Annotated in this window: 41 protein-coding genes and 1 tRNA gene (2 of these 42 running past the window's edge); 12 read left to right on the forward strand and 30 right to left on the reverse strand. The window is 41.7% G+C overall.

Translation table 11 applies throughout. The features are described 5' to 3' along the window. The 8 genes from KDU71_RS02585 to KDU71_RS02615 form a co-directional block, all read left to right on the forward strand. On the forward strand, positions 1-585 hold the 3' portion of the coding sequence (locus KDU71_RS02585) for a glycoside hydrolase family 108 protein (RefSeq protein WP_212188336.1). 30 nt of this gene lie to the left of the window's left edge; 585 of the gene's 615 nt are visible here — the last part of the coding sequence; its start codon lies beyond the left edge, outside the window; the stop codon is at positions 583-585. A gap of 12 nt (positions 586-597) precedes the next feature. After that, a complete protein-coding gene (locus KDU71_RS02590) occupies positions 598-1,017 on the forward strand; it encodes a hypothetical protein (protein WP_212188337.1) in 420 nt (139 codons plus the stop codon). A 3-nt stretch (positions 1,018-1,020) separates the two neighbouring features. Continuing rightward, on the forward strand, positions 1,021-1,194 hold the full coding sequence (locus KDU71_RS02595; RefSeq protein ID WP_212188338.1) for a hypothetical protein: 174 nt from the start codon (positions 1,021-1,023) through the stop codon (positions 1,192-1,194). A 1-nt stretch (position 1,195) separates the two neighbouring features. Beyond that, complete coding sequence (locus KDU71_RS23150) at positions 1,196-1,324, forward strand: hypothetical protein (RefSeq protein ID WP_262898241.1); 129 nt, start codon at positions 1,196-1,198, stop codon at positions 1,322-1,324. A 10-nt stretch (positions 1,325-1,334) separates the two neighbouring features. Then, on the forward strand, positions 1,335-1,556 hold the full coding sequence (locus KDU71_RS02600; RefSeq protein WP_212188339.1) for a hypothetical protein: 222 nt from the start codon (positions 1,335-1,337) through the stop codon (positions 1,554-1,556). Between the two features lie 135 nt (positions 1,557-1,691). Next, positions 1,692-2,723 (forward strand): hypothetical protein, encoded by a 1,032-nt coding sequence (locus tag KDU71_RS02605; protein WP_212188340.1) that lies wholly within the window; start codon positions 1,692-1,694, stop codon positions 2,721-2,723. Beyond that, positions 2,720-7,111, forward strand: a complete 4,392-nt coding sequence (locus tag KDU71_RS02610; RefSeq protein WP_212188341.1) for a strawberry notch-like NTP hydrolase domain-containing protein — start codon at positions 2,720-2,722, stop codon at positions 7,109-7,111. Before KDU71_RS02605 ends, KDU71_RS02610 begins: the two co-directional genes overlap by 4 nt. A 58-nt stretch (positions 7,112-7,169) precedes the next feature. Then, the gene (locus tag KDU71_RS02615; protein ID WP_212188342.1) at positions 7,170-8,972 is read left to right on the forward strand and encodes a hypothetical protein; all 1,803 of its coding nucleotides are present in this window, start codon (positions 7,170-7,172) and stop codon (positions 8,970-8,972) included. A gap of 165 nt (positions 8,973-9,137) precedes the next feature. Here KDU71_RS02615 and KDU71_RS02620 read toward each other — a convergent pair whose 3' ends face one another. The 7 genes from KDU71_RS02620 to folB form a co-directional block, all read right to left on the reverse strand. After that, positions 9,138-9,749, reverse strand: coding sequence for a hypothetical protein (locus KDU71_RS02620; protein ID WP_212188343.1), 612 nt, complete (start codon positions 9,747-9,749; stop codon positions 9,138-9,140). A 1-nt stretch (position 9,750) separates the two neighbouring features. Next, the gene (locus tag KDU71_RS02625) at positions 9,751-10,632 is read right to left on the reverse strand and encodes a DUF4747 family protein (RefSeq protein ID WP_212188344.1); all 882 of its coding nucleotides are present in this window, start codon (positions 10,630-10,632) and stop codon (positions 9,751-9,753) included. Positions 10,633-10,664: 32 nt separating this feature from the next. After that, positions 10,665-10,979, reverse strand: coding sequence for a hypothetical protein (locus KDU71_RS02630; RefSeq protein ID WP_212188345.1), 315 nt, complete (start codon positions 10,977-10,979; stop codon positions 10,665-10,667). 69 nt (positions 10,980-11,048) lie between these two features. After that, entirely contained in the window at positions 11,049-12,203 is a 1,155-nt protein-coding gene (locus KDU71_RS02635; protein ID WP_212188346.1) for a site-specific integrase, read from the reverse strand. A gap of 126 nt (positions 12,204-12,329) precedes the next feature. Next, positions 12,330-12,400 (reverse strand) — tRNA-Cys (locus KDU71_RS02640). Between the two features lie 50 nt (positions 12,401-12,450). Beyond that, a complete protein-coding gene (locus tag KDU71_RS23385) occupies positions 12,451-12,645 on the reverse strand; it encodes a cysteine-rich CWC family protein (protein ID WP_212188347.1) in 195 nt (64 codons plus the stop codon). Between the two features lies 1 nt (position 12,646). Then, the gene (gene folB / locus KDU71_RS02650) at positions 12,647-13,015 is read right to left on the reverse strand and encodes a dihydroneopterin aldolase (protein WP_212188348.1); all 369 of its coding nucleotides are present in this window, start codon (positions 13,013-13,015) and stop codon (positions 12,647-12,649) included. 137 nt (positions 13,016-13,152) lie between these two features. On the opposite strand from folB, the gene KDU71_RS02655 reads away from it, so the two are divergent. Then, a complete protein-coding gene (locus KDU71_RS02655) occupies positions 13,153-14,862 on the forward strand; it encodes a glutamine--tRNA ligase/YqeY domain fusion protein (RefSeq protein ID WP_212188349.1) in 1,710 nt (569 codons plus the stop codon). 60 nt (positions 14,863-14,922) lie between these two features. On the opposite strand, the gene KDU71_RS02660 is transcribed toward KDU71_RS02655, so the two are convergent. The 23 genes from KDU71_RS02660 to KDU71_RS02770 all read right to left on the reverse strand — a co-directional run bounded on the left by KDU71_RS02660 (position 14,923) and on the right by KDU71_RS02770 (position 51,132). After that, positions 14,923-15,654 carry a sulfotransferase family 2 domain-containing protein gene (locus KDU71_RS02660; RefSeq protein ID WP_212188350.1) on the reverse strand — a complete coding sequence of 244 codons (732 nt, stop codon included), beginning with the start codon at positions 15,652-15,654 and terminating at the stop codon, positions 14,923-14,925. A 160-nt stretch (positions 15,655-15,814) separates the two neighbouring features. Beyond that, positions 15,815-17,347: a glutamate--tRNA ligase gene (gltX, locus tag KDU71_RS02665; protein WP_212188351.1), complete on the reverse strand. Its 1,533-nt coding sequence runs from the start codon at positions 17,345-17,347 to the stop codon at positions 15,815-15,817. A 353-nt stretch (positions 17,348-17,700) separates the two neighbouring features. Next, entirely contained in the window at positions 17,701-18,549 is an 849-nt protein-coding gene (locus KDU71_RS02670; protein ID WP_212188352.1) for a sugar phosphate isomerase/epimerase family protein, read from the reverse strand. Beyond that, positions 18,546-19,292 carry a 3-keto-disaccharide hydrolase gene (locus tag KDU71_RS02675; RefSeq protein WP_244828085.1) on the reverse strand — a complete coding sequence of 249 codons (747 nt, stop codon included), beginning with the start codon at positions 19,290-19,292 and terminating at the stop codon, positions 18,546-18,548. Before KDU71_RS02675 ends, KDU71_RS02670 begins: the two co-directional genes overlap by 4 nt. Positions 19,293-19,390: 98 nt before the next feature. Beyond that, entirely contained in the window at positions 19,391-20,875 is a 1,485-nt protein-coding gene (locus tag KDU71_RS02680; RefSeq protein ID WP_212188354.1) for a Gfo/Idh/MocA family oxidoreductase, read from the reverse strand. 44 nt (positions 20,876-20,919) lie between these two features. Beyond that, positions 20,920-22,470, reverse strand: coding sequence for a Gfo/Idh/MocA family protein (locus tag KDU71_RS02685; protein WP_212188355.1), 1,551 nt, complete (start codon positions 22,468-22,470; stop codon positions 20,920-20,922). Continuing rightward, positions 22,460-22,951: a DoxX family membrane protein gene (locus KDU71_RS02690; RefSeq protein ID WP_212188356.1), complete on the reverse strand. Its 492-nt coding sequence runs from the start codon at positions 22,949-22,951 to the stop codon at positions 22,460-22,462. The genes KDU71_RS02685 and KDU71_RS02690 overlap by 11 nt, the downstream gene beginning before the upstream one ends. 298 nt (positions 22,952-23,249) lie before the next feature. Then, entirely contained in the window at positions 23,250-25,637 is a 2,388-nt protein-coding gene (locus tag KDU71_RS02695; protein ID WP_212188357.1) for a glycoside hydrolase family 3 C-terminal domain-containing protein, read from the reverse strand. Between the two features lie 21 nt (positions 25,638-25,658). Further along, the gene (locus KDU71_RS02700; protein ID WP_212188358.1) at positions 25,659-27,380 is read right to left on the reverse strand and encodes an MFS transporter; all 1,722 of its coding nucleotides are present in this window, start codon (positions 27,378-27,380) and stop codon (positions 25,659-25,661) included. A gap of 22 nt (positions 27,381-27,402) precedes the next feature. Further along, on the reverse strand, positions 27,403-28,200 hold the full coding sequence (locus KDU71_RS02705; RefSeq protein WP_212188359.1) for a glycoside hydrolase family 16 protein: 798 nt from the start codon (positions 28,198-28,200) through the stop codon (positions 27,403-27,405). 17 nt (positions 28,201-28,217) lie between these two features. Beyond that, positions 28,218-29,666, reverse strand: coding sequence for an MFS transporter (locus KDU71_RS02710; protein WP_212188360.1), 1,449 nt, complete (start codon positions 29,664-29,666; stop codon positions 28,218-28,220). A gap of 57 nt (positions 29,667-29,723) precedes the next feature. Further along, positions 29,724-30,782, reverse strand: a complete 1,059-nt coding sequence (locus KDU71_RS02715; protein ID WP_212188361.1) for a glycosyl hydrolase family 17 protein — start codon at positions 30,780-30,782, stop codon at positions 29,724-29,726. 14 nt (positions 30,783-30,796) lie between these two features. Then, positions 30,797-31,756 (reverse strand): glycoside hydrolase family 17 protein, encoded by a 960-nt coding sequence (locus KDU71_RS02720; protein ID WP_212188362.1) that lies wholly within the window; start codon positions 31,754-31,756, stop codon positions 30,797-30,799. A 28-nt stretch (positions 31,757-31,784) separates the two neighbouring features. Further along, the gene (locus KDU71_RS02725; protein ID WP_212188363.1) at positions 31,785-32,672 is read right to left on the reverse strand and encodes a glycoside hydrolase family 17 protein; all 888 of its coding nucleotides are present in this window, start codon (positions 32,670-32,672) and stop codon (positions 31,785-31,787) included. Positions 32,673-32,734: 62 nt separating this feature from the next. After that, positions 32,735-36,187: a hypothetical protein gene (locus KDU71_RS02730; RefSeq protein WP_244828087.1), complete on the reverse strand. Its 3,453-nt coding sequence runs from the start codon at positions 36,185-36,187 to the stop codon at positions 32,735-32,737. A 25-nt stretch (positions 36,188-36,212) separates the two neighbouring features. Next, positions 36,213-37,085 carry a hypothetical protein gene (locus KDU71_RS02735; protein ID WP_212188364.1) on the reverse strand — a complete coding sequence of 291 codons (873 nt, stop codon included), beginning with the start codon at positions 37,083-37,085 and terminating at the stop codon, positions 36,213-36,215. Between the two features lie 159 nt (positions 37,086-37,244). Then, positions 37,245-39,500 (reverse strand): beta-glucosidase BglX, encoded by a 2,256-nt coding sequence (gene bglX, locus KDU71_RS02740; RefSeq protein WP_212188365.1) that lies wholly within the window; start codon positions 39,498-39,500, stop codon positions 37,245-37,247. A gap of 26 nt (positions 39,501-39,526) precedes the next feature. Next, positions 39,527-40,330 carry a glycoside hydrolase family 16 protein gene (locus tag KDU71_RS02745; RefSeq protein WP_212188366.1) on the reverse strand — a complete coding sequence of 268 codons (804 nt, stop codon included), beginning with the start codon at positions 40,328-40,330 and terminating at the stop codon, positions 39,527-39,529. Positions 40,331-40,355: 25 nt separating this feature from the next. Beyond that, on the reverse strand, positions 40,356-41,447 hold the full coding sequence (locus tag KDU71_RS02750) for a family 16 glycosylhydrolase (protein WP_212188367.1): 1,092 nt from the start codon (positions 41,445-41,447) through the stop codon (positions 40,356-40,358). A gap of 72 nt (positions 41,448-41,519) precedes the next feature. Further along, positions 41,520-43,280 carry a PKD domain-containing protein gene (locus KDU71_RS02755; RefSeq protein ID WP_212188368.1) on the reverse strand — a complete coding sequence of 587 codons (1,761 nt, stop codon included), beginning with the start codon at positions 43,278-43,280 and terminating at the stop codon, positions 41,520-41,522. A 19-nt stretch (positions 43,281-43,299) separates the two neighbouring features. Next, a complete protein-coding gene (locus tag KDU71_RS02760; RefSeq protein WP_212188369.1) occupies positions 43,300-44,820 on the reverse strand; it encodes a RagB/SusD family nutrient uptake outer membrane protein in 1,521 nt (506 codons plus the stop codon). 20 nt (positions 44,821-44,840) lie between these two features. Continuing rightward, entirely contained in the window at positions 44,841-47,963 is a 3,123-nt protein-coding gene (locus KDU71_RS02765; protein WP_212188370.1) for a SusC/RagA family TonB-linked outer membrane protein, read from the reverse strand. A 268-nt stretch (positions 47,964-48,231) separates the two neighbouring features. After that, the gene (locus KDU71_RS02770; RefSeq protein WP_212188371.1) at positions 48,232-51,132 is read right to left on the reverse strand and encodes a triple tyrosine motif-containing protein; all 2,901 of its coding nucleotides are present in this window, start codon (positions 51,130-51,132) and stop codon (positions 48,232-48,234) included. A 476-nt stretch (positions 51,133-51,608) separates the two neighbouring features. Between KDU71_RS02770 and bglX (KDU71_RS02775) the strand changes: the two genes are divergently transcribed. From bglX (KDU71_RS02775) to KDU71_RS02785, 3 genes are all read left to right on the forward strand, one after another. Then, positions 51,609-53,861 (forward strand): beta-glucosidase BglX, encoded by a 2,253-nt coding sequence (gene bglX, locus KDU71_RS02775; protein WP_212188372.1) that lies wholly within the window; start codon positions 51,609-51,611, stop codon positions 53,859-53,861. 5 nt (positions 53,862-53,866) lie between these two features. Further along, the gene (locus tag KDU71_RS02780) at positions 53,867-55,318 is read left to right on the forward strand and encodes a sulfatase-like hydrolase/transferase (protein WP_212188373.1); all 1,452 of its coding nucleotides are present in this window, start codon (positions 53,867-53,869) and stop codon (positions 55,316-55,318) included. A 393-nt stretch (positions 55,319-55,711) separates the two neighbouring features. Then, positions 55,712-57,671 carry the 5' portion of a SusC/RagA family TonB-linked outer membrane protein gene (locus tag KDU71_RS02785; protein WP_212188374.1) on the forward strand. It continues 1,118 nt past the right edge of the window, so only the first 1,960 of its 3,078 coding nucleotides appear in the window; it begins with the start codon at positions 55,712-55,714; the stop codon falls past the right edge of the window.

Below are 57,671 nucleotides of genomic sequence, written 5' to 3' on the forward strand. Positions count from 1 at the left end.
AAACACGAGGGTTACTATTCCAATCATTCCAATGACAGGGGCGGTGAAACTTACCGAGGCATAGCGCGTAAGTTTCACCCATCCTGGCCAGGGTGGAAAATCATTGACAGTGAAAAGCAAGCACGCGGTTCGCTGCCGCGCAATTATCGCAGCAATCACACACAGATGGAAGCACTTGTAGAGCAGTTTTACAAGTCAAAGTTTTGGGATAGAATCCTGTTAGACCAGGTAAATGATAGCTCATTGCAGCGCATCATATTCGATGCTTACGTTAATTCAGGTGGTAATGGCATCAAGCTTTTACAGCGTGTTCTACGCGACCAATTTGGCAAAAACATCCAGGTTGATGGTGCGCAAGGTCGATTGACAGTAGCCGCTATCAATAGTGTTAATCCGCAGCAATTATTCGAAGCCTATAAAGCAGCCAGGGCCAGTTACTACAATGCCATTGCTAAAAATGGTAATGAAGTCTTCCTGAAAGGTTGGTTAAACCGGCTATCATCATTCAACTATCAAGCCGTTGGAATATCCCTTGGGGTTGCTGCATTGGTAGGTGTTGCAGGTTTTTTTTTATCAAATATGTAATGCAATCTGACAATGAAAAAACTGTTTCAGAAATTCACTAACGCAGGAACGGCAGAGACTTTAAAGGCCGGCACGAAACTTATTGATGAAATATTCACCACCAAGGAAGAAAAGCTTCAGGGCAAAATGGAGCTCTTTAAAATGGCCATTACAGATCGTAATGATGCCAGGAGCATGTATGAGCATGATAGTTGGTTGCAGAAAGTATTTGCAATCTTTTTCCTTATTGCCTGGTGTGTTCTAACAACCATCATTCTTAATTATTTCATCTTTAAAACGGTGAACCTTCAAGATTGGCAGATAGCCTTTGTTAGTGGTATAAACGGTGGAATTACATCAAAACTAAACACGATTATTGACTTCCTTTTTGGTGGCAGCGTTAGTCGTGTGAATGATATTGAAATAGGAAAAAAACGAGGTAAAGATTCCTGATTCATGAACGAAAAAATTAAAGAAGCGGTTTATGTGGCTCTTTGCGGAGCCGCCTTTTACCAGGCAGCCAAGTATCTGAAAACAGATGCACCGGTTGCCCTGGTGATAGGTACAGCCGTAGGACAAATATTAGCAACTCCTTTAACCCGAAGCAATGAAAAAGGCAATACTTATTAGCATGGTTGGCGCGTGTTTTATCACTGGTTTAGGTTTAACTAAACCATCAACCGGCATAGCTCCATTACCATTGCGCATTGAAGTGCCTAAACCTCACAGACAGCGGATGAATAAACGTTACATCAATTAAATTCAGTAGCATGATAACATCATTTATACTAGGTGACAAAACTAAAACATTGCTGATAGGCGGTGCTATTATCGGAGGCTTAATCCTATTGTCTTCTGCATCGTCCGGAGAAACAAACAAACCGGCTCTTAATGGCACTCCTAAGAAAAAGTGCGCTAAGAAGCCAACTAAAAAAACGGCTACCCGAAAGCCATCAAGCCCAGGCCGCAAAACAGCCAATATAAAGATTTGAGTTATTACCAGGAACAACTCTTAAAACAGGTCAGCATACAGGACGTTGAAGCCTGGCTGACTTGTAACCCTGTTCCTAAATCCTGGCAGGGCGATAAGTGGAGTTATGCTTTTTGGTATATGGAAAGACCGTTCAATGACTAAAGAAGACCAATTTTACAAACACCTGGTAAAAGAGATAAGTGCCGGAACCAGGTACAATAAGCGTTCACTCGAAAAAGAGGGTGAACGTTTTGGCATTGTAGATAAGACCTGGATTAAAGAGTTATCCGAATTAGCTATTGTCACCATAGCCAGGCATCGAATTGCCAACAACCAGGATAAAGGTATTAAAGCAACGTTCGACGCGCTTGTTGACCTTTACAACACACAACACAACCTATCATTGCGAACATCGCACAGCATGATGTTGCAGCAATATTCCACCCCTGCACCCCTGGCCTATCTTGCTAGTAGATATGTGGAGAATGGAAAAGCTACGGCAAAGTATTTTGAGCCAAGTGCAGGGAATGGGCTATTGACCATTGCATTGCCTTACACACAGACATACGTCAATGAGTTGGATGATATTCGTTTATCCAATTTAAAAAGACAACCTTTTAAAGTTGTGAGTAACCAGGATGCAACCAGGCCATTCCACAAGTATCATCAATACTTTGATGGCATCACTACCAATCCACCATTCGCAACATTGGACGAACCAATTAAGGCCGGTGGGTTCCTGATTAAACACCTGGATCATGCAATGGCCATTACTGCCTTGGACACCATGAAAGATACCGGCAGGGCCGCTATTATCATTGGAGGGCATTCAACCTATGATGCAAAAGGCCGATTAACCAAGGGTAAAAACCGCATCTTCCTTAACTACTTATACCATCATTATAATGTGGAGGATGTTATTTCAATCAATGGTAAGAAGCTTTACACCAAGCAAGGAACCGGCTTTGATGTGCGTTTAATCCTCATTAATGGCCGCAAAGCTAAACCGGAGGGTGTGGCTCCATTGAAAAACGAGCAGCTATGCCAGGTTATCAATTCATACGAGGAATTATTTGAGCGTGTTGGATTGGAAGATAAACCGGAACCACCACAACCGGACAAAAAGAAATTGCTGAAGCTTCGTGCTAAAGCCATTGCATTAAAACAAAAACAATCTGCAAAATGAAAGGACTTATCACAATAAAAAACGGTGTTCTTTACGTGGATTTAGGCAAGAAAGCACCTATCCATGTAAATGGCCGTTTACGCGAATTAGGGTTTTCATCCAGGAACAATAAGAGTTACTTCCTGACAAAACCGTTAACCGAAAGCAAATGGGATTACCTCAATGGCCTGGTGCAATACGAGGGATTAGGGATGCCATACATACCGGCAGCCGAACAGGGTTTTATCCTGAATACCGTTGTACCCGATTCAATGGGCTATGAAATGCACATTGCTATCCGAAAGGTAAAAGCAGCCATTGGAAAACCATTATTTGACTACGTAAAAGAGAAGCTTCACTACACATCCGAGCAGTTAATCAAATCATTGGCAGCCGAACAAGTTGATAGTGTTGCCCTGGCCATCTACAACATTGAAGAGAAAAACCAGGGAATTATCATAGGCGACCAAACAGGTATTGGTAAAGGCCGCCAGGCTGCCGCAATGATCCGCTATGGAATAAAGCAGGGCATGACACCTATCTTCCTTTCCGAGAAACCAAACCTCTTTAGTGATATTTACCGTGACCTGGTGGATATTCAATCGGATGAATACACGCCTTTTATTGTTAATGCCAGGGATTCAAAAACACACATCAAAGATATTAATGGTAACATCGTTCACCAGGCATTGCCAAAGGTGCAACAAGACAAGATACTAAAGGCCGGTAAATTGCCAGGCGAATATGACTTTGTATGTGCTACCTATTCACAGTTTAACCAACCGGATAAAAAGCCATTAAAACCAAGCTTTTTGCAGAGAGTAGCAACCGATAGCCTGATTGTTATGGATGAAGCTCACAACTCATCTGGCAGTAGTAATACAGGCTTATTTATGCAGAGCGTTTTAAGGTTGACCAAAGGCGTAGTGTTCCTTTCTGCTACATATGCCAAGCGACCTGATAACATGCCAATATACGCACAGAAAACAGCCATGAGCGAGGCCAACATGACAAGTGAAGACCTGGTTGATGCCATTGCCAATGGAGGTGTAGCCTTACAGGAGGTTTTATCTTCTCAATTGGTATTAGAAGGCCAGTTAATTAGGCGTGAACGAAGCTTTGAGGGCGTTGAAGTCAATTACTTTAACCTGGATAAATACGCGAAAGAACATGAGCGCGTTGCTGACATTGTAACGGATATTATTCGTGACATTATTTCTTTCCAGGAAGTACACATCGATCCGGTCGTAGATGAACTGGATGATATTGCAGCCGCAGAGGGTAAGGAAGTAACCGAGCGCATGGGAACCAAACGAGCCGGCGTTGACAATTCACCTTATTTCTCAAAGGTTTTTAATGTGATTAATCAATTGCTCTTTTCTATCAAAGCCGAAGCAGTCGCAGACCACACTATTGAGTTACTAAAGCAAGGCATGAAGCCGGTTGTTGCATTCGCATCTACAATGGGAGCCTTTGTTGAAGACCTGGGCGATGTTGATGACATTGTTAAATCAGATTTTTCGGGTGTCCTGGAAAAAGGATTAGACAGCGTGATGCAAATCAGTGTTCGTAATCCGGATGGAAGCACAGCGAAGCAGCGCATCGAACTGGCAACCTTACCACAGCCATCGCAAAATGAGTATTACCGTATCCTGGATAAAATAGATAGAGTAAGTGTAGGCATTAGCGTTAGCCCTATTGACATCATTATTCAGAAGATTGAGGCGGCCGGATTCAGTGTAGGTGAAGTAACAGGCCGAAAGTTAGCCTTAAAATACGGTGATTTTAAGCTGACACCCCAAAGGGATAAAAGGCTTAAACTATCTGATATTCCAAAGTCAGTTAAACTCATCATGCCTGAATTTCAACAAAAGGCTATTGTCGGTAGCGAAGAACATTGGGGTATCCTGGAAAACTTCGAGAATACCATCAAACAAATACCAAAGATTGGAAAAAGCACCAAAGCCTATGATGAAGCCAGGAAGAAAACAGCAAGCGTATTGCAATTAAATGACTTTGTTTTTCCGAAGCTCCATTATTTTTATGGTGGTTCTGATTGGTATATCACAGAATGGGATGGGAAAGATATGTTTTATGGTTACACTATTCTGAATGGTGATATGCAGAATGCTGAGTTTGGCTATATCTCACGCGAGGAATTGACAAGCTTATACATGGGCCCACTAAAAGGAGGCGTAGAGCTTGACTTCTTCTTTGATGGTTCAAAGCCATTGAGCTATTACCTGAAAAGTGGCTTAAATGGTGTATCAATCAATACCAATGTAGCGCAGATTCTACGCAGAAAAAAAGAAAGCACCAATGACCTATTCAGACAATTTAATAACAATGAAATTGATTGTTTGCTGATCAATCAGAGTGGTTCTACCGGAGCTTCAGCACACGCCATCGTAACCGATAAAGTACCGGAGCATGAAGTTAAAAAGCGTGTCATGGTCATTCTCCAGGCAGAGCTTAATATCAATACCGAAATCCAAAAACGTGGACGTATTAACCGTACCGGCCAGGTATTGAAACCAAGATATGACTACCTTATTTCCACCATACCGGCAGAAAAGCGGCTAATGATGATGCTGAAAAAGAAGCTAAAATCATTGGATGCTAACACCACATCAAGCCAAAAAAGCAGTGAAGACCAATTGAAAAGTGATGACTTCCTGAATAAGTATGGTTCAAAGGTGGTGATGGAGTACTTAATTGAAAATCCGGCATTAAACCGAAAGTTAGGCGATCCTTTAGGTTTGGGTGGTGATGATGAGAAAACCGGAGCTAAAGACGATGAAAAGCCGCTTGACCATGCAGCTCATAAAGTATCGGGTCGCGTAGCAATTCTACCTATCAAAGAACAGGAACAATTCTACAACGATATTCTATTGCGTTATCATGATTACGTTGATTATTTGAAGCAAAACGATGAATACGACCTGGAACTTGAAACCCTGAATTTACAGGCTGAAACAATCTCCAAGAAAGTGATTAAGGCCGGTAAGGGTGGCACATCCGCATTTAGCCAGGACACTTTCATGGAGAAATGTGAGTGTAATGTACTTAAAAAGCCATTCAAACAAGATGAATTGGCTAAAGAATTGGCTGATGTATTGGATGGGCGATCAGGTGTTGATATTCGCAATGAAATAGTAAGCGCACATAACGAGTTTGTGGCCGATTCACTTAAAAGTGAATTATTGGCCGTAGAAGATAAGTATCACAACTTAATTCAGAATATAACCAACGAGCCAAAGTTTAAAAAGGCTAAAGATGAAGATGCGTATATCCAGGTTCGCACTAAAGAGCTTGAGGATGCAAAGGGTAAAAGTATAGCGCAAAAGACGAAAGAAATCAACAACCGAAAAGACTACATGAATAGTCTATTAATGTTCTTTACACCAGGTAGAGGATTATTAGTACCGGCACTAGGTTTTGATATGGGAGGCGAAAGTGTCAAAGCTCTTTGCCTGGGTGTAATGGTTGATATGAATCGTAAAAATCCATTTGCTCCATCCGCAGTAAAAGTGCGCATTGCCGTTGCTGATTCACGCAGACAATTAGCCTATCCTTGTTCCGGAGACACCGGCAAGGAATTGGAGCGTATCCAGGCACGAACTTACCGAATGAGTAGTGCCGATGCACAAAACGTCCTGGACAAATGGAACGAGCATACTTCCTCATTCCAAAAAAGTAGGCGTATCCGCTACATCTTTACCGGCAACTTATTACAGGCATCCGGTGACAATGGAAAGCTAGTTTCATATACAACAATGGCCGGTGATGTAAAGAAAGGTGTTCTGATGCCAGAGTCCTGGTCTCCTGGTAATGACAAAAACGAGACAAATAGTGATGCCTACGTAGTTGTATCGGCCAAAGATGCAGCGCACTATATCAAGTCAATGAGCATGGGGCACGGAGCAACCAGTGAAAATAAAATTGGTATCTTCCGAAACCCAAAAGGTTTCAAGTTTATTATCCCCAAAGGAAGAAGCACACAGGCCATTTACAAAGATGCTGATATCATTAACCTGGTAGAAAATGAGCATGGCTTTGAAATGGTTTCCGGCTCAATGACCGGTGTGGTTAGTGATTCAAATATTGTAAAGATTCTCGAACTAATGGGTAACCGGCATGGTATTTCATTCAAGGTTGGTCGTCAGATTTACGAAGACCACATCGAACCGAACCGAACCGGATTCCAGGATAGTGATAAGCTCACTGATGATGCAAAGAAGTACCTGGCTAACGATAAAGAATCGTTTGAGCAAAAGGTAATGATGCAGAACTCAAAAAGGCTAAAAAGTGACCAGAAAAAGTCCAAAAAAGACGATAAAACAAGGAAACTTAGATTATTAAAGTTACGTGCAAAGGCCATAATCATTAAACAGAAACAAGCAGCATAATAAATGGGGCTTCGCTCTATTCCAACCGAAGCCCCATAATAATTAAAATATTTTCCCTATGGTAACAATCAATAACTACGCAGAGAAAACAGCAAACATCAACTTTGCTAAACAACCTGACTACATCCAGGATGCTCATAAGGACTTTGCTGATTACGTAGAGTTCTACAACGATGATGATGAAATCAAAGGTATGTTGGATGAACATTTACGCCTGGTGAATAACATCATCAAAAAGGAATATTCAAAACCGGCCAGTGATAAAAAAGAGACCAAAACCGGTCAAAAAAAGACCAAAAGCGTTAAAAAACCGACGGAAAACGTAAAGAAAGTTGCGCAAAACGCAAATAAATCCACCAATAAGGCAAAGAAGCCTGTTACAAAAAAAGCCACTCCTGCACAAAAGGATGAAAAATGTAACAAGGTTGAGCCTGTAAAAACAGAGCATTTTACCGAAGATGTGCGTTTATTACGTAGGTTTGCCGGTTGTGTAGGTAAAGAGCGTCAAAGGCGCACTATCCTTACCATATACCGCGATTTTGAGCGAAGAATAACAGAGCGCAAAGCAAGCCGAACCAGTAAACATGCTGACCTGGTTGCCCAATGTTCCAGGAAACTGGCCAAACTGCTTGATGCAATGACTAAGCAGCACCTTACTCATGTCACGATGGAAGTTGATAAACAGTTCCAGGATAAAATTAGCCTGGCAACAAAAGAAGTGGCTATTCGCACATCGGTTAATCTGCTTAAACGCTTCGTTGGTATTGAGGGTGAGATTAAACCGGAAAAAAGCAAGGTAGAGCGCATTTTTAAAGCTTTTAAAACAGCATACGAACAAAAGAAGATTACAGAGAATGACTTCTACCAACATGAGCTTAATGTGGCCTATGGTGCCATGCGCAAATTTATAGAGGGTAAAGTCAATCACATTACCATTGAACCTACTCAATTAAGTGGCCTGGATAACTCCTTTGGCCTGGGAAAGACTAAAGCCACTGCCAGGAAAGAAAACAAGAGCAATGGTAGTGGCAAAGCAACCAGGAAGAAAACAAAACCACAACCAAAGCAATTAAACGGAATAGAGCCGGAACCAACTCCGGCCCCTGCTCCACAATCCGAACCAGTGGTAGTAAATCGTTTTCAGGTTGACTTGACAGAACACCAGGAGCCAACAGTATTTGAACCGGAAGAAGTTAACCAGGATAATGCGCAAGATGACCGCTCATTGAATGGCCTGTTCACTCCAATGGCGGACGTAGGTAAGGATAATCACTTTGAAAAAATTAACTTACCTGGTGACTTAGGCCGATTCCTTGGCTATGTAGAGCGATATGAATATTCTATTGTATTGCGAGGTGAAAAGGGAGCCGGTAAAACGCGCTTGACTTACCAAATGATGAACACCTTTGCTAAAGCAGGTTTTACGGTTGGAAGTTTCACCCTGGAAATAGGAAAGGATTCTAACCTGGTAACTGATATGCGAAACGAATATTTGTGTCCAACCATTGTGGATAAGGTACAAATCGCAGAATCTTGCCCTGGTGGCATTGACGACGTGAAAGCTGCAGCTAAAGTTTTTGATGTGGTGTTCATTGATAGTTGGGGTAAAATACCCAATGTTGACCAGGACGATTTTGATAGACTAAGAAAGGAGCATCCCGACACCATGTTTGTTGTTATCTTCCAATCCACCACCAACGGAACCGTTCGCGGTGGCTCAAAGGCCGAATATGATGGAGGTATGGTTATACAGGTGCAAAAAGGTGGCCGCGCCATATGCGAAAAGAACCGGTACAATGGTGAGGACTTAACCTACCTGGTATTCCAACGCAAACTGGAAGAGCCGGAACCGACTGAATAAATCACAATCACCTATAAATCAAAAGCCACCCTTACGAGTGGCTTTTTCTTTTTTCCCGATTAGTAGAACGATTATTCTATCATTCTTTGCAATATTATGAAAAATAAAACAAAGTTTCTACTATATCATTAAATATATGTCATTAACACTATTATCACCTATTTTTTAGCTGTTTTTACTAAAATAATGAAACAGTTGACTGAAAGAAAAAACATTTAAAACAATTTTTGGAATCAATGCTACTGAGTATATTGAGAAAAACAACAAAATAAATGCCGTAAAATTATTCGCCATATTTATGCCATGTTGACTCAAATCAAACAAGTTAACACTCCCAAAACTCCTAATGAAAATATGCAATATAAAAGCAATCCCAAAGGTTGTAGCTTGTATCAAAACACTCATTGCAAATGTGCCTCCTATAGTTTGAAAAAGGCTAAAATTATTAGTTCCTTTTGCAGCACGGATTTTATCAAGAACAGACTTATCGCCGAATCCAATAACTAATGCGTAAGCACCTATATTAAATCCTAAAATACTTGGAAATGTACTCAACAATAACTCCTTAATACTTACAATCAGTTCGTAGCTTTCAAAACCAAAAACAAGTTGATTAAAGGACATTAATGCAATTGCAGAGATTAAGGCAAACCAAAAATACCCGCTTTCAATAAAGCCCATAAATCCACCATAAATTCTAAAAAGGGTGGATAAGCTTACATGGTGTTGCTTCCATTCTTTTTCTTGTTCAGGTGTAAGCCCTTTGGGTGGTTTCATATTATTCTTCTATAAGGTCATTACCTACATCGGATGATTCTTCCGGCCTAAAAATACTTAATATTTTCAAATAAATATCTTTAATGAAATTTGAATTAGTTGTTTGTATTTCATACACTTGAGGGCTTTCTTTTGTTGTAACAGTAGGTTTTGGAGTATGATTCTCCTGATCCCATGCTGAAATCTCACCATTATCTAAGGCTATACCGGCAAGGGGATTTAAAATATCATTCTCCATCAAATTAATACTATCTTTTTTGTCACTAATTGCAGTTATATCATACTGTTGTGTATGAGTCGCCTTCATATTCGCTTCAATAGCTTGCATGAGTGGAGAATTGAAAGAATCACTATTAGACACTGACATTCTAATTTTGACTTTTCTTAATGACTGACCTTGAAGAAAATCTGTCACAAAAGTTTCTGATGTTTTAACTGACAATTCAATCTTTTCATTATCAGAAAGTAAGCCATCAAAACTTTTTCTAACAAACTTTTTAAACCAATTAATATCAACTTTTTCAGTCTCAATAAATGCAAATCTATGAGCTTTGGGTACAAAAATGAATTTTGCCCACTGAGGATCATTATAATGTTGTTCTTCTGTAACAACTGGAACTAACACATCATCTTCATCTTTTTTATAACTCTCTTCAGCTTTCTTAGCTTTTACAACATTTCCAAAGTAAAAAACATCGTCAACTTGCTCTCTTTTGGCAAATGAGTCCATAATTCCAACATATTTACCCAGGTTAACCATTCTTCCTTTGGCAAACATACGCTCTATAAGCTCGGAATATACTTCTGCAGATGTCTCTCTAACAGATATAAGCTTTATATTTAATACCTTAAAGCTTAAGTTCACATTGTCTTCATAAGTCATTATTCGTAAATTTTAATCGGGTGGAAAAAAGATTATAAATAGAGATTGCTAAATAATTGTAGAGCAAATCCTATTATAAGTAATGCTAGGCCAATCTTTGACCAAATAACGTATTTTGAATTATAATTTTTAACATGTCTTCTTACAATATCCCTGCTCACAATATCACTTTCATCATCTCCAATCATGTCAACTTTTGAGCGCTGATATCTTTGATCAATGTACCTAGATGGTACACCTGAAAAGAAAAGAATAATGGCACCTATTATATCTAAAGACAACCCCACAGATGAAAGGCATGCTTTAGTATAGATAATTTCGTAATAAAAAGATAAAAGTTCATTCATTTTTTAAATATAATCATATATCTAAAAATATTATAAATGTAACTAATGATTTTATACGTTACCTCTGAACTATAGTATAAGCCTAACATCCTTAGCAATCTTCATATGCAATACCTTTGCATAATGTTTTTGTGTAACATGTATATCTGAATGTCCAAGTAATTTACTCACTGTTTCTATGGGTACATCCTTATTGAGCAGCAAGGTTCCATAAGTTTTGCGGCCCACATGAGTGGTTAAACGTTTCCGGATGCCAACTTCAACTGCTATTTTTTTCAATGCCTCATTGTACTTTTGATTGCTGAGAACTGGCAATTTAAACTCATATTTGCGCAAAATCTCTAATACTTTCTTCACTACCGGTATCACACATTCAGCAGTTTTAACTTTTGATCTGGTGATATTGATCCACATGGAGCCATTATCATCTCTTACTAGGTGAGTGGCACTGAGTTTTTTTAAATCAACGTATGCCAGGCCGGTATAACACTGCACAACAAACATATCAGCAGACCGCTGCAAAGTATCGCAGAATTCATGCTTTATTATCTTGTTTAGCTCCCATTCTTCCAGGTAAATTACTTGCGAATCTTCCTTATATGGTATCTTGTATTCCTGGGCATAGTTTCGGTCAATATAACGCCTGTTAAAAGCGTATTTCAGCGAAACTTTAATAAAGCCAAATAGTTTCCTGGTATAACCAACCGAATAACCTTTGCCATTAATGAAGTTATTCGCTAACCGGTCCAGAAAGTAAGTATCACAATTGGTTAATCGGATATTAAGCGCATCAATATCTTTTAAAGCTTTACTGATAGTATCAATAAAGCGTTCGTGTAGTCTTAACTTATCAGCTTTGGAATACATTTTATAGTATTCTTGCGCATAATCATTCAAAAGCTCAACCAGGAATACTATGCGTTTTTTTTTAGTGTTAAGAAGTGCCTTTAACTCTAACGCTGTTGGTGTAACATCATTGTTTAGCACCTGGTCATAGTACAGTTTGGTAAGCTTGTGGCTAAGCTGCTCAAGTTTTCTATTAGCTATACTGGCAAAATCACTAACGCCTTTAACCTTATATTTTTTCCCATCCCACTCCTCTTCTTTACATCTTACCCCAGTAGAAAACTCTGCTCTCTCACCATTAATCGTAATCCTGCAATATATCGGTATCTCGTTTTTTTTGTTTGCCTTGTTTTTGACTGCCCAAAAAATCAAGTTCATTGTAACACTCCAAAGATTAAAATTCTTAGAATTTAATCCCGTTCTCTTCCCCTTTTATATAACGAAAAAAGACCTTTATCCATCATGAATAAAGGTCTCTGAATTTGTCCGGATTTAACTCCTGGGAGGTTCCTGGCGGATTCGAACCGCCGTACACGGTTTTGCAGACCGTTGCCTAGCCACTCGGCCAAGGAACCGTCGTGTTTCGGGTTGCAAAATAAGTAATAAATTATTTTCTGAGCAAATTTTATTTCCTCTTTTGCCCATATAATTTCAGGCAATCGGGACATAAGCAACCTTTGTATTTCTCACCCAACACTTTAAGATTCTCGCCTGTCACAATATATTCGTTACACCAACAGGGCGAATCGGCTTCAGCGTGACAAAAAAACTCAGCACCACAGCGTGGGCATACCTTTGTAATGACTCCAATATCTTTCATTTTACCTGCTAAATGTTACACTCACACACTTCATCTGTCCACCCATTGGCGGATTCATCTTTGATACCTTTACCGTTGCTTTTAGTAGCTGAGGGAAGCGCTCATAGATTCCATCAATAATGCGCTTATTAAGATGTTCGAGCAGATGTGAATTCTGCATGATTTGCTCGCGCACAATCTCATATACACTGACATAGTTAAGTGCATCGTTGATATTATCGGTTTGGGCAGCTATGGTGCAATCGGTCTCCAATGTTACTTTCACCAGAAAACGGTTTCCCACCACCTGCTCTTCTTTAAAACAGCCATGATAGGCATAAAACTCCATTTCCTCCAGTTCAATCACACCAATCATTTGCGTCTCTTCCATGGTTTTGTATTTTTTTGGCGAAAATACTGTTTTATCATCGAATCATCAGATTTTTAAGTCGAAAAACAATTACTTTTGTGCCTGATGTTCACACATCTCAAAAAGCAAATACTATAATAGACAAAATACACGAGCAGATGGAATTGAACGAAACGCCGAAAACGAATTTCATTCATCAGGAGATTGACAAAGATTTAAGTGAAAACAAAAACGGAGGAGCTGTACTAACCCGTTTCCCTCCAGAGCCCAATGGCTATCTGCACATCGGGCACGCAAAATCTATCTGCCTGAACTTTGGCCTTGGCAAACACTACAAAGGTGGTACCAACCTGCGTTTTGATGATACGAACCCTACCAAGGAAGATACTGAATACGTAGAATCAATTAAGGAAGACGTAAACTGGCTGGGCTTTCAGTGGAAAGATGAGCCTAAGTTTACCTCCGACTATTTTGAGCAACTATACCAATGGGCTGTTTTATTTATTAAAAATGGCAAGGCCTATGTAGATGACCAGAGTGCCGAAGAGATTGCTGCACAAAAAGGAACACCTACCATGCCTGGTCAGGAAAGTCCATATCGCAACCGCAGCGTTGAAGAAAACCTGGATTTATTTGAGCGCATGCGTAAAGGGGAATTTAAGAACGGTGAGCGCGTACTGCGTGCCAAAATTGATATGGCTTCGCCAAACATGCACATGCGTGACCCCTTGATGTACCGCATCATACATGCTCATCACCATCGCACAGGCAATGACTGGTGCATTTACCCAATGTATGACTTTGCCCATGGGCAGGGCGACTTTGTGGAGGGCATCACCCACTCTATCTGCACATTGGAATTTGAAGTACACCGTCCATTATACAACTGGTTTCTGGAACAAATATTAGAGTTTCAACCTGAGTTAAAAGAGCAGGCGCGTCCTCGTCAGATTGAATTTGCCCGACTGAACCTCAACTACACCGTAATGAGTAAGCGCAAGCTGCTTCAACTGGTGAATGAGAAGTATGTGGCTGGTTGGGATGATCCACGCATGCCTACTATTTCGGGTTATCGTCGAAGAGGATACACCCCTGAGTCGATTCGCCGATTTGCAGAACAGATTGGTGTGGCTAAGCGCGAAAACGTGATTGATGTGGCCTTATTGGAACACTGCATCCGTGAAGATTTGAATAAAAAAGCACCTCGCGTTTATGCCGTATTAGATCCGGTTAAGGTAATCATCACCAATTATCCTGAAGGCCAGGTGGAATGGATGGATGCCATCAACAACCCTGAGGATGAAAGCATGGGTTCTCGCCAATTACCATTTAGCCGTGAGATATACATCGAACGCGAAGATTTTATGGAGAATGCACCCAAGAAATTCTTCCGCATGGATGTGGGCCGCGAGGTACGTTTGAAGAATGCATACATTGTAAAATGTGAGGGCATTAAAAAAGATGAGAACGGTGAGATTACAGAAATTTACTGTACCTACGATCCGGATACCAAGAGCGGTATGGAAGGAAGTAACCGGAAGGTGAAAGGCACATTGCACTGGGTAAGCATTGAGCACGCGAAAACTGTTCAGGTGAAACAATACGACCGCCTGTTTATGGATGAAGAACCGGATGGACATAAGGACAAGGACTTCCTTGAGTTTCTGAATCCAAACTCACTTTCGGTTATTAACACGGCCTATATAGAGCCTAATTTCAAAGATGCAGGTGCTAAGTTTGATGATGGCATTGAGCGCTACCAATTCCAGCGCCTGGGCTATTTCTGTATTGATAAAGATTCTACAGAGGAGAATGTTGTTTTCAACCGCACGGTGACATTAAAGGATTCGTGGGCTAAGAAGAAGTAGTTCAAGACTTAAGATTCCAGATATAAAACTAAAATCCCGCTTTCGAAAGGAGCGGGATTTTTATAGCTCTGTTTTATAATTCAGTTTTTCGAAGTCTTCTCTATAGGCCTTAAGGATGTTCTGCTTACTATCTTCGCAATAGTATTGCTTATAATACTCATGCTCGGTGGTGTTCAATCGAGGAAACTCAAACTCCAGCTGCAGGTGTTGTTTAATTACCTCCACATCCTCATGGATATTCTCCAGCCGGGCAATAAAATCTGTCAATAAACTATCTCGATTACTGATATACTTTAACTGCGGAAACAGGTAGCCTTCATAAGTATTAAAGCTGGAGCAATCCTTTTTGAAATCAATTTTGTTGATGTGATAAGTAAACTCCCTGAAGCTCATTTTTGGATGAATCCATTTGTTCTGCTTAAAATAAAAGAAAGAGGAAACAGTACGGTCATATGGGTTGCGAACAATGGCAAATCTAAACGCCGATTGATGAAATGATTCATTAACCAGATTCTTAGCCCGTAAATGGGAATAATTAAGCGGTCCAAACGACACCAGTCCTTTATTGGGGAAATAAAAGCGAACAGCAGCTTCATTGTCAAGGTACTGCATACCATGTGGCTTAAGCGCCTGATACATGCTGGTTCCGCCATTCTTCGGAATCCAGATAAATACTGCATCTTTAACGGTAGGATATTGCCGCCTGTACTGCCGCTTATAATAGCCTGTTCGCCGTTTTATCTTATTAACAATTTCAGGAACAGACCACCTTTTCACATCTCTCTCTGCCATATAAAAACCTGTTTGATATACAATATTACACAATTATTAAGAGCTAAAACAAAAGGCTTAAGACATAAGAGAGAAGACATGTGGCCACTTCCATCTAAAACGGAAAATCCCGCACCTCGTGAGATGCGGGATTCTGTATTGTTGTGGCTATAACCATTTGTTAGCGAATATTCTCAACAGCAGCTTTAAGGCGCTGAATCGTTTCTTCCTTACCAATCATCTCGGCAATTGTCATCAGGTCAGGACCAAAGCCACCACCCACTAAAGCCAGACGGAAGGCATTCATCACCAAACCAAAGCCCAGTTCTTTCGCTTCAATCTGCTCGGCTATGGTTGCTTTAATGGCATCGGCCTGCCAGTTATCCAGCTGCTCCAATACGGGTACTAGTTCTGTCATAAAAGCCGGCACATCACCCTTCCAGCGCTTCTTCACCACCTTACCATCGTATTCAACAGGTGCCTCAAAGAAAAATGAGCACTGCTCCCACAGCTCACTCACGAAGTTAACGCGCTCTTTAACCAGGCCAACCACTTCCGACACATATCCATTTTCACGTTCATGACCGCGTTCCTTCAGCTCGGCCTGGAACAGCTTTGCCAGCTCCTCATTGGATTTGCGCACCAGATGCTGCTGATTGAACCATCTTGCCTTATCCGGGTCGAAGCGGGCACCCGACTTATTAACCCGCTCGATGGAGAATAACTGAATCAGCTCATCCATTGAGAACAACTCCTGCTCAGTTCCGGGGTTCCATCCCAATAGAGCCAGCAGATTAACCACCGCTTCAGGGAAGTATCCGCTTTCGCGATAGCCGGCCGCAATGCCATCTTCCAACTGCCAGTTCAATGGGAATACCGGGAAACCACCTTTATCACCATCGCGCTTCGATAGTTTTCCTTTACCGGTAGGCTTCAGAATCAGTGGCAAATGTGCAAACTGTGGCATGGTATCTTCCCAGTTCAATGCACGGTACAGCATGACATGTAAAGGAGCTGATGGCAACCATTCTTCACCTCTAATTACATGAGTAATACCCATTCTATAATCATCTGTTACATTTGCTAAATGATATGTTGGCAGATTATCTGAACTTTTATAAATAACTTTATCATCCAAATTATAAGTTTGGAAATGCACTCGTCCCCTTACTAGATCATCAAAATAGATTTCTTCATTCTTTTCTGGCATTTTAAACCTTACAACATATGGTTCTCCATTATTAATTCTTTGATGAACAAACCTTTTATCCTCAATATTTAGTGAATTATCAAGTTGTCTTCTGGTTTTAACATCATAAGAAAACTTCTCTTTTCGCGATTCAGCTCTTTCACGCAATTTCTCAAGTGATTCAGGTGTATCAAAAGCATAATATGCATGTCCACTTTTTATCAACTTATCTACATATTGCTTGTATGACCTTTTTGATTGTCTGTAAGAACGTTGATGTCCTTTTTTATGCCTCACTCCAACTCCTTCATCTACCTTCATTCCTAACCACCTCATACTCTCATTGATATACTCTTCGGCCCCCTCAACAAAACGCGTTGAATCGGTATCTTCAATGCGAAGGATAAAATCGCCCCCGTGCTTTTTGGCGAACAGGTAGTTAAACAATGCGGTACGAACACCACCAATATGCAATGGTCCGGTTGGACTCGGTGCAAAGCGCACACGTACTTTACGAGTTGTCATATGTTGTTTTTTTTTGCAAAGATAGTTTTAAAATGTTGATTTGTTAATTGTATGATTTGGTTAGTTGTGGATAATATCAAGATCGCTTTTACATGAAGACCTTGCTGCAGGTTGCAGGAACCATTAACAGAAACCTAGGAGACGTCCTGCAGATTGCAGGAGCAGTTAACAGATACTAAGGATGAGTCATGCAGGTTGCAGGAACCATTAACAGATGCTGAGGATAAGTCCTGCAGGTTGCAGGGAGTCATTCTATGAACAAAAAATTGGACCTGACTGCCTGCGAGAACGATTTCATAAAAAAAGAGGTTGCCCCAAAGATGAACAACCTCTCGACTTAAACATGAACTAAACTATTTGACGTAAGGTGCTTCCATCAAAAATGAAAGACTGCGCTCAACACTCTCCAGTGGAGGGTAATTGTAGCGCTCCACCTCAACAATAATGTCTTTCATACCTGCTAAAGCGGCTTTTTTAAAGATGGGTTCAAAATTCATCTTTCCGCTCTGCCCCAGCTCCATCTCATCTTTCACGTGCCATAATTCAAAGCGTTTCGGATACTGTTCAAAATAAGCGGTGGCCTCTTTTCCGCCTTTCATAATCCAGTACAAATCGAGCTGAAACATCACTTTGTCCGGATCAGTATTTTGCAACATGTAATCGTATCGCACCATGCCATCCACCTCCTCAAACTCCTTGTCGTGGTTATGGTATCCAAAACGAATGCCTTTAGCATTGCATTTTTCTCCTACAGCATTAAAATAATCGCAGTAGCGCTTCAAATCGGCTAGCGAACCATAGCCCTTTTTATCCATCGATGCCTGAACGATGTATTTAACGCCTGCTCTAGCATGAGCGTCGATACACTTATCCCACCATTGCATGGTTGCTTCCCACTGCTCTTTATCGGGCAAGGGATGACCACAATGCGAAGCAGTAAAACTCAGTCCATTGCTGCTTAACAGCTTGTTAAATTTTTCTGGTGACATACCATAAAACTGACCATCTGAGTAACCGGCCGCCTCCACAAAGGCGTAGCCCATCTCGCCCAACTGCTTAATCGTGGCTGCGGCATCCTTTTTCATATCATCGCGCACCGACCACAACTGGATGCCGATGCTTTTTTCTGCTTTTTGAGCACATATATTCATAAGCGTCAAAGTAATTAAAACAATGCCCATAATGGCAAGGTGGCGTATCATAATTCTTTGATTTTTATATTACGGAACCACACATCATCGCCATGATCCTGAAGTCCAATGTAACCTTCACTAGCCACATCGGCCCAGGTTGGATTAAGCCCCGGAAACTTACTGCCGGCCACCAACTCATTCCACTCTGGAGTCCACAGATGGTATTCAACCACTGTTTCACCATTCTGCATATGCCATACCGAACCCTTGTATACTTTTATCTCCACCGAATTCCACTCGCCGGCAGGCTTGGCATTCTGAGGTACAGCAGGGTACAGATCGTAAAGTGAACCAGCCTGGCGGTTACCGGCAATACCAGCTGCGGCATCAGGATGCTTCTCATTATCCAGAATCTGCATCTCCGGAGCTGTTTTCCAGATGTAATCCAATGAGTCACTTTCCTGTCCCAGGTAAAAAATACCCGAATTACCACCCTCAGAAATTTTCCATTCCAGTTTCAGATGGAAGTTACCAAATTTTTTATCGCCATAAATAATATCACCTCTGTCTTTTCCACCTGCTTCTCCCCTACCAGAGCCAGGACAGTGGAGCGTACCGTCTTCAGTAATATCCCAACCGTCGGGGAAGGTGGTTTTACCATAGTTGCGCCAGCCATCAGTCGTTTTTCCATCGAACAACAACTGCCAGCCATCGGCTTTCTCTTCTTTTGTTAGTGTGTTAACTTCCTGCGTTTTATCACAACATGAGCTTAGTATCACTGCTACTAAACTGATTAAAAATAGATTCTTCATTTTTATTAGATTTTTTTGCGCTTCGGCCATTCTGGCGAACACGCTTTTCTTTAGTTTGATATTGATCTTATAATTCTTCGGTTCAACTACTCTACATATTAAACTGGCATGTCCGGCAGTGTCCAGCCGTTGCGGTAAGTGTGCTTAATAAGTTCATTGGCAAAGGCATTGGCATTAACCGGCTCGGTCCATTCTTTGTCAAAAGTAGGATGCCCATCGTGTATCTTAAAGCCATCACTTATCACTGTGCGGATGGTTTCGTCATCGCCAATATTTGTGAATCGCATATTTTCACCATCCCACTCCAGCTCTTTGTTGAGTGACTGCAAACGAACGGCCAGTACACCCATCACCACCATCTCATTAAAAGGTCCGGCCTCGCTAAATGGCGATAAGGTTTCAACTCTGGTTTCGGGTGATTCTTTACAAGCTCTTACCCAATCCATCTCATGACTGGTTGTAATACGCGGTAATGTTTTGGGCACATTTGGTGTTCTACCCGAAAGCAGCCAAGGATCGCGACCATAGCATCCACAAACCAGTGTATCTTTTGAGCCGTGAAAGAGCACACCACCTCCGTGGTGATTCATATCTTTTCCTGCTGGCCATCCGTCTGGTTTAAGGGGCTGTAAACCGCCATCGTACCAATGCACTTCTACTTCGGGCATGTTTACCTTCGGCAGGCTCTTGCGTTCAGGAAATACCAGTCGAACTTTTTGGGCCACAGGAGCCGCATCTGTCAGTAACAAGGTTGAGCTGCCCTGCGCTTTTATGGGATAGCCCAGATTGAGCCCTTTAAACACCGGATGCAGAATATGACAGGCCATATCTCCCAGCGCACCTGTACCAAAATCCCACCATCCACGGAAATTCCAGGGCGTATAAATCTCATTAAACGGACGCATCTTAGCTGGTCCAACAAACAAATCCCAATTCATGGTTTCGGGTATGGGCTGTACTTCTGTCGGGCGATTCAGCCCCTGTGGCCATATGGGGCGGTCAGTAAACGCTTCCACTTTACGCACCTCTCCGATCTCACCATTGCGAATCCATTCGGTAGTGGTTGCCACACCATCGCCCGATGCTCCCTGGTTACCCATCTGCGTTGCCACCTTGTATTTGGCTGCCAGTTTGGTTAGTAAACGTGATTCATATACGGTGTGAGTCAGCGGCTTCTCAACATACACATGCTTACCCATGGTAATGGCCGTAGCCGCAATGATGGCGTGCGTATGGTCGGCCGTGGCTACCACCACTGCATCAATATCATTGCCCATTTCGTCTAGCATCTTACGCCAATCCCAGTAGCGTTTAGCCTTTGGAAAGTACTCGAAACAGCCTTTGGCATATTTCCAGTCCACATCGCACAATGCTACAATATTTTCACTTTCGACAGCCTTCAACACACCAAAGCCTCTTCCGCCAACACCAACTCCGGCAATATTCAGTTTGTCATTTTTCGATTTCCGGCGACTGTTCATGGCCACAACAGAGGGCATCAAGGTCAGACCCGCAGCAGCCAGTCCTGCATTGGATATAAACCTGCGCCGGTTCATTTCATAGATTTTTTCCTTTTTGTTCATGTTTGATAATGTAAGGTGATTAATACTGAGTTTATAAAGGGTAATTATATCAGTTGTTCTTTATCGGCATCCCAATACACTTTGCGATTCTCACGATAGGCAATAGTAGCCATGTGTGCGGTAACAGCCTCTTCAAAGGCTTGATGAATATCGCAACTGGGCTGCTTGTTGCTTCGTATGCCATTGAGCCATTCTTTAATGTGCAGATGCGCCGTATTGACTCGCTTACCCTTCACATGGGTGTATAACAGACCTCTGCTGGCAAAATATTGCTCAGTTGCCGAGCTATAGCCATCCAGGCTGTTTTTACCTGGCTGATAGGTAATCATAGGCTTATCGGGTGAAATCAAGCCGGCATCAAGCTGCTTGCGGTACTGTGTCGAACGGTTATCGGGATACACCTCCAGTACATTTTCCATTTTCATGGTGGCATCGTGCCCCATCAATACTTTACCACGGTAATGATCATTTGCCAGAGAGGCACTGTACATGAAAGTCAGGTCACGCTCAGGGTATTCAAACACCGCCTGAAATACGTCAGGTACTTCACGGCCATCTTTATAAAAATAGATACCGCCCGATGCCACTGCCGAATGCGGTATCCCCAGCTGCATCACCTGGTTAATGGCATCGTACTCATGAGTCAGCAGGTCGCCGGCCAGCCCTGTACCATAGTCCCACCAGCAACGCCAGCGAAAGAAACGCTCGGCACTAAACGGATGATTATTGGTTGGCTCAATAAATTGTTGCCAGTCGATGGTTTGTTCATTAGCATCGGGATGAATAGGATATACCCAGGCACCATTGGGGTCATTTCGGTTGGTACATACCTCAATGAGGGATATTTTTCCAAGCACATTTTTATCAACTAACTGCTTTGCCTTTTTAAAACTGGCCGTTTGCCGCCCCTGGTGTCCTAACTGAAAAACAACGCCCGACTCTTTAACCGCTTTACGAAGCGCAAACGCTTCCTCGATGGTGCGGGTCAAACCTTTTTCGATATAGATGTGTTTACCTGCCTTGGCGGCATCAATGCCCATTTGAGCATGCCAGTGGTCGGGTGTGGCAATAATCACCGCATCTATATCTGCGGCTGCCAGCAAATCGCGATAATCAGTATAGCGTTTCACCTTCGAGGACACCTCGTTTAACTCCGTTGATTTTTCTTGGTTGCTGCACGACAACAGGGCTTCTTTGGCATTAACATCGAAAATGTCGCATACTCCACGTATCTCAATATTCAGGTCATCCTGCTCTATAAAATCTCCATAACGGGTATCAGATGAGTTAAGCTGAGCTTGCTCGTACCAATGCTTTAGCGTATTGGGATGCGCAAAACCTGCTGCTTCCAACAAGTACCTGCCACGGCCACCTGCACCAATAATACCCAGCCTGATAGTTTGCCCATTGGAAATTGAGGCCGGTTCGGGATCATCATATAACTTCAGCCCCAGCTCATCAGCCATGTTGAAGCTATGTTGTTTTTGATAGTCGGTTTTTTTAAGCAGAGCATATGCAAATGCCCCTAACACAGGTACTGTTGCCAGTGTTTTGACTATATCTCTGCGGGAGTAGCTTCGTTTATTATCGTCCATGGGTATTGCTTTTGTTGAATATCAGGCGGTCGAGACCAATCACCTGGCTGGTAGGAATGGCATAAAGTACTAAAAGCAGAAGGGTAAATATCAGATTCTTATCTACCCATAAAGCCTGCTCAGAACCAGGCATCAGCTGTGCTGCAATAGTGGGTGGGTGGGCCAGGTAATATAGAAATACCAGCAAGGCTCCTGCCAGAGAAGCAATGCGCGCCAGTGTGCCTGTGATCAGGCCTACTCCTATGGCAATTAATCCCCAAACATTAAGGAAATTAGTTACATCAAGACTAGTGGAATTTCCAGCCAGTGAATGAAAGAAGCCTGAAAAGACACCTTCTGTACTCATTAAAAAACCGAAGGCACTCCATCCGGGATGAATTAATTTGATTATACCTTCATAGAGGAAATACCATCCGGTAAGCACGCGCAAGCCAACCATGGCGTACAGTTGAAAGGTATTCAAAGAAAATGGGTTATTCATTTTATTGGTCAATTGTATGATTAGTTTAGAGGATGTAAAATAGAAACAATTACAACTTAAACAAATACTAATCAATCAAATAACCATATTATCTGAACATTTTGAACATACGTCAACCACTTAACAATAGCAACTAACATAAGCCAGGCTGCCAAACAAGGAAGTATGGCACATACTAATGAGGTAAAAGTAAGCCCGCCTGAATTTGAATCTGCGATTATTATTTTATTCTATTGTTTAATACTGTTCTAAAACAATTAACGGGCTTACTCTTTTACTTATTGACTAATACAATTTATCAGAAAGAAACATTCTCCACCTCCTTAAACGTCCGGTAACTGGGCGCATAAGTAATGTTTTTACAACGCTCAATCAGTTCATTCACTTGCTCATGAGTAATTTCATTGTTGGTGATGTAGGGAAACTTAATCATCGGATGTTCCATAAAGAATCCGGGAATATTAGCTTCATCCATGGTTTTGCCTTCCGGTACCCAGCCATTAATCCAGTTTGGCATGTATTCTTTCAGTAATTCGCGGGTTTCTGTATTATCCCATAGCTCTTTGGCAAAAGTATATTTATCCACCATCATTGGTACTTGCTGAGTGGATTCCAACTCAAACTGTGCTTTCAAACGAATATCGCGCGATGAGGCCGCTGCCATAACTTCAAAACTGCCACTCTCTGCAATCCACATATCCCGTTTGGCATCATAGTATGAGAAATCGCGACCGGACAGCTCGAAGCTCACTTCTTTCGTTTCGCCCGGTTGCAGTTCAACTTTAACAAAGTGCTTTAGCTCTTTTTCAGGGCGTTGCAGGGTACTTTCAAGGTCGCTGACATAAAGCTGTACTGTTTCTTTACCTGCTATTGCACCTGTATTCTTTACTTTTAAGCTGACTACCAACGCATCCTTATCGCTTATTTTTTTAGCGGACAATTGAATATCGGAATAATCAAATGTGGTGTAAGACAATCCATGACCAAAAGGAAACAGTGGTTCAATCTGCTTCTCATCGTAATAGCGATAGCCCACAAAGATACGCTCACCATAGAGCACATTGCCCTGCTCACCCGGGAAGTCAAAGGCAGCAGGCGTGTCAGCCAGTTTAACAGGGAATGTTTCTGCCAGCTTACCAGAAGGATTGACGGTTCCAAACAATACATCGGCCACAGCTCCTGCGCCTGCCTGTCCACCCAACCAGGTTTCTAATACTGCAGGTACTTGCTCAATCCAGGGCATAGCCACTGCACTGCCATTGGTTAAAACAGCCACTGTGTTATTCTGTATTTTTGCCACTTCAGCTATCAACTGATTATGTGCAGCCGGCATATCAATGTGTTTGCGATCAATGCCTTCCGACTCATAATGCAACGGTAATCCAGCAAAAACCAAAGCGACATCAGACTCTTTTGCCAATTGCACAGCTTCCTCAATCATGGTGAAATCATTATCATCCTTCAGGTTATAACCCTGGGCATAACTTATTTTCACTCCTTTACCATATTCCTTTTTGATGATATCCAACACATTATCCAATTGGGTCGGCTTCACCTCTGAACTGCCGTTACCCTGGTAGCGCGGATTAGCTGCAAACTCACCAATGATGGCAATCTTTTTGTATTTATCTTTACTCAAAGGCAGCACAATTTTATTGTTTTTAAGCAATGTAATGGCCTGCCCATGTACCTCGCGAGCAAATTGATGATGCTCCTCCTCCTTTTGATCAACATCTTCTTTATCAAGCGACTTGGCTTTTAATACCACCATCAGTATTTCTTTCACCAGATTATCAAGAACCGCTTCATCTAATTCGCCCTCCTGAACTGCTTTAAGCAGTATCTCATCATTAACACTGCTCACATGCGGCATTTCGATATGCATGCCTGCTTTAAGAGCCGCTACACGATCCACCACCGCAAACCAGTCAGATATGACAATCCCTTCAAAACCCCACTCTTCTTTCAATAAGTTGGTTAGCAGATACGGACTTTGCGTACCATACTCGCCCTGCACCCTATTGTAACAAGCCATTACCGTCCATGGCTGCGCCTTCTTAACGGCAATTTCAAATGGTGTCAGGTAAATTTCATGCAGCGTGCGTGTATCCACATCGGAGTTCATAAACATGCGCATGGTTTCAACATTATTAGCCACAAAATGCTTGAGCGAAGTACCCACGCCCTGACTTTGCACACCATTGATGTAAGCTGCTCCCAATTCACCCGACAGAATAGGATCTTCAGTGAAATATTCGAAGTTGCGGCCACCTAATACCGAACGCTTGATATTGACGCCTGGCCCCAGCAATACATTCACACCTAAAGCCTGACATTCCTCCCCCAAAGCTTGTCCCACTTTGTAAATCAAATCCGTATCCCAGGTGGCGGACAAAGCTGAGGCCGTTGGGAAACAAGTGGCCGGATGCTGATCGCCATAACCAGCTTTGTTGGTAGCAGGAGCCCGTCTTAGGCCATGAGGTCCGTCAGCCATCCATATCCATGGAATATCCAGTCGTTCGATGGGTTCGGTACTCCAATCGTCGCGACCAGAACAAAGCGAAACCTTTTCCTCGAGCGTCAGTTCAGACATCAACTTATTTACTTTATCTTCCAACTCTTTATCCTGAGCTGATAATGACAATGCGGCCATAAACACAAATGTTAGTATACCTACAAGTCTCATATCTTAGTTTATTTTGTTGATTTATTCAATACCTATCTGATTTCTTCGTTCCTCCAGGTCTGCCTGCATTTGCTTACTCGTTTTTTTATCGATGGTGTAAAAGAACAGTAATGCAGCACAGGACATGTACAAGATGCCTGGTATCACCGAAATCATTAACTTGATACCTGCAATAGTTTCTGCCGTCTGAACAGCATTAGCTTCGAACTTAAACAGTACCAGCAGCCACCCGGCTAAAGCACCACCAATACCCCATCCGGCTTTTTGTGCAAAGGTAGCAGCTGAAAATACCAATCCAGTTGCTCGCTGCCCTGTTTTCCACTCGGTGTAATCGGCTGTATCGGCCAGCATCGTCCATAATAGTACAACTGCAGGAGCATACGTGAATTTGGCAAGCACATTAAAAGTGTATATCAGTGTGTAATCTCCGGCTTCAGGAATATACAGCAAGGCAAAGAAAATACCTGATAGAATAGTACTCGCCATGAACACATTGCGGTTGCCAAATTTTCGTGCCAATGGTTTAGCTATTGGCAGGCCAATAATGAGGGCAACACTGCTTACCACATTAAACAGCTGCACATTTTCTTCGGTACCAATGTAGTACTTAAAATAGTAGGCAATCGATAAGTTCTGTAAGGCAAACATTATGAAGGACACAATCCCTACAAGGGCCAGCACGACCCAAGGCCTGTTCGACCCAAGATTTTTAATATCGGACCAGATGCTTTGATTCGGATTACGTGGTGGCGCTACCCTTTCTTTGGTTGAAAAGAAAGTGATGAGGAAAAATACCACACTCATAAAACCAAGAACGATAAGCGTATATTGATACCCTTTAGCTTTGTCCACCAGGTTATCATTTGCCCTAACATCAATGACTGACTCGCTTATTCTGGTATCGATATAATGCACATCCTCGCGGGCAAGCGGATAAGGTATAACACCCGCTTCTTTGACCTGTTCTTTTATGGCAGTTGAGTCAAAAGCTACTACTACACCGCCATAGTCAAGCGTGTCATTAGGTGAAGGTGACACAACAACATATACCACACCTTCTGTAATATTATTATCAGCATCCTCAATGGTATATATCAGGGTATCAATTCCTGCAAATCCGGCATTAAGCTGATATTTGAGGCTGTCATTGTTAATAACTTCCACATATCCGCCTTTGGTTTGTGGTTCATTGACTTGAGTGGTAAACTCGCCCTTACCAAAATAAATAGCCATTGAAAGCGCCAGACCAGTAACTATCAGCTGTCCCGAGAACGCACTAATGAAACGGTAAGTATTAATGCCGGCCCTTTCATTGGAGTCGGATGTCATGACTGCCATTAATGATGAATATGGCAGGTTGATGGCTGTATAGGCCGTCATCAGTAAGAAATAAGTAACGGCGGCCCAAATAATTTTACCAGTATAACTCAGGTCTGGCGTGGTAAAGGTTAACACAGCCAGTATAGCATAAGGCACAGCCGTATACAAGATATATGGTCGAAACTTTCCCCATCGTGTATTGGTGCGATCGGAGATAATACCCATCAGTGGATCGTTTATCATATCCCACACACGGGCAATGAGCATGATAGTACCCGCTGCCGCTGCCGAAATACCAAAAGTATCGGTATAAAAAATGAGGATCCAAAAACCCACCATGTCCCATACAAAATGGGAGGCTGTATCGCCCAGGCTATAGCCCAGCTTTTCTTTAAACGATAATTTAGACGCTGTTTTATTCATTTTGTATGGTTTAATTGGGTATCTATTTCTGGTAAATTCTTACATAATCCACTTCCATTGTTTGTGGGAAAACTATGGTATCGATGCCTTCAACACTTCCCCATGCGCCACCTACTGCCAGGTTCAACAACAAATAAAAAGGTTTCTCGTATGGCCATTTATCTTCACCCAATCCTTCATTGGCATAGACAAAGTACTGTTGGTCATCCACAAAAGCTTTTAAAGAATCAGCTGTCCACTCAAGTGCATAGGTGTAAAATAAGCTATCTACATGAGGAATCTTAACCGTTGCCGTTTGCTGTGTACCAGCCTGCCACTGATAGTCTTTGGAATGAGCAGACGCATGAATGGTTCCTAAATCATAGCCCACATGTTCCATGATATCTATCTCACCAATATTGGGCCAGTTTCCGTCGTTGAAGGTCCAGCCGCCAGGCATCATCCATATGGCCGACCAGGTACCAATCCCTTTGGGCAGCTTTGCTCTGACTTCTAAGCGACCATGCTGCCAGTCGGCTTTTGACATTAAGCGGGCTGATGTAAATTCCTTCCCTTCATAAGGTTCATTGACCGCTATGATGTGTAGTTTCCCATCCTCTACCCAGGCATTCTCTTTGCGAGCCTTGGTATAAAACTGTGCTTCATTATTACCCCATCCGTGAGGATTGCCTTCCTGATCATAAGCCCACTTGCTTGAATCGGGCAAACCCACGTAATCGAATTCATCCTGCCAAACCAGTTTGTACTCATTATATTCCTGACAGGCTGATAGCCAAACCAGAATAACGATGCTAACAGCTACAATATTGAATCGTGTCATGTTCTAAAATATTTAAATTATGCCTCTCCCTGGTGTTTCACTTTCCCTCTGCGTGCAATTAGCTTGTTTTTTATTTCATTCGCCTTTTCTTCAGTTATATCGTAATTCTTCATCACGACGATGGCAATAACTCCGAATAGGATGGGTATAACTATGTCGGCAATGCGGAGCCTTGTCATGGCCTCGGCCGACTGCACTTTTATGTCTTCATTAAATCCGATATAATGCAACACTACACCACTTACAAACATGGCAATTGATTGGCCAATCTTTGTCATCCACCAATACACGGCACCAAACATGGCCTCACGGCGTTCACCGGTATTTAGTTCATCTAAATCACACACATCGGCTGTCATCGACATCATTAGTGTAAATAAACTCCCAATACCAAAAGATAAGAACGGAATAGGCATAAACATCAGCCATGGCATTTCTGGATAATTAAATCCCCACCATTTTAATATATAGCCCACAAAGGATATTAATGTAGCAATAATGAAAGCGTTCTTTTTCCCGTATTTTTCGGCAATTTTAGTAATGATAGGTATTACAATAAACATGGTACCCAAGGCACTGACCGACCCAAAAAGGCCAACCCAGATATTGGCTGACTCCTGATTACCATTAAACCAGAAGTAGACAATTATATACATAGCGAATTGCGCAATAATCTGAAAACCATTAAATATAAGAAAGGTGGCTGCACATAATCTTAAAAAGGGCTTATTAACAATGGTGAGTTTAATCCCTCTGAAAAATTCCTTGATATTTTCCTTTAATTCTTCTTTGGATAAATTATGCTTACTTTCCTGTTCAGGGACGATTATTTCTTTATTGAAGAATGCCGGCAGGATTCCCAGAACCATACAAATTGCCCCTACCCATATGGCAATTGTTTTGGCTCCTTGAGGAGCACTTTCAAAAATTGTTGGCTCATATATAATCACCCAAAGCCATGGCGCAATGACCCAGGCTATTTGTCCCATAAACTGTGAAATTGCCATCAATCGGGTGCGCTCATTATAGTCAGGTGTCATTTCATAACCTAACCCAATTAAAGGTGTAGCGAAAATGGTGTAACCGATGTAAAAGAAGATGGAGACAATTAAAAAGTAGAAGAAATTGTAAAGCTCTGAATTTTCAGGATTTAATTGCCACATAATCATATATGAAACACCGGCAATCACACTTCCTATAAAAATATAGGGTTTTCTTCTGCCCCATTTCGACTTGGTATTATCCGAAATATATCCCATTAAAGGATCTGTAAGGGCATCAATAATTCTTGGCACGGCCAACAGGGTGCCCACCAATATTGGATTCATACCCAGCGACATGACCAATACAGCCATACACATTGTCAGAGCTGCCGGAAATAGTTGATTGGCCAAATGGCCCGAACCAAAGGTTATTTTCTGAATAGTAGGAACTTTGTCTTCCTTTGCTATTTTAATGGCGTTCATAGATTTTTTCTTTAGTTAGTTGATATGGATGTATGGGATTTTCCGATTAAGTGTCTGCTATTGCATCATGGCTTTTTTAGGTGTTCTATCTATATTAAACAGCCCCCAGTGTTTTTCAGCACCTAAGGGGTTATCAGGGTTTCCTTTCCAGTCTTCATCAAAAGCCTCAAAAAAGAAAGTGGTTATATTCATTTCTTTTGCCCAGTTCATTAGCTCGTTGTAATAGCGCAACTGCTTTTCTTCGCTGGCACGTTCACCAAATTCTGAGGCCACAGAAGCCCAGCCGGCCTCACTGATGACAATCCTACAATTTGGCAGTGCCTGTCGCACTTTTTCTACATTAGCAATCGAATAGGACAATGCTTCATCAATATCTTTTCCTTCCCATACCGGGTATAAATGAATGGAAATAAAATCAAGCTCACGAGCTAATTGTTGACCCTTTGCCGCCCACCATTCATAGTTTTCGGCTACTGTAACGGGTTGTTTTACGGCCGCTTTCACTTTTTGGCAATAGGCAATAATGGAATCTGTTTCCACCAGATGATCATTCCAGTCTACTAAAGCTTCGTTGCCCACATTAACGGCCGCCACAATGCTTGGATATTGGTTAGCCAGTTGGATGCCCCGCTCAATTTCCTGTTGGTTATCCAGCCTGTTTTTAGTCAACACCTCATCGGCAATAGGTTCTGTCAGCCATGAACAGCCCTCATGGTTGCTCAGTTCGGCTTTTAGCCATATGCCCAGCATGACTTTGACAGGTAGTGAATGCTCTTTAATTATTCGGAGCACAGTCGCAGAATTCTCCTGTGAATCATACACGCGAATCAGGTTAAAAAGAGAGTCCTTGCTGATTATCTGTAAATCCTCCAGTATCTGTTTATCGGTCGGCCAAACCGCACCATCACCTCTATCAGGATGCTGTCCTGTTCTGAAACCGGAATAGCAAACAGCCCTGTGGGTGCCTGCCAGCAAGTCACTTGGTTGTTGCAGAACCGCTGGTGTTTCTTTTACAGGCGACTCCTGCTCTTCTGCTATATCCCTTTGAATTTTACACCCTACAACACTGAACATCAGGGCACTGATTAAAACAACTGCTTTTATACGATTCATCATGTGTTTAAATTTTCTCAAACTCTAGATTTTTTCATTTCTATTAATTCGGGATATAGTTCCTGCATCACTTTCTTTGGCTTTCTATCGACAGTGAATAATCCCCAATGTTTCTCAGGCTCCATGGGTTCTGGCGAGCCTTTCCATGGCTCATCGAAAGCTTCAAAAACAAAGGTCATTACTTCCTCCTGCTCACTCCAGTTCACCAAATCATTATAATACACCTCTTGTAACTCTTCACTCACATTCCAGGGCTCAATACCTCTCCCATTTGAATTAGTAGCCCAGCCAGCCTCGGTTATCACAACAGGTTTGTGTGGATATTTTTCGGCCACGCCATTGTAATTCTGACGGGTATATTCCAGGGCCTCATGTATGTTTTTATACTCCCACACCGGATATGTGTGGATGGAAATAAAATCCACTTCTTCGGCCAGTGCCTTAAGTTTGCTATGCCATGGCAGATAATTCTCACAAAATGTTACAGGCTGGCGGGCTCCTTTCTTCACCATTCGCACATAATCAATCACTGAATCAACCGACACATAATGGTCGGTCCAATCCACCGTTGCCTCATTGCCAACCGAAAGCGAAAAGATGATATCAGGATACTGATTGGCCTGCGTGATGAGCTTCTCAATCTGTTTTACATTTCTTACCTTATTCTCTTTGAGTTGTTCCTCGGCATATATACCTCCCCAGGGACACCCATGGTTATTGACTTCTGCACCTATATAAGCTCCCAGCATCACCTGAAAGTCCAGTTTCTCTGTACGAATCACATCCAGCACCAAGTCTGTTTGTTTATCGCAATCGTACAAACGCAGGTACTTCCAGTTTTTAGAAAGAATCAGTAAATCCTCCTTTACCTGGTCATAATCTGGAAACACACCTGTATCCGGGCTTTGCCCATGACGAAAGCCCGAATAGCAAATGGCATTCCCCGATTTAATATTTATTAATTCACTTAATTTCATTTCGCTCTCTTCCAATCCCCCAAATGACTTACTTATATTTTAGTTGCTCATGCTTATCCCACAGTCCCCAGTAAGCTCCTACATCACCTTCGGTACCCGTTTTCCAGCTTTCATCAAATGAAGAGAAATAAAACATGTCGATATCGTCTTCGCGCGACCACTTTTGCGCATCGATGAAATACTTAAGCGCATTTTGCTCTGATGGCTGTGCCCCATGAAAAGGCATTCCTTTGCTTGGCCAGCCGGTTTCTGTGATTATCACTTTTTTGCCGTTGGCTGCCTTCACAGCCCTTCTGTACATATCTTTCATATAGAGCAAGGAATACTCCAGGCTACATCCTTCCCAGAATGGGTAACAATTGGCCAGAATCACATCGCATGCTGCTGTAATAGCCGGACAGTTCTCAAACTCATAATATGCATCAACATATCCAACCGGAATATCCTTCACACTGCCTTTTACCTGGTTAATGTGAAATAGCAGCTCCTCTTCTGTTAGATCTTTGCGATACAACACTTCGTTACCAACAGCAATCACATCGGCATAACCATTGTGTGCCAATTCAATTAATCCCTCTATTTCCTGTTGGTTAATTGCTTTGTCTTTGCCCAACCATGCACCAACCAGGGTTTTAATTCCCATTTCCTTGGCAATCACTGCAATCAGCTCATTGCCCTCGGTGCACGAAAAGGTTCTGACCCACTTAATGTAAGGACGAATGATGCTTAAGCGTCTTCTGACCTGCTCCTCATTCAGTTGGTCACCTGGCTTTTGCCCTTCTGCATATGGACTGATGCATAAACCATGCAGGCCACCTTTTAACACATTCTGAAAAAGATTAATTAACTCATCATAAGACATCGCAGAAATATTAACTCCTACTAATGACATGACATATTCGTTCCTTACTGACATAGATTTGATCTGACTAATTATTAAAATAGCCTGACTACCCGCAAGTAGCCAGGCGAACTCATTTATTTAAACTTTACCTGTATCGATTTAACCTGGGTGCTGCGGTTAAAAATCATTGCAGACATCTCAGCATTGATGGTATGACCATTGAATTGTTTATGTTCACCATCAACCATTGTAATCAGCACCTCATTAGCCTGGCCTTTTGAATAAACTACCGGTATTTTGCAAATGGTAAAACCAAGTTGACCAGCTTCCAGACTAATTTGCTCCTGACTGTGCTTTGTATCAAAATAGTTAAACACTTCAGGTGTTGGCAACAACTCTTCCATGTTAAACAAAGCTGTGTTAAAGGTGATTTGGCCATTTTCAACATGCACACCTAATTCTCCCATTCGGGTAATGACATCCTCTTTCACCTGGCCAGTCATACCTGGTTGCTTAACCCCGGCTCCTCCAGGTGTATGCGAATAAGCATCAGTTGGGAATGCACCATATAATTCAGGTGACTTATTCAGTCCTATACCTGCTTTAATCTCATAATAATGGTCCTTCATTCGTCCCAATAAAGCTTCATCGGCATTGGCTTCTACCGCGGCAAAGTAATTCTCCTGAACGGCCAGCAATAGTTTTGATACCATGTGCCAATAGATACTTCCCAATCCTTCGTAACCATAGAATGTGCCGGAGCGTCCGGTGAATGACTGGTGGTCAAACATCTCTTCAAAAGTTGCCAGAACATCATCCTTGCATGCTTCAATTAATTCGCCATACTTTGCAACATCAAGGCTGTTCAGCACTTTGTTTAATTCATCGGCATTGCGAATGGTACCATTGAAATGATAACCTCCAGTATTATCTTTTGATAAAACGCTGATATTCTTATCCGCCACCAGCTGTTGTAATAAGGCTGAATTTTCAACCCTGGCCACCGGTATGTTATTTTTCTCAACAAAAAGAGGCAGCTGTCGGTCTGGATACAGAATATAGCTATATTGGTCTTCGCGGAATAAAGCACTTGCTTTTAGGGCATCCATTACACTCAGGCTTTCTTCAGCATTTAAATAGCCGGCACTTAACACGGCTACCTGGCCTTCGAGCATTTCGTAGAGGTAACGCACCGACACACCACCTTCATCAAAAGCGATCAGGTTATAAGCATGGTACAAACCATCGGCACGTTTATTGGCCCGGATGGATTGATCCATATAAGCCAGGGCAACATCCATAAACTGCTTCAGGTCACTTATATTAATGGTTGCCCTGTTTTCGCTAAACGACTGCGAATAAATCCTGTTTCGATAGGTTTCTCCGGCTTTTCCTAGCACATCTGCAAACTGCTTTCTTTCGGTGTTGCTGAATCCTTTTTCGGTCAGGCTTACATTCTCAACAAACAAGGTATTAATAGCATCCAGCAATTCTTTTACTTCTTCTGAAACTGTCAGCTCTTTATGAGTTGATGCTGCTAATTTATCAGACCAGAACTGTAGGAAGCGACGCATGTAATACAGTGTGACCATAGACACCCCATTACCAACCAAAGCATTATTGGCATCGTTCCATTCCGGACGCTGTGTATTTAACCAGATACCCGCTTCAGGAATAAAGTTGCTTAATTTAGCCAGCAAGGTCACCAGTACTTTCTCTGTCAGGTTAACCTGGTAAAGACCTCCGGCCTTATTTTCCAGCATGCGGGCATCAGCTCCCAGACCTTTGACCTTAGCTTTTATTTTATCGTTTAACTCGGCGTCAAATAAAATGGTATCCTGAGGATTAGCCACGATATCGGCATACGGCTTGATGCGATAAGGCACATTGGCGTAAACAAAAATGTCTTTACTCAATAGCTCATCCAGTTTTCCCGGGTGGTATTTCTCAGATAACTCCAATAATTTCTGAAGGTAGATAATCTGGTGATCGCCCCAGTAGCCGATGTAGGCCCATGGATCGTGCGGATCAGGACATTCCCAATCAATGCCTTCGCGTGTTATGCGATAAGGGTTATAACCATCAGGTGTTGAGGCATTCACAAACTTAGCAATCATACCTTCGATAAACTCGGGGTAAGACAAGCCCAGCGCTTCCCAGTTCTGGAAGATATCACGCCAGTTACCCTGATAGTTTAATTTAGGACTGCCATCTTCATTCTTAGCATCAATAGAAAATTGATTCCATGGACGACTCGGATCGCCATGACGGCGGCTAAATGTTAATGGCAAATACTCGTATGCAAGGCGTATCAAATCAGCATTACCTGTTTGTTCTGCTGCATCAATCAATGCTTTGTATGTAAGCGTTTCAGGCAAGTTCGCCATCCATTCGCCTGCAGTAGTAGCCACAAATTTGTTGTTCTGTTCAACATATAGCTTAAAATCAGCCATGCTTATATTGTAGCCATCATTAAAGATACCACCACGCATCACATTAAACATGGTATTTGAAAAATGACGTGCACAACTTAACTCATCATTACCTAACTGCAGACCATCGGCACCAGCAACAATTTCGATTAATTTTTTAGTACCCTGCTCAATGTCTTTCTGAATAAGAGCTTCAATGTTGTCTTCTGATTTAATCAGGTCGTTGAGGTTTGCTACATCACCGGCATCTTTATTAATATCTGCAACGATGCTCCATTTCTGAGCTTCTTCGGGCTTTAATGACATTTCAGCTATAAGTAGATAAGAGCCTCGTGCAGCTCGTATATCACTTTCTGTACTAACAGCCTTACCTTGCTTAAACTGAGTAATCTGACGGCCTGAAAGCAACACCTTGTAATTATCTAATCCGTATGACCATACGGTTGTAGTCTTCAGTGACTCACTCGGCTCAGCTCTGTCCACCGGAATAGAACTTAGAGAAAACAATCCGAGCCCGGTTTCTTCAATCAATTCATTCTTTTTATAGGCATCCAGCAAGTTGCTGTATTCATTCTGAAAAGCATAATCCAGGCCATATGGCAGGATATTGCGGATACCATCCAGCACTTCCACTTTCAAAGTTGCAGCTCCTTCATTTTGAATGGCTGACGTACGAACAAAACCAAATTGTTCACTATTGTTCCATTGGTATTTAAAGCTTAATCCAAGATCAAGATTAATTTCCTCGAAAATGATTTTGTTGCCATAAATACTTTTGTAAATATTTCGGACCGTTTTGTATATATCTTTAGTGATACCTTCGAAAGGCTCCCATAAATACGTTTTGTTATCTTTCTCGACCAGAACAGCAGTGGCACTGCCTGTTATTCCCTTATAATCATGAATCTTATCATCCGTATAATATGGAAATAAAGCATTGTTACGATCTTTTCTTCCTGCAGACAATGAACCATTACTTGATAAGAACATCCAATGATCAGAATCGCTTACGATTGACATGAAAAAATCATCCATCTGATCATAGTTGCTAATCTTATAATACTTCTCATTTTCACAGACTACGAATTGTCCTTCTACTTTCTTTAAGCTTGCGTTTAAATTCGTATCCCCTAAATAGATCTCTCTCGTTTTCATTATAAAATAATTAGTCTATAGCGCTTTATATTTCTTTAATCTCGAAAACCCTTTGCCAACGCTCTGTTGCACCTGGCTGAAGGTTAATGTTTTTAAATAGCTCGGGACTAACCACATGTGCTCGTCCCCACAGATTGATTTTGCAGGGTTTAAAATCGGTTGATTCAGATATTGACAGGTTCAGTTGCTTATCGCTTATACACCAGTTCTGGCCACCATCTGATGGCTCGGCTATGTACTCGAAGAAAAAATCGGATTGAGGGGTTTGAGTAAATTGCAGGTACCCATTGGATGCGAGGATACCTCCGGGATTTAATCCGGCATTAAACTGATTCATATCCACCCCAGTTCCAACACTTAAATGAATATCGTCAGACAAAAGTTTTTGACCTGGAGACAGGAAATTATGCACATATTCAGTTGTTTCAAAAACTTTCTCGCCTATATTTTGAAGCTGGTAGTCAATAATAAAACCATCGTTTTTGATGGTAAATGTTTTGTTCAGGGTAAAAGGGAAAGGTACCTGCCTGTTAATACACTGAAAAGTGACCGAATCATGATTATATTCAAAGGACATTTGGAAAGGCATAACAGGATAATGGCCTGCAAAACTATAAGGTGTATCACTTTCCTTTTTAAGGTGTCCCACCCCAATTTTTGGGAATAATTCGCCAATGCCACATTCTGAATAGCCTATCGCCTCATCAATACCAAATTCGTTAAAAAAACCTTTTCCCTGTTGGTTGGCTGTACTATTTATCATTTCGGTGGTACACAAAGGCACTTCCTTCCACCACATTTGAACTAACTTGCCGGTCCAGTCAAAGCGCGTTCCAAGGTAGTTTTCCCCAGGCTCCTCAAACAGCATCCTTATATGTCCTTTGGCTAATTCAATCATTAATAAGTTGATTAAAACTGGTGGTATAAGGCTATACCACCAGTTTTCATTCATCCAGTTAATAAAGTCAGCAAAATTTTGTTTCCGACTGAGATTGCTCCCCTTGCTGCCTTACTATAATTGTCTCAAAAACTACACACTTATTCGCACACTTATTATCTATTGTACGCTAAAGCTGGCTGATAACTCAGCATTTGAATCACCTCCAACCCATAGCTGAAAATCACCTGGTTCAACCACTTTAGCCATGTCAATATTATGAAATGCTAAATCCAGAACTGCAATCTCAAGTGTAATGGTTGTTTTATCGCCAGACTCGATACTTACACGCTTAAATGCTTTCAATTCTTTCACTGGCCTTGATACACTTCCAACTAGGTCACGCACATATACCTGGGCTATTTCATCACCAGCAATTTCTCCCGTATTTGCCAGCTCAAACGACACCTTGATAGTTTCATCTTTGCCATACACTTCCTTATCCAATTGCAGATTAGCATATTCAAATGATGTGTAGGACAAACCATAACCAAACGGATAAAGCGGCGTGAATCCTGCATCGATGTAATGTGACTCATTGCCCAACGATGTTTGGGGCGCCTTTACAGGAATATCATACATCTGTGTCCATGAATGTGGATTGGCAGGACGACCGGTATTTTTATGATTGTAATGCATTGGTATTTGGCCAACTAATTTAGGGAAGGTAACCGGCAGCTTGCCCGATGGATTAGCCTTACCAAGCAATATATCGGCTAAAGCAGCGCCTCCCATTGTTCCGGGATGCCAGGCATAGATAACGGCATCAGCGTATTCGCTAATTTCACCAATCGTCAATGGACGACCTGCCATTACCACTAGCACCAAAGGCTTGCCAGTTTGCTTCAAGGCCTTGATTAGCTCATTTTGAACACCCGGCAGATTGATATCGGCACGCGAATGGGCTTCACCCGAAAGGATCGATTCTTCACCGCCACAGAATACAATCACATCCGCTTTCTTTGCTTGCTCAATGGCCTTCTTAAATCCTTTTGTGTGTTGAGTACGACTAATAGCCATGCCATCGGCAAATAGCACCTGCTCGTCACCCATCTCTTGCTGTAAGGCCATCAGAGGTGTTACCGACAAGGTACTGTCGCCATCAAAAATCCAGGTACCTAACTGTTCGTAGGCCTGATTAGCCATTGGGCCAACTAGCGCGATTTTTTGATTCTTCGCTATTGGTAATATTTTCTCCGTGTTCTTTAGTAAGACCATACTTTGTGTGGCCGCCTCTTTGGCTGCCTCCAGGTACTCAGGTTTGGCAAACTGATACTGATTATCCTCGGTTATATATGGGTTCTCAAACAAACCCATCTCAAACTTCACTCTTAATATTTCGCGCACAGCCTGGTTAATGGTGGCTTCACTCACCTGTCCTTCCTGTAGCAATTCGGCGATGTTATCAACATAAGTCGTTGAAGCCATTTCCATGTTGACACCAGCATTAATGGCACGCCTGGCTGCTTCCTTCTCATCAGCAGCAAAGCCGTGGTTAATCATCTCCCATGACGAAGCCCAGTCGCTCACTACAAAACCATCGAACTGCCATTTATCGCGCAACACATCACGCATCAGGTAGGCATTACCGGTAGCCGGCACGCCATCAATATCATTAAAGCCCGACATAAACGTTCTGACACCTGCGTCAACAGCTGCTTTAAAAGGAGGTAAGTAAATATCGTGCAGTTCGCGCGGTGGTATTAATGTAGAGTTATAATCACGACCACCTTCGGCAGCGCCATAACCGGCAAAATGCTTGGCACAAGCAGTGATGCTGTTTGGGTTGGTTAAATCGTCTCCCTGAAAGCCTTTGATCATAGCGCCGCCTAATACCGATGTCAGGTAAGGATCTTCACCCAAGCTTTCGGCAATGCGTCCCCAGCGGGCATCTCTGCTTATATCAATCATGGGGGCAAAGGTCCATCGAACACCAGACGAAGCAGCTTCAGCAGCAGCTATACGGCATCCTTCGCGAATAATTTCAGGATTCCACGAAGCAGCTTGTCCCAAAGGGATTGGAAACACTGTTTTAAAACCATGAATAACATCACGGGCGATAATCACCGGTATACCCAATCGACTCTCCTCAATAGAGATGCGCTGCATTTCATTGATGGCAGCTACATCTACCTCATTTAATATAGAACCAATGCGTCCTTCTTTCAGTGCTGTTTTAAGCTCTTCCGGAACAGTACCGCCGGCACCATTAATCTGGCACATTTGGCCAATCTTTTCTTCCAGCGTCATCTCATTAAGCAAGGCATCAACCCGGCTATCAATTGAAGATGATTTCGCTTGGTTATTATTTTGTTGACAGGCTCCCAGAATGAACACTGCAATTAACGTTAATATAATGTGTTGTAATACTTTCATTGCGCGAGTACTTTTTGGTTTAAAGCCTAATTATGAGGCTTGCTTTTTTGGTAAACTCTCACGTAGTCGATCTCCATGGTGCTTGGAAAAATAGACTCATCAATGCCATATTTCCCGCCCCAATGACCGCCTACAGCTACGTTTAAAATCAGGTAGAAAGGTTGGTCGAAAGGCCATTGGTCACTGCTGGCCTTTGCTTCTTTATGGAACACAAAACACTTGTGCCCATCAATAAAAAACTTGCAGCTTTTCTCTGTCCATTCGATGGCGTAAACATGAAATTCATGTTGAGCATCGGCCAGATGCCAGGCTGCTGATTTTTGTGTATTTTTTGTGTGATTGTAGGCACCTGTATGAACGGTACAATAAATTGAGTCGGGCTGATAGCCAACATACTCCATTATGTCAATTTCGCCACTGGCTGGCCAATTACCATATTCATTCCTAACAGGTAACATCCAGATAGCTGGCCAGGCGCCTTGCCCTCCTGCTACTTTTGCGCACACCTCAATTCTTCCATATTGCCATTCGCCTTTGCCTTTAGTAATGATGCGGGCTGATGTATATGGTTGAGCTGGATTGCCTGATTTTGTAGCTGTGATGTACAGCTTATCATCCTGCACCCAGGCATTTGTTTCATTATGACTGGTGTAGTGCTGTAACTCATTATTCCCCCACTGCCAACTATTCCCTTCGGTATCGTAGCTCCACTTTGTTGAGTCAGGTAACCCTATGTAATTAAATTCGTCGTGCCACACCAATTCATAGCCCTCATGCCTGAAGCAAGAGCTCACTATCAATATAAAAATGGACACAAGGATTACTCTCATACTACTTGAATTGAAAAAAGTTAATCTAATTCAGTTCGTAAACCCGCACATAGTCAACTTCCATACTCTGCGGAAAAATGGCATTGTCAATTCCCTGGGCTCCACCCCAATTGCCACCAACAGCTACATTCAGAATAAAGAAATGAGGTTTATTAAAAGGCCAGTTGGCATCATTTTTCTCAGCAGGGGCATAAACATGTACCACATTGTCGGGCGAGTCAACATAAAAAGTCATGGATGTTTCGGTCCATAACAAACCGTAAATATGAAACTCCTCTTCGCATGTTGGCAATGACTTACTGCTGCCGTTACCATCGCCTGCATATCCTGCCGGGGTATGCACAGTGGCATGCACTACATCCGGTTGATAACCGACGTACTCCATGATGTCAATCTCACCACAAGCAGGCCATCCTACCTGACCCAAATTGGCACCTAACATCCAGATAGCTGGCCAAACGCCAGTACCTGAAGGTAGTTTAGCACGTACCTCAATACGACCATAGGTAAATTCTTTTTTACCCCAGCTAATCATGCGTGTAGAGGTATAAGAACCTTGCACTTTGTCATCATTAACTTTCTTGGCAGTCAGAATCAACTTGCCGTCTACTACTTTTGCATTATCACCATTGGTGTAATATTGCAGCTCATTGTTTCCCCAGCCATTATCACCGGTTCCTACTTCAAACTTCCAATTAGCGGTATTAATAGTCGCACTGTTAAACTCATCAGACCAAATCAATCCTTCCGGATTCACATAATCCGGATCATCAGCATCAATAGATATAGTCTTTGTAACTGTTTTGGTATCCGATTCAGTATTCAGATTGCCCCAAAGCTTAAGCGTCACCTCATATTCTCCTTTCAAAGGAAAATAGATAGTATGAACTTTGCTTTTATCGGCACTTTTTCCAGTGGACTCATCATTGCCAAAATCCCATTCTACATACAGGTAATCGCCAGTTGATGCGTTAGTGAAAATGACCTGATTATCTTGAACATCATAGCTAAAATCGGCATAATAGGTTTCTTTATTATCTTCTTTACTGCAAGATAAACATGCAGGCAATATAATAGAGATGGCCAATACCTTGAGAATGAGTAGTAGCTTATTCATCTGTCTTAATTATGGTTTGTTGTGATAGGGAATAATAGGTGCACCATTTGGTGCACCTATATTTTAGCTACATTATTTTTTTGCAGACTTTAATCCTTCAACGTGAGGTCCGGCCAAATCGTCGAAATAGAATTCGTGAACTCCTTCGCCAACACCCGGGTTACACATAATGCGAACAACATTATAGAATCCTTCGTTGAATCTAGCATCAGTAGTTACATCGCTTGTAAACTGATCGCCAGTCCAATCCCAACCTGCGCCAACACCAGCGAAGTCAAATTCGGCAACTTCCCATGTATCATCCTGCTGAATTGTGTAAATCAAATCATATGTTCCAGTTTGCCAAGCATTTCCTCCTTTATCAGTATTTTCCAGCTTAAGAAGTATTTGCTGGCCTGCTTTACCGCGAACCATCATCTTAAATACTGATGTTTTAGTAAGGTCAAAACGATAACCAGCAGGCAATTTCATGAAGGCATTTGCCCATTGCTGATTCTCTTTTCTGTAATGGAATACTTTACTTCCTTTGTTAGGATAAATTCGCTCAGGACTATCAACAACCGTTACTGCACAGTCTTCACCCAATACAGGTGCCATCTCCACCTCACTGTTATCAACATACATTACCATGTAGTCTAACAAGAAGATTTCATACTCTGAGTGATAGTTTTCAACAGTGATTGATTGGTTATCAACTGCATTCTCATTTGATGCAAGAACAGTTACGGTTACTGGGTAAGTGCCCTTACGCATATAAACGTGTGAAAGAGTAGCATTGTAATCTTCAGTTGAATAAACATCAGTTCCATCACCAAAATCAACTGTGAATCCATTAACTGAAATTCCGTCAGGAATCACAACATTAGCTAGGTTAACTGACCATTCGTTTTCGTTTCCTGTAGCAGCAATCTGCGATTCGAATGTTACTACCGGTTTCTCATAGCCTTTAAGAATTAACTTATTGTACCAACGGTTACCATCACCACCAATAGTACTCATGCTGATATTTGTCTCAGTAATCTCATCAATGCGGTATTCGTATGTACCACCATAATCAAATCCAAAGAAAGATGGCTTAGCGGATGATAGTACTAAATAGTTTACTCCATCCTTTTCTATCATAGACCATGTTGCTGAAGCTTCAGGCGTATAAAGCACCCGACAGTCTGTACCGTCAACAGGAACAGGATTAGTATAATTAGGATCATCTTTGCGGTAATCCTTTACGTATGAATCACCATTATTTTTAAATTCGAAGATAAAATCAACCAGCTTAAAAGTAAATTCATCGTCATAAGCACCTGATTGCGTTTTCTGAAGTGATGTAGCAGCCCACCATTCTAATCCACTACCACTAGGGGGACCAATACCAAAGTGACCACTGGCCAAGCTATCAACCACCCAGGTTTTACCATCTACGGCATCAGCACCGCCAGTTAAAGCTGTTAAGATTGGACTAGCCAAAAATTCATAATCCGTTTCTGCCTGCTCAATCTCATCTACTTTAGAATTAGCTTCACCATTATTAGCTGTAATAGTTAATGTTACTTCATAAGTACCTGGCAACGGATAGTAAGCAACAACTTTATTACCTTGTAATGTTGAACCATTACCAGTACTCCATTTAATGGTATTCACACCATTTATGGGTGTATTGTTTTCCAATACAAAATGGAATTCATCCTCACCTGGCGTAATCGTAAAACTCATTTGCTCATCAGTAGGAGCTCCATTACTCCCCAGATCAGACTTGTCAAATTCTTTAGGCTCACAACCCAATAGCACAATAGCTGCCATTAAAAATGCGATACCTGATTTTATAATATTTTTCATAATTATCCAGTTTTGCTAATTAGTTATAACCTTCGTTTTGAACCAACTTGAATTCACCTTCAGTCTTATCAATTTCCGACTGAGGAATTGGCAGATACTTCTTATAATCGGCCCATGTACGATTTGATGAAAAATCAGGGATATTCTCAGTTAAAACATCAGCTTCACCCCAGCGTACAAGGTCCCAGAAGCGTATGCCTTCACCAACAAACTCACGACGACGCTCTAACTTAATGTTATCAACATTAGCTGCAATCGACTCTAAACCGGCTCTTTCGCGGATATCATCCAAAGCACTCTGAGCTGTTTTAGCTCCTGCTGCAACACCATGCACGACTTCCAGTTCAGCAATATTCAGCAGAGCTTCAGCATAACGGAAGATGCGCACATTGTTTTCGAAGTTTAAGTCTGGTGTATAAGGTGCATCGGCATAATCGGCACGAGCGGCATATTTAGCCATAAAGTAACCTGTATTCTGAAAACGTTCGGTGTAGGTGCCTTTAGCAAACTGATTGATAGAACCAGCCAGACGCTTATCACCTTCTTCAAAAATACTCACCAACTCAGTACGTACTGGACCAAATCCCCAACCGCCTTCATAGAAATCAGCTCCTGAAAGCAGGTCGTCACCTTTCAATTCGTTTGGAGAGACAAAACGTGGCAGGTTAGTACCGAAACCAGTCCAGGCAGCACCCCAGTCTTTACCTTCTGGTAAATGATTCGCTTCAAAAATAGAACCAGCACCAAATTCGCCATCGCGAGCCCAAATACTTGCATAATCTGGCAAACTGTAACCACCTTCGCTAACGATGGTCTGCATATCAGCCATTACCTCTGCATATTTAGAAGCATCTTTCTGGTACATTACCACGCGAGCTTTAAGCATCATAGCGGCTGCACGTGTTGCTCGTCCATCATTAGTTGATGTTGTATTCATAGGTAAAACATCTTCAGCTGTAGCAACAGCCAGGTCTGCCATTAACTCAGCATAGACTTCATCAGCGGTATACTGACGTGCCATGTATGGCTCTTCAAGATCTTCTTCAAAATATGGGATGTTACCCCAGAATTTCCATAACCAATGTACATAGTAAGCACGTAAATAGTGTGCTTCAGCGTTATATTGCGCTAGTCTGTCTTCATCAACATCAACTGCATTTTCGCAGGCAATAATAGCATTGTTTGCACGGCTTAGTCCACTGTAATAGATGTTCCATAAGCCGGTTGGTACATCGTTCGACTCAAGTGCTAACTGAGAAAGACGATATAAAGCAGCCTGGTCACCGGCATCACCACCACCTTTATAGATATCATCCGATCGCAGGTCTGACATCAAAGGCACACTGTTGAACTGAAAATCTGCATAACTATCAAATAGTAATATCTGATAGGTGGCACCAAGGTTAGCCAAAATAGCCCCTTCGGTCGCTGGTCCGCCTGCCTCTTGCGAAGAGGTTGGCTGAACAGTCAGAAAGTCTTCGCTACACGCGGTAAAACCAATTAGTGCAGCTAAGAATAATGATTTAATATATTTAGTCATAATAAAAATCTTTAATCAAATTAGAAAGTAATGTTAGCACCAATTGAGATAGTTCTCGATTGAGGATAGATACCACGGTCAATACCAATAGTAGTGTAACCTCCAGAAGCAATTTCAGGATCAAATCCATCATAATCGGTCAGCGTAAATAAGTTCTCACCCATTACATATATTCTGCATCGACTGATATAGTTATTAAGCACTGATTGAGGAATGGTATAACCAATTTGTAAAGTTTTTAGTCGTACATACGAACCATCTTTTACATACAAGTCTGATGATACCCAGTTATCGTTATGATTTTTAGATGTTACGCGTGGAATTGAGTTAGATGTTCCTTCACCAGTCCAACGATCTAAAATCCATGAAGGACGATTCATCATTGGGATATCACCACGTGTAGAGAAGTCGAAGATATCATTACCAAGGCTACCCTGGAAGAAAGCTGTTAAATCAAATCCTTTGTACTCAGCACCAAGGTTAAGACCAAATGTCCAATCTGGCATTCCTTTACCAATCTTAGTACGGTCATCTGTATCAATAACACCATCACCGTTTATATCAACAAATCTTACATCACCTGGTACAGAAGATTTACCATACATATCATTGTATGCAGTGGCTTCAGCCTCATTCTGCAGGATACCATTTGTTTTATAACCATAGAAATATGGGAATACTTCGCCATTCTGTCCTTTTACGAAGTCACCAACACCTGATGCACCGGCACTTTCGTAAACAATCTCACCAGACTCATTACCCAAATTAATCAACTCATTCTTTAGATATGATGCATTGGCACCAATGCTATATGTGAGGTCACCGATGTTATTCTTGTAAGAAACTTCAAATTCCAAACCACTGTTTTCCATGTCACCAGCATTGGCAATAGGAGCACCTTTACCGTTGTAGCTAGGTATTGGTTGATCCATTAACATGCCATTTGTTTTCTTTACATAGTAGTCAAATCCTAATGATAATGAACTATTAAAGAAGCGGGCATCAAATCCGATATCCAACTGCTCTGACTCTTCCCAGATAACATAGGGGTTGGCAATACGTGATGGGCTGCTACCATACTGCATGTACTGGTTATCGCCACTACCAAAGTAGTAGTTCTGATTACCATCCATCAAACTGGTATATGAGAAAGCACCGATATTTTCGTTACCGTTCACACCCCAACTAGCTCTTAACTTCAAATATGTGAACCATGTAGGACGTCCATCCATAAATCCTTCGTTGGTAACGTTCCATCCACCAGAAACAGAAGGGAATGTTGCCCATTTGTTTTCAGGACCGAAGTTTGATGAACCATCACGACGAACAGTCAACTGAATCATGTAACGCTCATCGTAGTTATAATCTAAACGACCAAAATATGAAGCTAATGTTTTGGCACTTACGCCATCTGTACCACCAGCAGTTCTTTCGTCATCTCTATCTGCAGTTGCATAATCAATAACTGCTTTGGCAGGATCCTCCTCCAACAGGTCATAATCATCACCATATAAATGACGTGACGTATACTCCTGTGCTGATTGACCAACCAAAACGCCTAAATTATGTTTCTCAGCAATTGTTTTATTGTAGCTTAATGTGTTTTCAACCTGCCACGTGAAACCACGGTGCATATTTGACCATACGGTGCTACGGTCAAAATCCTTACCCTGAGAGGCTAAGAAATGTGGAAAACGGTATCCATCACCACCCCAGAAAGCTAAATCAACACCATAACTACTTTTGAATTTCAGCCCTTCGTATAATTCCAGTTCTCCCCAGAAGTTAGCAACAATCTTATCTGAATTATCCTGACTATTCTCAGGTGCATTCAACATTGCAACCGGGTTAGCAATTTCCTGGAAACCAGATGGTGGCAAAGAAAATACCCGGCCATTTTTATCTTTTACGGCAGTTGGATATTCGGCTAATACACCGTCTGGATCTTGCGCATAAACAGGAATTGCTGGGTTAAATGCCAAAGCACTTCCCAAGATAGAACCATACTCTGAGTTGGTTTCGATACCTGATGATACAACTCTTGAGTAACCAGCTGTAACTCCAACCTTCAAATTTGAAAGAAACTTACGATCGTAATCAAATGCCTCATAAGTATTGTTGGTACGAACACTATAACGTTCAAAGTTTGAACGGTCGTAATTACCACCTACAATACCTTCCTGGTTGAAGTACCCGAAAGATAAAAAGTATGACACATTATCACTTCCTCCGTGTAAACTCATCTGATGGTTTTGAACAGGTGCATCGTAATTAAATGTTTCATCCTGCCAATCGGTACCAACACCTGCACCTGCTACTTGTTCAGGAGAGTAAGGAGCGTCATTACCATCGTTTAAAGCAATCTCATTCATGATTACCATGTACTCTTCGGCGTTCAGCACAGAGCGCTTCTTCCATGGATTCTGCCATCCGTAAGAAAAATCATAATTGATGGTAGCTTTACCCTTCTTTCCTTTTTTGGTGGTTACTAATACAACACCATTGGCAGCACGTGCACCATAAATAGCAGCAGAAGCAGCATCTTTAAGCACCTCAACAGATTCAATATCTGCTGGGTTGAGGTAGTTGATGCCACCACCAACAGCCATTCCATCTACAATGTACAATGGATCACTGTTGTTAATAGTACCAATACCCCTGATGCGTACTTTTGATTCTGCACCTGGCTGACCAGAGCTTTGTGTAATCTGAACACCTGATACGCGTCCTTTTAATACATCTTCTACCCTTGTTGGTGTACTTGCTTCCAAATCTTCAGCAGATACACTACTAATGGCAGCGGTTACAACACTTTTCTTCTGAACCCCGTAACCAATCACCACTACTTCATCCAAATCAGTTAGCTCTTCTTCCATTACTATATTAATTGTAGAAGAAGCAACTGTGACTTCCTGTGATGTCATGCCAATAAATGAAAATACTATCACATCGCCCATGTTGGCTTGTAATGTATAATCCCCATCAATGGTAGTAATTGTTCCAGTGGTTGTACCTTTAAGTACGACACTTACCCCAGGAACAGGTGCTCCGTCAGTACCCGTTACCTTTCCCGAAACGGTTATGTCTTGTGCCTGACTTGTGAGCGTCAGTAAAAAGAGAATAATCCCCAATACGTGTTTCATAATAAATGGATTTTAATTATTCGATGAAGCAAACATATGCCTCATCTGTTAATTTTTCCTAATACAAAGACGCACTTAAAACTCTCAATATGCACTTGACAAACTCACATTAAACTCACTTACTATTTATCTATACGCTGATTTATTAGTATTTAAAGATTCTTAAATTCAAATTTACACCCACACCTTACCACTCACTTTTTGACATTTTACCAAAAAGCAATAATTAAACACTTTTTAACATTGGAAGTTTATAGAATTTGTGTGACTAGATACTATTTATATACCTGGAAAGGTTTTCTCCCGATTCAATCCCCAGGTTTTGTCGCAGTCGATAGCGATTATTTTCTACAGCCCGATAGGAGACGTTCATAATAACAGCTATTTCTTTTGAAGACATTCCCATCCGAATGTAGGCACAAAGTTTTTGCTCGCGAGAAGAAAGCTCAGGATGTTTTGACTTTAATCGCTTAAGAAAATCTTCATGTACTTGCTCGAGGTGTAACTCAAACACTTCCCAGTGACTTTCACTATCGAGATCTTTATTAATTTTCTTAATCAGCAAATCGAGCTTATGAGCAATTTCAGAGGAATCTTTTAGTGTTTTAATCCGCTTTAACTGTTCTTTGACCGACGCCAGAAATTCATTTTTCTGAATAATATTCATGGTGGAGTTAGCTAACTCTTTTTCCTTGAACAGCATCTCATTGCGCAACTTTTCATTACGCATTCTAATCATCTCCTTCTCAGCTCGCAACGCTTCGTTGGTCAGTTGTTCTTCTTTGGCTTTGTAATGCTGGCGCTGTTTCAATTTTTCCTTTTGTCGGCTAATTTCAATCCGGCGATTAAAAATAAAAGCCACGAAACCCGCAGTTATCAGAATTAGTATGAGATAGATTATTTTAGCATAAATATGACGATGCCAGGGCGGATGAATTTTAAATTTAAAAGTAAGAGGTAAGGCCTCCACTCCATATCGGTTGCGTGCACGTATTGTAAATGAATAATCACCCTCTTTTAATTTGGTGTATTGTACAAATGACTGAGTAGACCAACTTGTATGTTGCGCATCAGGCCCTACCAAGTCCGTAGCATACTCAACATCCTTATCCTGAAAAAAGGTAGCAGCATAGCTAATGGTGAAAGCATTCTTCTTAAAAGGATACTCCGGAATCACCAACTGCCTGGTATCTTTATTAGTAGATTGGTGAAGTACATATCCAATACTATCGCCGACTCCTTTAAATGAACGTAAATGCACTTTAAATGGCAAACGAAAATTAGTATTGTCCAGCACATAATAGTGTGCAAAACCATCTTCTATTCCAAAAAACACATTATTAGAATTACTAACGAAAATGGACTCAAACGATGAAACAAGTTTTTGTTTTAAGGGTACAAAAGGGAATTCAATTTTCTTATAAGTACCATCCTCCAACCGCCGTAAAACACCTGTATTATTATTCATGAAGAACCAGATATTGCCAAAACGATCTTCAATCAACTTTTCAGGATAATGACCTGCCTGAAAAAAAGCATCATAACTATCCTCTTTCCCCACTATTCCATCAGCATTAATCCGGTAATAGGCATCTTTACCGATAAAAACTAAACGCCCGTTAATTTTTGAAACCAAGCCCATTTTATTGCTCGGAAAGTTTGAGAATGCATATTCTTTGACCTTATCAACCGACTTATAATCATCGCTAAAGGTCAACTGAAATATTCCTCGGTCGCCATGAGATACCCAAAGGTTTCCATTTTCGTCCCATTCGGCAAATCGAGATGATTCAACAAAACCATCTACTTTACAAACAAATTTCCAATTGCCCTCAATGTTTTCCAGAAGAATAAAACCATCATAAGTACCAGCAAGCATTAACCCCGGATTATCTTCAATCTGAATAAATTTCCAGACTCCATTAACAGAAGAAGGGGTAATGGTTTCAGCCCGGCCATTCCTTACTCTGAGCACGCCTAAATTATGTCCACATAAAATTCCATTTTCGTCTTTATAGAGGCTCCATACCTGTCCGTCTGCTCCCGGCACCTTTTTAAAGTGAGACCTGCCTTTAAGCGGGTTGTAAAAATCCTTCTGTGAAATTCGGAATAGTCCCTGATTCGTACCAAAATAATAGCTACCCTCATAAAAATCCATCACGTAGCCAGTACCTAAATCATAATAACCATTAATAAAAGAAATGCCTGACTTCAGATTAATTCGCCCAATTCCATTGTCAAGCCCACACCAGATACTTCCTTCCTTGTCAACAAACAAACTCAGTACCGTATTATTTATTAAGCCCTTATCCTTATCCACTTGCAAAACCAGCTTACCTTGCTTATCGGCAATCAATACACCTTGCTGAATAGTTCCAAAAACCAGATAATCATCAGCATATGTTGTGCCACAAAAAATATTTGCTGCCTGTAGCTGCGGAGCTACTTCCACATTCCATGGCTGTATTGCTTGTAAATCCCATAAATAAAGCCCATTCTTCATGGTGCCTATCACAATCTTGTCGTCAGCAATAGCCATCACTGTTGATACATTCATGCCTGAGAAAATTTGTCCACCTGGCAGAGGATAAGCATTCTTGCCCCTTACTTCCAATAGACCCTGGGATATATCCTGAACCAGCAACATTCCGTTTACCAGAAAAACCGATATAAATCGCTCTTTAGCAGGTATTATTTCCTGCAATTCATCATTCTCATAAATACAAAGCATCAACTCAGATTGAAAAACAACTTTATTGTCCCATTGAGTAATAGTCCAGACATTTCCAATGCTTTTAAGTTGCGGTAGGCCCGATAAACTCATATAACTAAGGTGGTGAAGAGAATCATATCGAAAATAGCCAAACTCATTATAGCCTCCAACGTAGATTTTTTCATCAATACATCTAACGCTTCTGATAATAATATCGCCCATATCTTTATGCAGCCGCCAGTTAACGCCATCATACTCCAGCAAACCATCATTGTTGGCAAAGTACATCAGATCACTATTACTTTCATTTATTTTCCAGTTTTGTGTACCGGCCTCGTACTGACGCCGGTTAAAATACTCCAGATCGGGTATTCCCAATTTTTGTGAATCAACTAACTGACTTATGATTACAAAAAACAAAAGGAATATGTGCTTGATAATGGTGATTTGTTTCATGTGTATTCAAAATGGCTAAGATTGCTTGCTCTATGATTTCAAAGCAGACAGATAATTCTAAAGTACAAGTTAAGCGGTAAATCTACAAGTAAAGACTTAAATTCATCGATAACATCGAGTTTTAATAAGATTAAAAAGTAGAGTGTAAAATATTACCGTGCATCATTACTCTTCAAAAATTAGCTTATTCGTCACCTCTGCCTTGCACTTATGGTCTTTAATAATAGTTGTTACAATGCCGCTACCAACATTTCCTCAAATTGTTTTGAGCCTATTACATTTAATCACTGCATAAAAACACCCTAACCATCTACATATATGCCTATTAACAAATCCCTCATAAAGCAATGTATAGGTAAAATGAAGGTTTAAAAAGTTGATTATTTCATTACATGCAAGTAAAGCTGCAATACTATTACACTGAGAGCTGCAGCCATCTCATAATTTTAACCATCGTAGATTAAATCACATTAAACATGAAAAAATTCCTCACAAGTCTAATAGTATTTGGCTGCATCTACTTGCAAGGACAAGACCACAAAATGAATGATTTTATTGATTCACTGATGAATCGGATGACCCTTGAAGAAAAACTGGGGCAGCTCAACCTCTCATCGGGCGTTGGCAACCTACCTGTAATAACCGAAGGTGAAGGTAAAATTGAGTTTATCAAAAAGGGCCTGATTGGTGCATCTGGCGGCTATAATAGCCTGAAAGCTTCTGTTGAAGAGTCGAGACTTGGCATCCCTGTTATTACCGGACGCGATATTATTCACGGCTACAAAACCACTTTTCCCATACCATTAGCATTATCTTGCATGTGGGATCTTGAAAGAGTTGAAGAAATGGCACGCATCTCGGCGATTGAGGCCAGTAGTGATGGTGTTAACTGGACCTATTCCCCCATGGTGGATATCAGCCGCGATCCTCGCTGGGGACGTGTGGCTGAAGGGGCTGGCGAAGATGCATGGCTAGGTTCTCGAATTGCCCAGGCCTACGTGCGAGGCTATCAAGGCGATGATTTATCGGCCAATAACACCATCATGGCTTGCGTCAAGCATTTTGCCTTGTATGGTGCATCTGAGGCCGGGCGCGACTACAACACCGTTGACATGAGCAAGATAAGTATGTTTCAGGATTACCTGCCCACCTACAAAGCAGCGTTTGATGCGGGAGCCGGTTCAGCTATGAGTGCCTTTAATGTCATCGATATGGTACCGGCAACCGGCAATCGCTGGCTGATGACTGAGTTACTGCGCGAGCAGTGGGGCTTTGATGGCTTTGTAGTAACTGACTTCACAGCCATTAACGAGATGATGCATCACGGCCTGGGTGACCTTAGTGAAGTTGCGGCACAAGCACTAAAAGCAGGCATTGATATGGATATGGTTGGCCAGGCTTTTATTGGTACCCTCAGCCAGTCAATGGAAGAAGGTATGGTAACGGAAGATGAAATTGACACAGCCTGTCGCCGGGTATTGGAAGCCAAATATAAGCTTGGTTTGTTCCACAAGCCCTTTCAATACTACGATCAGAAAAGGGCTGATAAGGTATTACTTTGCAAAGCACACAAAGAAAAAGCACGAGAACTGGCGGCTCACTCCTGTGTATTACTAAAAAATGAAGATCAACTACTACCGTTGAGCCGAAAAGCCAATATTGCTGTTGTAGGGCCATTGGCCGACGCAAAAATTGATATGCTTGGCACATGGGCAGCTACACGAGACACAACAGATATTATCACTATCCTGCAAGGCATACGAAACGAAATCAGCAAAAAAGCACAAGTGAGCTATGCACAGGGATCGTATTTCACTGAAGACCATTACTTGTTAAACGTTAACCGCAATCACAAAAAGAAAGGCAGTCCGGAAATGACAATAACAGCAGAACAATCGGAAAACCTATTAAAGGAAGCCATTGAAGTAAGCCGTGATGCTGATGTAATCGTTGCTGTTTTGGGAGAACCACGTAGCTGGTCGGGTGAAGCGGCCAGTCGTTCTGATATTAGCATTCCTGACTGTCAGCAAAAGCTGCTAAACGCTATGTTGGAAACGGGTAAACCAGTTGTATTGGTTCTTTCTAACGGGCGACCACTTACCTTGAGCTGGGAAAATGAACATGTACCTGCTATACTGGAAACCTGGCATGCCGGTATTGAAGCAGGTAATGGCATTGCCGATGTGCTGTTTGGCAACTACAACCCTGCCGGTAAACTAACCATGACCTTTCCGCGCAATGTGGGTCAAATTCCGATTTATTACAACCACAGAAATACAGGTCGCCCAATCGATCCTAATCACAAGTTCACCACCAAGTACCTGGATGTTCCTAATACACCGCTCTATCCGTTCGGCTATGGACTGAGCTACACAACCTTTGAGTATGGTGAAATTACCCTTAGCAATAAAGAATTGAATGGTAATACGATACTCACTGCATCCATAGACATAAAAAACACAGGTAGCCGTAACGGAGAAGAGGTAGTGCAACTCTACCTCCAGGATCCTGTTGCCACAGTATCACGGGCAGTAAAAGAACTGAAAGGTTTTCAGAAGATTCACCTCAATGCAGGAGAAAGCAAAACGGTTACATTCCAAATCACACAAGACGACCTGAAGTTCTTCAATAGTGACTTATTTTATGATTGGGAAAGCGGTGCTTTCAATGTATTTATCGGAACTAATTCACAGGATGCCAAACAATCGTCATTCACTTGGACAAAATAGCACTTATGAAAAAATCTAACATACTCCTGTTTGCGCTGGCTACATTGGTTTTATTTGGAAGCTGCAGTACAAATATAGAACGAAAAAAGCCTAATGTTATCGTTATTTTAGCTGATGACTTAGGTTATGCCGGACTAAGTTGCTTTGGTGGTGAAGGCATTGCAACTCCCCACCTGGATAAGCTGGCACAAAATGGTGTTAAATGCACCAACTTCTATGCCAACAGTACGGTCTGCTCTCCTACCCGCGTAGCACTGTTTTCTGGTCGCTACCAGCAGCGCGTGGGGCTCGACCACATCTATTTTCACTGTGTTGACTCCGTTGGTCTCGACCCAAAAACAAATCCTTCATTACCATTAATAATGAAAGATGCCGGCTACAAAACTGGTGTATTTGGTAAGTGGCACCTTGGCTCGGGCGAAGCCTTTCAACCTAAACAACATGGATTTGATGAGTTTACCGGCTTTTTGGATGGTAACATCGACTTTGTAACAAAGCACAATACAGAGAGCGAAGTAGATTGGTTTGTGCATCATCAACCCAGCACCCAGGAAGGCTATGTAACCAACCTGTTGAATCAGGCTGTCGTCGATTTCATTGACAAAGAACATGAGCATCCGTTTTTTATCTACCTCCCGGAAGCTGCTGTGCATGTACCCATGCAAGGTCCCAACGATGCCCCTTTACGCACCGATGATTTCTACGTCTATGCGGTACAACATAAATTCCCGAAGAATGAATACATGCGTCGCTATTCCGAAATGGTTAAAAGCATGGATGATGGCGTGGGTATGATAATGCAAGCCCTTAGAAAGTACAACATCGAAGATAATACGCTCATCATCTTTACATCAGACAATGGTGGTGAAGGCGTAGGTGTTAAACACGGCAAGGTCAATGGCGAGCACAGAGGTCATAAAGTACAACTTTACGAAGGTGGTATAAAAGTACCTGCCTTGTTTTACTGGAAAGGTCAATTAACACCTTCAACCAATGAGAACAAGATGCTCACCATGGATTTACTGCCCACTATTATGGATATCTGCGACATTGAATACACGTTACCATATCAGCTGGATGGTATCAGTGTTAAAGAGAGCGTTTTTGAGAACAAACCTATAGCAGAACGCGACCTTTTCTGGATGCATACCGACCGTATTGCTATGCAACGCGGTAACCTCAAGTTCCTCTGGCTTACCAACGGTATAGAGCTATACGATCTGAAGGCCGATCCACTCGAACAGATCAATCTTGCCGAAAGTCAAGCTTATCAATCAGAACTTAAGCAAATGCAGGAAGCTTGTTTAGCATGGAAAGAACAAACCGCAACCGGCTTCCCCGGTCAACGGCAGTTTGGTGATGGTGTTAGAACACCATGGCCATGTACAAGAGACTTAGATACATATAATGCAGGTAAAAAATACTATTGGGAAAATGATGGCCCGCTCATCAGGTGATAATTTATTATTTCAGAAGAGTTCCCAATTAATAAATACCACTACTGGAAACAGACCAGGTAAATATTAGAGATTCTATTTTGAAACCACTACAAAAGCTGTTCTTGATGAGCAGCTTTTTTTGTATAGTATGTACAAATTGGCGGATGGGCGAAGTACATTATCAGCTCCTATCTGATCAAAATATTCATATTCAATAGCATAAACACACTTTTATACACATCTATATAACTGCAAGTTACCAGCACCAGGCTCTTTTGTGTTTGGTTGATATAACAAAAGATTTTTTGCGCATGAAAGTGCTTTTGTGGCACTTAATTGTTAACGGATGTTAAGGCTCTCTAATTTTAAATTCTGAATATAAAACATTCAGAGAACCTAAATTCAAATTGTATGACTAGAAGATTATTTCTATTGATGTTTGTGTGTTTGCAATTCTTCATTGCCGGCGCTCAAAACATCCGTATCCAAGGAAAAGTTTTGGATGAGAATGGAGAGCCTCTGATCGGAGCAACCGTGATGCTTAAAAATGCAAGCGATTTAAGCACAGCCGGTACTATCACAGACATCAATGGTTCATTTAACCTGAACCTGCCTGCAGATGGGACACTGGTTGTTACCTTTATTGGTTATCGTAAGCAGGAGATTCCGATCAACGGACAAACATCATTCACTATTAACATGCAAGCCGATGTAAGTGAGCTGGACGACATTGTTGTTGTTGGTTTTGGCGTGCAGAAGAAAGAAACTGTCGTGGGCTCCATTACCCAGGCTAAAGGAGAGGAATTATTAAAAACAGGTGGAGTAACCAGTGTTAGTGAAGCTCTTACTGGCCTCTTACCAGGTGTGGTTACGTTACAAAACTCATCGCAACCGGGTGATGCATCAACCGATATTCTTATACGTGGAAAATCATCGTGGAATGGCAATGCGCCCCTGGTATTGGTCGATGGTATTGAACGGCCTTACGATCAGGTTGATCCCAACGAGATTCAATCATTATCAGTTCTAAAAGATGCCTCTGCTACTGCTGTTTTTGGGGTACGAGGTGCCAACGGCGTTATACTCATCACCACCAAGCGAGGTACTGAATCTAAACCCAAAATTAGTTTCAATGCAAATGTTACAGCTAAACAGATGACGTCTGATTATACCATACCGACGCATGCTCAGTCGATGCAAATGTATAACGAAGCATTGATAAACGGCAACAGTTATAGCGGCATGTATTCAGAGCAGGAAATAGCCATGTGGCAAAACCAGGTTGATCCTTACTTTTACCCCGAAATTGATTGGGAGAAAGAACTATTGAAGGATTTGGGATGGAGCCAGACAGCCAACCTGAATGTATCCGGAGGTAACAAATTCATGAAGTATTTCACTTCGGTAGGTTACACTCACGAAGGAGACATCTTCAAAACAGAAAAGCAAGCTGAATACGATCCCCGGTTTAACTTTAATAAATACAACTTAAGGAGTAATTTTGACTTTAGTGTTACCAATACTACAAAATTATCTGTTAACCTGGGTGGTATCATCAGTAAACAAACACGCCCGGGTGGTGTAGGTGCCAGTGCTAACGATTACTCAAAAAATGAGTTTTTCCGCCGTATTTACTCTACCCCAAATCACCTATATCCGTTGTATTACGAGAATGGTCAGTTTGGCGAAGATCCTTCCTTCCAGAATGCCAAAAACATGTATATCCGACTAAATAAGGAGGGTTCAAACATCATTAATCAAGCCAATGTATTCGTTGATTTTAAGCTCGACCAAAAGCTCGATTTCATCACCAAAGGCTTATCTTTTAAAGGAAGTGTATCCTACACAAATAAAGCTCAAAGCAGCCGCAAAATCAATAAAACGATAGATCGCTACTTTTATGCATCCAGTGAGGACTATGAAAATAATGTCTTTCTTCGCTGGCCTACGATGGATACCTATGAAGAGCCCATATCCTATGCCAACGAAGAAATGGGCACATACAACCGTCAGCTATACTATGATGCCAGCTTAAATTACAATCGTGATTTTGGTAAACACAGCGTTAGTGCATTACTATTAACACTGCGCGAAGAAACCAAAAGCAAAGTACAATTTCCGGATCGTTATATGAGCCACGTAGCTCGCGCTACCTATGCCTATAACGCGCGCTACCTGTTAGAGTTTAATGGCTCTATTTCGGGCATCAACTGGTTCCATCCTGATTATAACACCGAAGATTTTTATTCAGGAGCCATTGGTTGGATCATTTCCGAAGAAAATTTCATTAAAGACAACCTGCCCTTTATCGACAAAATGAAGGTTCGCTACTCATGGGGTGAAAGTGGTAGTTACGATGGATTCCGAAGCC

The organism is Carboxylicivirga sediminis (genome assembly GCF_018156225.1).
Taxonomy (GTDB): domain Bacteria; phylum Bacteroidota; class Bacteroidia; order Bacteroidales; family Marinilabiliaceae; genus Carboxylicivirga; species Carboxylicivirga sediminis.

Excerpts from the sequence above, each read along its gene's own strand:
- KDU71_RS02765 (WP_212188370.1), bottom strand. The coding sequence starts at position 47,963 with ATGAAACACGTATTGGGGATTATTCTCTTTTTACTGACGCTCACAAGT.
- KDU71_RS02625 (WP_212188344.1), bottom strand. The coding sequence starts at position 10,632 with ATGACTTATGAAGACAATGTGAACTTAAGCTTTAAGGTATTAAATATA.
- KDU71_RS02685 (WP_212188355.1), bottom strand. The coding sequence starts at position 22,470 with ATGGACGATAATAAACGAAGCTACTCCCGCAGAGATATAGTCAAAACA.
- KDU71_RS02720 (WP_212188362.1), bottom strand. The coding sequence starts at position 31,756 with ATGAAATTAAGTGAATTAATAAATATTAAATCGGGGAATGCCATTTGC.
- KDU71_RS02760 (WP_212188369.1), bottom strand. The coding sequence starts at position 44,820 with ATGACTAAATATATTAAATCATTATTCTTAGCTGCACTAATTGGTTTT.
- KDU71_RS02610 (WP_212188341.1), top strand. The coding sequence starts at position 2,720 with ATGAAAGGACTTATCACAATAAAAAACGGTGTTCTTTACGTGGATTTA.
- KDU71_RS02690 (WP_212188356.1), bottom strand. The coding sequence starts at position 22,951 with ATGAATAACCCATTTTCTTTGAATACCTTTCAACTGTACGCCATGGTT.
- KDU71_RS02660 (WP_212188350.1), bottom strand. The coding sequence starts at position 15,654 with ATGGCAGAGAGAGATGTGAAAAGGTGGTCTGTTCCTGAAATTGTTAAT.
- KDU71_RS02600 (WP_212188339.1), top strand. The coding sequence starts at position 1,335 with ATGATAACATCATTTATACTAGGTGACAAAACTAAAACATTGCTGATA.
- KDU71_RS23385 (WP_212188347.1), bottom strand. The coding sequence starts at position 12,645 with ATGAAAGATATTGGAGTCATTACAAAGGTATGCCCACGCTGTGGTGCT.
- KDU71_RS02770 (WP_212188371.1), bottom strand. The coding sequence starts at position 51,132 with ATGAAACAAATCACCATTATCAAGCACATATTCCTTTTGTTTTTTGTA.
- KDU71_RS02735 (WP_212188364.1), bottom strand. The coding sequence starts at position 37,085 with ATGATTGAATTAGCCAAAGGACATATAAGGATGCTGTTTGAGGAGCCT.
- KDU71_RS02710 (WP_212188360.1), bottom strand. The coding sequence starts at position 29,666 with ATGAACGCCATTAAAATAGCAAAGGAAGACAAAGTTCCTACTATTCAG.
- KDU71_RS02605 (WP_212188340.1), top strand. The coding sequence starts at position 1,692 with ATGACTAAAGAAGACCAATTTTACAAACACCTGGTAAAAGAGATAAGT.
- KDU71_RS02725 (WP_212188363.1), bottom strand. The coding sequence starts at position 32,672 with ATGTCAGTAAGGAACGAATATGTCATGTCATTAGTAGGAGTTAATATT.
- KDU71_RS02615 (WP_212188342.1), top strand. The coding sequence starts at position 7,170 with ATGGTAACAATCAATAACTACGCAGAGAAAACAGCAAACATCAACTTT.
- KDU71_RS02700 (WP_212188358.1), bottom strand. The coding sequence starts at position 27,380 with ATGAATAAAACAGCGTCTAAATTATCGTTTAAAGAAAAGCTGGGCTAT.
- KDU71_RS02630 (WP_212188345.1), bottom strand. The coding sequence starts at position 10,979 with ATGAATGAACTTTTATCTTTTTATTACGAAATTATCTATACTAAAGCA.
- KDU71_RS23150 (WP_262898241.1), top strand. The coding sequence starts at position 1,196 with ATGGTTGGCGCGTGTTTTATCACTGGTTTAGGTTTAACTAAACCATCA.
- bglX (WP_212188365.1), bottom strand. The coding sequence starts at position 39,500 with ATGAAAGTATTACAACACATTATATTAACGTTAATTGCAGTGTTCATT.
- KDU71_RS02750 (WP_212188367.1), bottom strand. The coding sequence starts at position 41,447 with ATGAATAAGCTACTACTCATTCTCAAGGTATTGGCCATCTCTATTATA.
- KDU71_RS02695 (WP_212188357.1), bottom strand. The coding sequence starts at position 25,637 with ATGAGACTTGTAGGTATACTAACATTTGTGTTTATGGCCGCATTGTCA.
- KDU71_RS02755 (WP_212188368.1), bottom strand. The coding sequence starts at position 43,280 with ATGAAAAATATTATAAAATCAGGTATCGCATTTTTAATGGCAGCTATT.
- gltX (WP_212188351.1), bottom strand. The coding sequence starts at position 17,347 with ATGACAACTCGTAAAGTACGTGTGCGCTTTGCACCGAGTCCAACCGGA.
- KDU71_RS02730 (WP_244828087.1), bottom strand. The coding sequence starts at position 36,187 with ATGAAAACGAGAGAGATCTATTTAGGGGATACGAATTTAAACGCAAGC.
- KDU71_RS02595 (WP_212188338.1), top strand. The coding sequence starts at position 1,021 with ATGAACGAAAAAATTAAAGAAGCGGTTTATGTGGCTCTTTGCGGAGCC.
- KDU71_RS02705 (WP_212188359.1), bottom strand. The coding sequence starts at position 28,200 with ATGACACGATTCAATATTGTAGCTGTTAGCATCGTTATTCTGGTTTGG.
- KDU71_RS02745 (WP_212188366.1), bottom strand. The coding sequence starts at position 40,330 with ATGAGAGTAATCCTTGTGTCCATTTTTATATTGATAGTGAGCTCTTGC.
- KDU71_RS02620 (WP_212188343.1), bottom strand. The coding sequence starts at position 9,749 with ATGAAACCACCCAAAGGGCTTACACCTGAACAAGAAAAAGAATGGAAG.
- KDU71_RS02635 (WP_212188346.1), bottom strand. The coding sequence starts at position 12,203 with ATGAACTTGATTTTTTGGGCAGTCAAAAACAAGGCAAACAAAAAAAAC.
- KDU71_RS02590 (WP_212188337.1), top strand. The coding sequence starts at position 598 with ATGAAAAAACTGTTTCAGAAATTCACTAACGCAGGAACGGCAGAGACT.
- bglX (WP_212188372.1), top strand. The coding sequence starts at position 51,609 with ATGAAAAAATTCCTCACAAGTCTAATAGTATTTGGCTGCATCTACTTG.
- KDU71_RS02680 (WP_212188354.1), bottom strand. The coding sequence starts at position 20,875 with ATGAACAAAAAGGAAAAAATCTATGAAATGAACCGGCGCAGGTTTATA.
- KDU71_RS02780 (WP_212188373.1), top strand. The coding sequence starts at position 53,867 with ATGAAAAAATCTAACATACTCCTGTTTGCGCTGGCTACATTGGTTTTA.
- KDU71_RS02715 (WP_212188361.1), bottom strand. The coding sequence starts at position 30,782 with ATGATGAATCGTATAAAAGCAGTTGTTTTAATCAGTGCCCTGATGTTC.
- folB (WP_212188348.1), bottom strand. The coding sequence starts at position 13,015 with ATGGAAGAGACGCAAATGATTGGTGTGATTGAACTGGAGGAAATGGAG.
- KDU71_RS02675 (WP_244828085.1), bottom strand. The coding sequence starts at position 19,292 with ATGAAGAATCTATTTTTAATCAGTTTAGTAGCAGTGATACTAAGCTCA.
- KDU71_RS02655 (WP_212188349.1), top strand. The coding sequence starts at position 13,153 with ATGGAATTGAACGAAACGCCGAAAACGAATTTCATTCATCAGGAGATT.
- KDU71_RS02670 (WP_212188352.1), bottom strand. The coding sequence starts at position 18,549 with ATGATACGCCACCTTGCCATTATGGGCATTGTTTTAATTACTTTGACG.